General features: G+C 71.6%; 58 protein-coding genes and 3 pseudogenes (1 of these 61 only partly in view). 10 read left to right on the top strand and 51 right to left on the bottom strand.

Features of this window, described 5'->3' with window-relative positions:
- Positions 1–30 precede the first annotated feature (30 nt).
- Positions 31–1,092 (top strand): AI-2E family transporter, encoded by a 1,062-nt coding sequence (locus tag AC0L6Y_RS07955; protein ID WP_473550533.1) that lies wholly within the window; start codon positions 31–33, stop codon positions 1,090–1,092.
- Positions 1,093–1,105: 13 nt separating this feature from the next.
- On the opposite strand, the gene AC0L6Y_RS07960 is transcribed toward AC0L6Y_RS07955, so the two are convergent.
- The 9 genes from AC0L6Y_RS07960 to pyrH all read right to left on the bottom strand — a co-directional run bounded on the left by AC0L6Y_RS07960 (position 1,106) and on the right by pyrH (position 7,225).
- A complete protein-coding gene (locus tag AC0L6Y_RS07960; protein ID WP_473558382.1) occupies positions 1,106–1,804 on the bottom strand; it encodes an alpha/beta hydrolase in 699 nt (232 codons plus the stop codon).
- 47 nt (positions 1,805–1,851) lie between these two features.
- Entirely contained in the window at positions 1,852–2,151 is a 300-nt protein-coding gene (locus tag AC0L6Y_RS07965) for a hypothetical protein (protein ID WP_473550537.1), read from the bottom strand.
- A gap of 77 nt (positions 2,152–2,228) precedes the next feature.
- Complete coding sequence (locus AC0L6Y_RS07970; RefSeq protein ID WP_473550540.1) at positions 2,229–2,846, bottom strand: aggregation-promoting factor C-terminal-like domain-containing protein; 618 nt, start codon at positions 2,844–2,846, stop codon at positions 2,229–2,231.
- Between the two features lie 179 nt (positions 2,847–3,025).
- On the bottom strand, positions 3,026–3,571 hold the full coding sequence (locus tag AC0L6Y_RS07975; RefSeq protein ID WP_473550545.1) for a DivIVA domain-containing protein: 546 nt from the start codon (positions 3,569–3,571) through the stop codon (positions 3,026–3,028).
- Positions 3,572–3,617: 46 nt separating this feature from the next.
- Positions 3,618–4,676 (bottom strand): phosphatidate cytidylyltransferase, encoded by a 1,059-nt coding sequence (locus tag AC0L6Y_RS07980; RefSeq protein WP_473550548.1) that lies wholly within the window; start codon positions 4,674–4,676, stop codon positions 3,618–3,620.
- A complete protein-coding gene (gene frr / locus AC0L6Y_RS07985) occupies positions 4,676–5,230 on the bottom strand; it encodes a ribosome recycling factor (protein ID WP_473550551.1) in 555 nt (184 codons plus the stop codon). The genes AC0L6Y_RS07980 and frr overlap by 1 nt, the downstream gene beginning before the upstream one ends.
- A 66-nt stretch (positions 5,231–5,296) precedes the next feature.
- Positions 5,297–6,169, bottom strand: a complete 873-nt coding sequence (locus tag AC0L6Y_RS07990) for a DUF3097 family protein (RefSeq protein WP_473550554.1) — start codon at positions 6,167–6,169, stop codon at positions 5,297–5,299.
- Positions 6,162–6,500, bottom strand: a complete 339-nt coding sequence (locus AC0L6Y_RS07995) for a hypothetical protein (RefSeq protein WP_473550558.1) — start codon at positions 6,498–6,500, stop codon at positions 6,162–6,164. The genes AC0L6Y_RS07990 and AC0L6Y_RS07995 overlap by 8 nt, the downstream gene beginning before the upstream one ends.
- Positions 6,497–7,225: a UMP kinase gene (gene pyrH, locus AC0L6Y_RS08000; RefSeq protein WP_473550561.1), complete on the bottom strand. Its 729-nt coding sequence runs from the start codon at positions 7,223–7,225 to the stop codon at positions 6,497–6,499. Before pyrH ends, AC0L6Y_RS07995 begins: the two co-directional genes overlap by 4 nt.
- A gap of 145 nt (positions 7,226–7,370) precedes the next feature.
- Between pyrH and AC0L6Y_RS08005 the strand changes: the two genes are divergently transcribed.
- Positions 7,371–8,300: a lysostaphin resistance A-like protein gene (locus AC0L6Y_RS08005; protein ID WP_473550565.1), complete on the top strand. Its 930-nt coding sequence runs from the start codon at positions 7,371–7,373 to the stop codon at positions 8,298–8,300.
- A 94-nt stretch (positions 8,301–8,394) separates the two neighbouring features.
- On the opposite strand, the gene tsf is transcribed toward AC0L6Y_RS08005, so the two are convergent.
- Positions 8,395–9,222 carry a translation elongation factor Ts gene (gene tsf / locus AC0L6Y_RS08010; protein WP_473550569.1) on the bottom strand — a complete coding sequence of 276 codons (828 nt, stop codon included), beginning with the start codon at positions 9,220–9,222 and terminating at the stop codon, positions 8,395–8,397.
- A 92-nt stretch (positions 9,223–9,314) separates the two neighbouring features.
- Positions 9,315–10,325 (bottom strand): 30S ribosomal protein S2, encoded by a 1,011-nt coding sequence (gene rpsB / locus AC0L6Y_RS08015; protein WP_473550573.1) that lies wholly within the window; start codon positions 10,323–10,325, stop codon positions 9,315–9,317.
- 328 nt (positions 10,326–10,653) lie between these two features.
- On the opposite strand from rpsB, the gene AC0L6Y_RS08020 reads away from it, so the two are divergent.
- A complete protein-coding gene (locus tag AC0L6Y_RS08020) occupies positions 10,654–11,121 on the top strand; it encodes a M23 family metallopeptidase (protein WP_473550575.1) in 468 nt (155 codons plus the stop codon).
- On the opposite strand, the gene AC0L6Y_RS08025 is transcribed toward AC0L6Y_RS08020, so the two are convergent.
- Complete coding sequence (locus tag AC0L6Y_RS08025; protein ID WP_473550578.1) at positions 11,054–13,204, bottom strand: MMPL family transporter; 2,151 nt, start codon at positions 13,202–13,204, stop codon at positions 11,054–11,056. The genes AC0L6Y_RS08020 and AC0L6Y_RS08025 overlap by 68 nt on opposite strands.
- Before the next feature lie 51 nt (positions 13,205–13,255).
- On the opposite strand from AC0L6Y_RS08025, the gene AC0L6Y_RS08030 reads away from it, so the two are divergent.
- Positions 13,256–13,741, top strand: coding sequence for a MarR family winged helix-turn-helix transcriptional regulator (locus AC0L6Y_RS08030; protein ID WP_473550581.1), 486 nt, complete (start codon positions 13,256–13,258; stop codon positions 13,739–13,741).
- 21 nt (positions 13,742–13,762) lie between these two features.
- Here the strand turns inward: AC0L6Y_RS08030 and AC0L6Y_RS08035 are convergent, their stop codons facing one another.
- The 12 genes and pseudogenes from AC0L6Y_RS08035 to rplS form a co-directional block, all read right to left on the bottom strand.
- The gene (locus AC0L6Y_RS08035; protein ID WP_473550585.1) at positions 13,763–14,671 is read right to left on the bottom strand and encodes a tyrosine recombinase XerC; all 909 of its coding nucleotides are present in this window, start codon (positions 14,669–14,671) and stop codon (positions 13,763–13,765) included.
- Between the two features lie 65 nt (positions 14,672–14,736).
- Positions 14,737–15,705 (bottom strand): phosphodiesterase, encoded by a 969-nt coding sequence (locus AC0L6Y_RS08040; RefSeq protein ID WP_473550589.1) that lies wholly within the window; start codon positions 15,703–15,705, stop codon positions 14,737–14,739.
- A gap of 35 nt (positions 15,706–15,740) precedes the next feature.
- Complete coding sequence (locus AC0L6Y_RS08045; protein WP_473550593.1) at positions 15,741–15,890, bottom strand: hypothetical protein; 150 nt, start codon at positions 15,888–15,890, stop codon at positions 15,741–15,743.
- 107 nt (positions 15,891–15,997) lie between these two features.
- Positions 15,998–16,249, bottom strand: coding sequence for a hypothetical protein (locus AC0L6Y_RS08050; RefSeq protein WP_473550597.1), 252 nt, complete (start codon positions 16,247–16,249; stop codon positions 15,998–16,000).
- A 502-nt stretch (positions 16,250–16,751) separates the two neighbouring features.
- Positions 16,752–18,053 carry a DNA-processing protein DprA gene (dprA, locus tag AC0L6Y_RS08055; RefSeq protein ID WP_473550600.1) on the bottom strand — a complete coding sequence of 434 codons (1,302 nt, stop codon included), beginning with the start codon at positions 18,051–18,053 and terminating at the stop codon, positions 16,752–16,754.
- Positions 18,050–19,586, bottom strand: a pseudogene (locus AC0L6Y_RS08060) (YifB family Mg chelatase-like AAA ATPase). The gene dprA and the pseudogene AC0L6Y_RS08060 overlap by 4 nt, the downstream one beginning before the upstream one ends.
- The gene (locus AC0L6Y_RS08065) at positions 19,586–19,951 is read right to left on the bottom strand and encodes a YraN family protein (protein ID WP_473550605.1); all 366 of its coding nucleotides are present in this window, start codon (positions 19,949–19,951) and stop codon (positions 19,586–19,588) included. The pseudogene AC0L6Y_RS08060 and the gene AC0L6Y_RS08065 overlap by 1 nt, the downstream one beginning before the upstream one ends.
- A gap of 133 nt (positions 19,952–20,084) precedes the next feature.
- A complete protein-coding gene (locus AC0L6Y_RS08070) occupies positions 20,085–20,228 on the bottom strand; it encodes a hypothetical protein (protein WP_473550608.1) in 144 nt (47 codons plus the stop codon).
- Positions 20,229–20,235: 7 nt separating this feature from the next.
- Positions 20,236–20,559, bottom strand: a complete 324-nt coding sequence (locus AC0L6Y_RS08075; protein WP_473550611.1) for a DUF2469 family protein — start codon at positions 20,557–20,559, stop codon at positions 20,236–20,238.
- Positions 20,560–20,577: 18 nt separating this feature from the next.
- Positions 20,578–21,270 (bottom strand): ribonuclease HII, encoded by a 693-nt coding sequence (locus AC0L6Y_RS08080; protein ID WP_473550614.1) that lies wholly within the window; start codon positions 21,268–21,270, stop codon positions 20,578–20,580.
- A gap of 9 nt (positions 21,271–21,279) precedes the next feature.
- The gene (lepB, locus tag AC0L6Y_RS08085; RefSeq protein WP_473550617.1) at positions 21,280–22,026 is read right to left on the bottom strand and encodes a signal peptidase I; all 747 of its coding nucleotides are present in this window, start codon (positions 22,024–22,026) and stop codon (positions 21,280–21,282) included.
- 255 nt (positions 22,027–22,281) lie between these two features.
- Positions 22,282–22,629: a 50S ribosomal protein L19 gene (gene rplS, locus AC0L6Y_RS08090; protein ID WP_473550619.1), complete on the bottom strand. Its 348-nt coding sequence runs from the start codon at positions 22,627–22,629 to the stop codon at positions 22,282–22,284.
- 207 nt (positions 22,630–22,836) lie between these two features.
- Here rplS and map point away from each other — a divergent pair, with 207 nt between their 5' ends.
- The gene (map, locus tag AC0L6Y_RS08095) at positions 22,837–23,607 is read left to right on the top strand and encodes a type I methionyl aminopeptidase (protein WP_473550622.1); all 771 of its coding nucleotides are present in this window, start codon (positions 22,837–22,839) and stop codon (positions 23,605–23,607) included.
- On the opposite strand, the gene trmD is transcribed toward map, so the two are convergent.
- The 14 genes and pseudogenes from trmD to hemE form a co-directional block, all read right to left on the bottom strand.
- The gene (gene trmD, locus AC0L6Y_RS08100) at positions 23,604–24,308 is read right to left on the bottom strand and encodes a tRNA (guanosine(37)-N1)-methyltransferase TrmD (protein ID WP_473550625.1); all 705 of its coding nucleotides are present in this window, start codon (positions 24,306–24,308) and stop codon (positions 23,604–23,606) included. The two genes, map and trmD, sit on opposite strands and share 4 nt — an antisense overlap.
- Positions 24,309–24,472: 164 nt before the next feature.
- Positions 24,473–25,033 (bottom strand): annotated as a pseudogene (gene rimM / locus AC0L6Y_RS08105) (ribosome maturation factor RimM); the annotation flags it as partial.
- Positions 25,034–25,104: 71 nt separating this feature from the next.
- Positions 25,105–25,344 carry an RNA-binding protein gene (locus AC0L6Y_RS08110; protein ID WP_294179190.1) on the bottom strand — a complete coding sequence of 80 codons (240 nt, stop codon included), beginning with the start codon at positions 25,342–25,344 and terminating at the stop codon, positions 25,105–25,107.
- 5 nt (positions 25,345–25,349) lie between these two features.
- The gene (rpsP, locus tag AC0L6Y_RS08115) at positions 25,350–25,805 is read right to left on the bottom strand and encodes a 30S ribosomal protein S16 (RefSeq protein ID WP_473550628.1); all 456 of its coding nucleotides are present in this window, start codon (positions 25,803–25,805) and stop codon (positions 25,350–25,352) included.
- Between the two features lie 179 nt (positions 25,806–25,984).
- Positions 25,985–26,938: a DMT family transporter gene (locus AC0L6Y_RS08120; protein WP_473550632.1), complete on the bottom strand. Its 954-nt coding sequence runs from the start codon at positions 26,936–26,938 to the stop codon at positions 25,985–25,987.
- A 46-nt stretch (positions 26,939–26,984) separates the two neighbouring features.
- A complete protein-coding gene (locus AC0L6Y_RS08125; protein ID WP_473550635.1) occupies positions 26,985–27,800 on the bottom strand; it encodes an LLM class F420-dependent oxidoreductase in 816 nt (271 codons plus the stop codon).
- Positions 27,801–27,861: 61 nt separating this feature from the next.
- Positions 27,862–29,214, bottom strand: a complete 1,353-nt coding sequence (hemL, locus tag AC0L6Y_RS08130) for a glutamate-1-semialdehyde 2,1-aminomutase (RefSeq protein ID WP_473550637.1) — start codon at positions 29,212–29,214, stop codon at positions 27,862–27,864.
- A complete protein-coding gene (hemB, locus tag AC0L6Y_RS08135; RefSeq protein ID WP_473550639.1) occupies positions 29,202–30,176 on the bottom strand; it encodes a porphobilinogen synthase in 975 nt (324 codons plus the stop codon). Before hemB ends, hemL begins: the two co-directional genes overlap by 13 nt.
- Positions 30,173–30,982, bottom strand: a complete 810-nt coding sequence (locus AC0L6Y_RS08140; RefSeq protein WP_473550642.1) for a uroporphyrinogen-III synthase — start codon at positions 30,980–30,982, stop codon at positions 30,173–30,175. Before AC0L6Y_RS08140 ends, hemB begins: the two co-directional genes overlap by 4 nt.
- Entirely contained in the window at positions 30,979–31,935 is a 957-nt protein-coding gene (gene hemC, locus AC0L6Y_RS08145) for a hydroxymethylbilane synthase (protein ID WP_473550647.1), read from the bottom strand. Before hemC ends, AC0L6Y_RS08140 begins: the two co-directional genes overlap by 4 nt.
- A complete protein-coding gene (locus AC0L6Y_RS08150) occupies positions 31,932–33,143 on the bottom strand; it encodes a ferrochelatase (RefSeq protein ID WP_473550650.1) in 1,212 nt (403 codons plus the stop codon). Before AC0L6Y_RS08150 ends, hemC begins: the two co-directional genes overlap by 4 nt.
- Entirely contained in the window at positions 33,140–33,826 is a 687-nt protein-coding gene (gene hemQ / locus AC0L6Y_RS08155; protein WP_473550654.1) for a hydrogen peroxide-dependent heme synthase, read from the bottom strand. The genes AC0L6Y_RS08150 and hemQ overlap by 4 nt, the downstream gene beginning before the upstream one ends.
- A 61-nt stretch (positions 33,827–33,887) precedes the next feature.
- A complete protein-coding gene (locus tag AC0L6Y_RS08160) occupies positions 33,888–35,111 on the bottom strand; it encodes a protoporphyrinogen/coproporphyrinogen oxidase (protein WP_473550657.1) in 1,224 nt (407 codons plus the stop codon).
- Between the two features lies 1 nt (position 35,112).
- Positions 35,113–36,195 carry a uroporphyrinogen decarboxylase gene (gene hemE, locus AC0L6Y_RS08165; protein WP_473550661.1) on the bottom strand — a complete coding sequence of 361 codons (1,083 nt, stop codon included), beginning with the start codon at positions 36,193–36,195 and terminating at the stop codon, positions 35,113–35,115.
- Between the two features lie 67 nt (positions 36,196–36,262).
- On the opposite strand from hemE, the gene AC0L6Y_RS08170 reads away from it, so the two are divergent.
- Positions 36,263–37,522, top strand: coding sequence for a glutamyl-tRNA reductase (locus tag AC0L6Y_RS08170; protein ID WP_473550665.1), 1,260 nt, complete (start codon positions 36,263–36,265; stop codon positions 37,520–37,522).
- Here AC0L6Y_RS08170 and AC0L6Y_RS08175 read toward each other — a convergent pair.
- Genes AC0L6Y_RS08175 through AC0L6Y_RS08185 form a run of 3 tightly spaced genes read right to left on the bottom strand, consistent with a single transcriptional unit; the run spans position 37,519 to position 40,264 of the window.
- A complete protein-coding gene (locus tag AC0L6Y_RS08175) occupies positions 37,519–38,316 on the bottom strand; it encodes an LLM class F420-dependent oxidoreductase (RefSeq protein WP_473550668.1) in 798 nt (265 codons plus the stop codon). The two genes, AC0L6Y_RS08170 and AC0L6Y_RS08175, sit on opposite strands and share 4 nt — an antisense overlap.
- A gap of 44 nt (positions 38,317–38,360) precedes the next feature.
- The gene (gene ffh, locus AC0L6Y_RS08180; RefSeq protein ID WP_473550671.1) at positions 38,361–39,923 is read right to left on the bottom strand and encodes a signal recognition particle protein; all 1,563 of its coding nucleotides are present in this window, start codon (positions 39,921–39,923) and stop codon (positions 38,361–38,363) included.
- Between the two features lie 20 nt (positions 39,924–39,943).
- Positions 39,944–40,264, bottom strand: a complete 321-nt coding sequence (locus AC0L6Y_RS08185; protein ID WP_473550674.1) for a hypothetical protein — start codon at positions 40,262–40,264, stop codon at positions 39,944–39,946.
- A 124-nt stretch (positions 40,265–40,388) separates the two neighbouring features.
- Here AC0L6Y_RS08185 and AC0L6Y_RS08190 point away from each other — a divergent pair, with 124 nt between their 5' ends.
- Together AC0L6Y_RS08190 and AC0L6Y_RS08195 are read left to right on the top strand one after the other, a co-directional pair.
- Entirely contained in the window at positions 40,389–40,916 is a 528-nt protein-coding gene (locus AC0L6Y_RS08190) for a gamma carbonic anhydrase family protein (RefSeq protein WP_473550677.1), read from the top strand.
- 7 nt (positions 40,917–40,923) lie between these two features.
- The gene (locus AC0L6Y_RS08195) at positions 40,924–41,559 is read left to right on the top strand and encodes a hypothetical protein (RefSeq protein WP_473550681.1); all 636 of its coding nucleotides are present in this window, start codon (positions 40,924–40,926) and stop codon (positions 41,557–41,559) included.
- Here AC0L6Y_RS08195 and ftsY read toward each other — a convergent pair.
- From ftsY to AC0L6Y_RS08215, 4 genes and pseudogenes are all read right to left on the bottom strand, one after another.
- Positions 41,560–42,428: pseudogene (gene ftsY, locus AC0L6Y_RS08200) on the bottom strand (signal recognition particle-docking protein FtsY).
- Between the two features lie 32 nt (positions 42,429–42,460).
- The gene (locus tag AC0L6Y_RS08205; protein WP_473550684.1) at positions 42,461–42,757 is read right to left on the bottom strand and encodes a cell wall-binding repeat-containing protein; all 297 of its coding nucleotides are present in this window, start codon (positions 42,755–42,757) and stop codon (positions 42,461–42,463) included.
- Positions 42,718–43,560 (bottom strand): cell wall-binding repeat-containing protein, encoded by an 843-nt coding sequence (locus AC0L6Y_RS08210; protein ID WP_473550687.1) that lies wholly within the window; start codon positions 43,558–43,560, stop codon positions 42,718–42,720. Before AC0L6Y_RS08210 ends, AC0L6Y_RS08205 begins: the two co-directional genes overlap by 40 nt.
- A 72-nt stretch (positions 43,561–43,632) precedes the next feature.
- Positions 43,633–46,020, bottom strand: a complete 2,388-nt coding sequence (locus AC0L6Y_RS08215) for a cell wall-binding repeat-containing protein (RefSeq protein WP_473550692.1) — start codon at positions 46,018–46,020, stop codon at positions 43,633–43,635.
- Between the two features lie 124 nt (positions 46,021–46,144).
- On the opposite strand from AC0L6Y_RS08215, the gene AC0L6Y_RS08220 reads away from it, so the two are divergent.
- Positions 46,145–46,708 (top strand): histidine phosphatase family protein, encoded by a 564-nt coding sequence (locus tag AC0L6Y_RS08220; RefSeq protein ID WP_473550695.1) that lies wholly within the window; start codon positions 46,145–46,147, stop codon positions 46,706–46,708.
- On the opposite strand, the gene AC0L6Y_RS08225 is transcribed toward AC0L6Y_RS08220, so the two are convergent.
- The 5 genes from AC0L6Y_RS08225 to AC0L6Y_RS08245 form a co-directional block, all read right to left on the bottom strand.
- Entirely contained in the window at positions 46,705–48,339 is a 1,635-nt protein-coding gene (locus tag AC0L6Y_RS08225) for a glycoside hydrolase family 66 protein (RefSeq protein ID WP_473550698.1), read from the bottom strand. The genes AC0L6Y_RS08220 and AC0L6Y_RS08225 overlap by 4 nt on opposite strands.
- Complete coding sequence (locus AC0L6Y_RS08230; RefSeq protein WP_473550701.1) at positions 48,336–49,436, bottom strand: glycoside hydrolase family 15 protein; 1,101 nt, start codon at positions 49,434–49,436, stop codon at positions 48,336–48,338. The genes AC0L6Y_RS08225 and AC0L6Y_RS08230 overlap by 4 nt, the downstream gene beginning before the upstream one ends.
- Complete coding sequence (locus tag AC0L6Y_RS08235; RefSeq protein WP_473550704.1) at positions 49,436–50,284, bottom strand: carbohydrate ABC transporter permease; 849 nt, start codon at positions 50,282–50,284, stop codon at positions 49,436–49,438. The genes AC0L6Y_RS08230 and AC0L6Y_RS08235 overlap by 1 nt, the downstream gene beginning before the upstream one ends.
- Positions 50,284–51,231: a carbohydrate ABC transporter permease gene (locus tag AC0L6Y_RS08240; RefSeq protein WP_473550707.1), complete on the bottom strand. Its 948-nt coding sequence runs from the start codon at positions 51,229–51,231 to the stop codon at positions 50,284–50,286. Before AC0L6Y_RS08240 ends, AC0L6Y_RS08235 begins: the two co-directional genes overlap by 1 nt.
- 84 nt (positions 51,232–51,315) lie before the next feature.
- Positions 51,316–52,608 carry an extracellular solute-binding protein gene (locus AC0L6Y_RS08245; protein WP_473550711.1) on the bottom strand — a complete coding sequence of 431 codons (1,293 nt, stop codon included), beginning with the start codon at positions 52,606–52,608 and terminating at the stop codon, positions 51,316–51,318.
- 175 nt (positions 52,609–52,783) lie between these two features.
- Here AC0L6Y_RS08245 and AC0L6Y_RS08250 point away from each other — a divergent pair, with 175 nt between their 5' ends.
- The gene (locus AC0L6Y_RS08250; RefSeq protein WP_473550714.1) at positions 52,784–53,929 is read left to right on the top strand and encodes an ROK family transcriptional regulator; all 1,146 of its coding nucleotides are present in this window, start codon (positions 52,784–52,786) and stop codon (positions 53,927–53,929) included.
- 7 nt (positions 53,930–53,936) lie between these two features.
- On the opposite strand, the gene AC0L6Y_RS08255 is transcribed toward AC0L6Y_RS08250, so the two are convergent.
- A protein-coding gene (locus AC0L6Y_RS08255) for an AAA family ATPase (protein ID WP_473550717.1) crosses the window boundary here: on the bottom strand, positions 53,937–55,516 show its final stretch. The gene runs 2,107 nt beyond the window's last position; only the last 1,580 of its 3,687 coding nucleotides appear in the window; the start codon falls outside the window, past its right edge — the gene reads right to left on this strand; the stop codon is at positions 53,937–53,939.

A 55,516-nucleotide genomic window follows, 5' to 3' on the forward strand; every position in this document is an offset into this window, starting at 1 on the left:
GCCTCCGGTCACGTCGAAAGGTCCTTCTCGGTGAAGATCAACAACGCGTTCAGTCTCGGCCTCTTCGGCGGTCTCGGCGTCCTGGTCGCGCTGCTCATCGGCGCCTCCGTCGCGAACCTGGCGACGATCCTGACCTACATCGGCGCGGCGATCTTCCTCGCCCTCGGAATCGACCCCGCCGTCTCCTGGCTGCAGCGCCACAAGGTCTCGCGGCCGCTCGCGATCCTGATCGTGCTCGTCGGCGTGCTCGCCGTCGTCGCGGGCCTCGTGCTCGCGATCATCCCGGTGATCGTCGACCAGGTGAACAAGCTGATCGAGTCGATTCCGGACATCGTCACCACCGTGCAGGACACCCAGGTGATCCAGGACTGGTGGGCGCAGACCCTCCCCTGGCTCGCCTTCGACGACGTCGTCGGCAACCTCGAGGACTTCTTCACCGAGAACATCGGCGCGATCACCGGCGGCGTGCTCAACACCGCGATCGGCATCGCGACCGGCACCTTCGGCATCCTGATCGTGCTGATCCTCACGCTCTACTTCGTCGCCTCGCTGGCGAGCATCAAGCGCGGCCTGTACCAGCTCGTCCCGGCCTCCAAGCGCGAGCGCTTCATCGACCTCGCCGAGCAGATCTCCAAGTCGGTGGGTCGCTTCGTCATCGGGCAGGCGCTCCTCGGCCTCTCCAACGGCGTGCTCACCTTCATCTTCCTGAGCGTGCTCGGCCTGATTCTCGGCGAGCCGATCCAGTACTCCGCGCTGCTCGCGTTCATCGCGTTCCTGTTCTCGCTCGTCCCGCTGGTCGGAACGATCTCCGGATCCGTGATCATCACGCTCGCCGTCTGGCTGTTCAACGGCGTCCCCGCCGTGATCGTGGTCGGGATCTGGTACCTGGTCTACATGCAGGTCGAGGCCTACGTGCTGAGCCCGAACATCATGAACCGCGCGGTGAAGATCCCCGGCGCCGTGGTCGTGGTGGCGGCCCTGGCGGGCGGCACGCTGCTCGGCATCCTCGGGGCGCTCATCGCGATCCCGGTCGCCGCCTCGATCCTGCTCATCGTCAAGCAGGTCATCGTGCCGCGGCAGAACGAGCTGTAGCGCGCCGACTCGGCTAGGCCGCCGGCGGCGTCCACTCGGTCGGCAGCGGCAGCGCCGCGGGGTTCACGCGCTCGACGATCTCGCTCAGCACGCGGAAGGTCTGCTTCTCCCCCACCCAGAGGTGCCTGCCCTCCTCGACGGCAACGAAGTCGACCTCGGGAACGACCGCGAACTGCTGGCGCGCCTCGTCGGGGCGCAGGAAGTCGTCGAACTCCGGCACGACCGCGACGAGCGGCACGCCCCGCCCCGCCCAGAGGGCGAGCTCGTCGCTCGTGGTGCGCCGCAGCGGCGGCGACAGCAGGATCGCGCCGGCGATCGGATGCTCCAGCCCGTGCTTGAGGGCGACCTCGGTGCCGAAGGACCAGCCGACGAGCCACGGCGTCGGGAGCCCGCGCTCGGCGACGAACGCCATCGCCGCGGCGAGATCCTCCGCCTCGGTGATGCCGTCGCCGAAGGCGCCCTCCGACGTGCCGCGCGGCGATGTGACGCCGCGGAAGTTGAAGCGCAGCACCGCCAGGTCGGCGAGGGCGGGCAGGCGTGCGGCCGCCTTGCGGATGATGTGGGAGTCCATGAATCCGCCCGCCGTCGGCAGCGGATGCAGGAACACGAGCGTGGCGACCGGGGGCCGCGACTCGGGAAGCGAGAGCTCCCCCACGAGGCGCAGCCCGTCGGAGGTGCGCAGCTCGATGTCCTCCCGGCGGGCGGGCAGCATGACGCTCGACGAGATGCGGATGGGGGCGGGCTCGGTCACGGGGATCCTCAGCTTCGGGTCTTCCAGCAGTGCGTGTGCCAGTGTCGGCGTGCCGCGAGATCGTCGGCCTCGCCGAACAGGCCGTCGGCGCGCCAGGCGACGAGGTGCGCCGTCCCCGGGGCGATCTCGAGACCGCATCCGGGGCACACGTAGCTCTTGACCGCCGCGTTGGCAGCCTGCGGCTGGACGTTCCAGCTGCCGTCGCGCTTGGCCTCGACTCGGCGCGTCCCGGCGAGGATGCGCTCCACATCGAGCGGCTCCGGCTCGACGTCGCGCCGACGCGCGCGCGAACGAGAAGACCGAGCCATTCCTCGATTGTAGAAGAGGCCCCGCGGGGATGCCGTCGCGACGAGGGCGCGGCCGCGACGTCAGCGGACGCGGCGCATCAGTACCAGCCGCGCGTCTCGCTCGACTCCCAGGCGGCGCACGGCGTTCCGTAGCGCCCCGCGATGTAGCCGAGCCCCCACGTGATCTGCGTCGTGGCGTTGGTCTGCCAGTCGGCACCCGCGGTCGCCATCTTGCTGCCCGGCAGCGCCTGCGGGATGCCGTACGCGCCGCTCGAGGGGTTCTCGGCGTACAGGTTCCAGTTCGACTCGCGCGTCCAGAGCGCGACCAGGCACGAGTACTGGCTCTCGTCCCAACCGCGCGCGAGCACCATGTCGTAGGCGATCGCCTGCGCGCTGCCCGGGTCGGGGGTTCCGACCACCGGCGCGGTCGCGGCGGCGGGCGGCGGCGGATCGGTCACGTCGTAGCCGTCGCGCTCCACGCGCGACTCGACGGCATCGCTGACCGCGAACTCCTGCACCGGAGCGGCCACGGCGGCGGCCGCCGGATCGTCGAGGGTCTGGCTGCTGGCGTGCGGAACCCCGGCGACCGAGACGAAGGCGAGCGACACCAGGGCCGCGAAGATCGGGAGCGAACGGGCCGTGCGGGCATGCCGCTCTGGCGCCGGCACCGGAGGGTGCAGACGAGCCGTCACACCTCGTCGCCGGTACCCGCTCACAGTTCCGTCAGTCTACTGACGCCCCCTGGGAGTCCGGGGAGACGCGCGCGGCCCCCAGTTCGGGGAGGCAGTCGGCAGCGATCGCGTGTCGACCGGGGCTCGCGGGCGAGCGCGGGCCGACCGGGGCTCGCAGGCGAGCGAGCGTCGACCGGCGCTCGCGGGCGAGCGACGCGGGCCGCTCAGCGCACCGCGAGCATGACCTCCGTGACGCGATCGATCAGAAGGTCGACCTGCGATTCCAGGTAGCCGCCGCGCTGGGCGGAGAAGGCGACCGTGCGCAGCTGCTCCAGCTCGATCGGGGTGCCCTCCTGGAAGTAGCGGGTGATGCGGTCGCCGAGCGCGTCGACCTCGCGGACCGAGTAGCCGCCGGTGAAGATCCCCACTCGGCGGAAGCGCTGGCCGCGCGGGCGCACCAGGCGGTCGAGGATCACCTGGGCGGAGGCGCGCGCGTCGGCGTACCACTCCTCGGAGCGCTCGCTCAGCGCCTGCTCGCGCTCGCGCTGGGCGAAGACGTCCTCGAGCCGTTCGAGCGCGGCGTCGACCGCGTCCGGCTGGTAGCCGCCGCGGCGCATCGTGAAGGCGGCACGACGAACGCTCTCGGAGGTGATCACCGTCGACGTCGGCTCGCCGACGTAGGCGCGGTGCGCATCCTCGAGGAAGTCCTCGACCTCATCGATGTCGTAACCGCGCTGGGAGCCGCGCGTGCGCGGGAACGTCGTACTCACGCGGCGATTCTAACGAACACTCGCTGTGCGTCCGACACCGCTCGGCTCAGCTCGCGAAGATCAGGAAGAACGCGTAGATGACGATCGCCGAGGGCAGGACCGAGTCCAGCCGGTCGAGGAATCCGCCGTGGCCGGGAAGCCAGCTCGAGATGTCCTTCACGCCGAGGTCGCGCTTGATCATCGACTCGGTGAGGTCGCCCATCGTCGCCACGACGACGAGCACGGCACCGAGCGCCAGGCCCACCCACCAGGGCTGCCCGAGCATCAGGACGCCGAGCAGGCCACCGGCCAGGAGCGCGGCGGCGACCGCCCCGGCGAAGCCCTCCCAGGTCTTTCCGGGGCTGATCGTGGGGGCGAGCTTGTGCTTGCCGAAGCTGAGCCCGGCGGCGTAGGCGCCGACATCGGTGGAGACGACGATGATGATGCCCGCGAGTGTCCACCACTCGCCGCCCTCGCTTCCGGTCACGACGAGGTAGAACCCGGCCATGAGCGAGACGTAGATCTGGACGAGCGCTCCCGCGCCGATGTCCAGCAGCACCTCCCGCGTCGGGGCGCGGTGGGACGGCAGCACGAGCTCCGCCAGGCGCCACAGCGTGACCACGGTGATCGCGCCGACGAGCGCGATCCAGAGCGCCTCGATGCCGAAGAAGAACGCGAGCGGCGCGATCGCGACGCCGACGACCGCCGAGACGACCCGCGGAATCGTGCGACCCGCCTGGCGCAGCGCCTGCGCGAGCTCGAGCGTCGTGAACGCGATCAGCGCCGCGCCGAAGAGGATGAACACCCACTTGAGCACGATGAGGCTCGCCAGGAACGCCCCGCCCAGCAGCACGCCGATGCCGATGGCGGCCAGGAGGTTGCGGCCCGTGCGGGCCTGGATCTTCTCGTTGGTCGCGTCGAACTGGGCGCGCGCGTGGTGCAGCTGCTCCTCGATGTCGGCGCGGGCCGCGGTGGCGCGCTCCTCCAGGTCGAGGCGAGCGGCGTGCGCTCGCTCCTCGAACTCGCTCAACGGGGAGGGGTGGCGGCGCGCGTGGTGCGGCTCGGCGGGGCCGGGCTCCGCAGGGCCGGGCTCCGCCGACGGCTCGTCATCGGAGTGCGACGTCATCAGACCTCGAGAAGCTCGGCTTCCTTGCGCTTGAGCGCCTCGTCGACCGCGTCGACGTTCGCCTTCGTCAGCGCGTCGAGTTCCTTCTCGCCGCGCGCGATGTCATCTTCGCTGACCTCGCCATTGAGCGCATCCAGGTCGTCCTTCGCCTTGCGGCGCACGTTGCGGATGGCGATCTTGGCGTCTTCGCCCTTGGTGCGGACGATCTTGACGTACTCCTTGCGGCGCTCCTCGGTGAGCTCCGGCATCGTCACGCGAATGATCTCGCCGTCGTTCGACGGGTTCGCGCCGAGGTTCGGGAAGTTGACGATCGCCTTCTCGATCTCCTTGAGCGCCGTCTTGTCGTACGGCGTGATCAGGAGCGTGCGCGCCTCGGGGTTCTGCAGGCTCGCGAGCTGCTGCAGGGGCGTCGGCGTCCCGTAGTACTCGACCATGATCTTCTCGAACAGCGCGGGGTTCGCCCGCCCCGTGCGCACGGTCGCGAAGTCATTCTTCGCGTAATCCACAGCCGAGTGCATCTTCTCCTTGGCCTCGGCGAGAACGTCACTAATCACGGCACACTCCTTCAACGACGACCGTTTCGGCCTTGGTCCAGCTTAGTCGGGCGCGCGGCGGACGGCCTACGAGGCGGCGCCGTCCGGCGTCGTCACGAAGTCGATGAGCTCTTCGACGCGTCCGAGCAGGCTCGGTTCGAGGTCGGCATAGGTGCGCACGGAGCCCAGGATGCGCTGCCAGGCGGCCGCGATGTCGGCCTGGTCGGCGTGCGGCCAGCCCAGCGCCTCGCAGATGCCGTGCTTCCACTCGACGTGCCGCGGGATCTCGGGCCAGCGGGTCAGCCCGAGCCGCTCGGGTCGGACCGACTGCCACACATCGACGAAGGGATGCCCGACGATGAGCACCTGCGGATGCCGGATCGACTGCGCGATCCGGCTCTCCTTGGACCCGGGAACGAGGTGATCCACGAGCACCCCGAGCCGCGCGCCCGGTCCGGGCTGGCGTTCGCCGATGACGGCCGCCAGATCGTCGATGCCGCCGAGGTATTCGACGACGACGCCCTCGGCCCGCAGGTCGCTGCCCCAGACCTTCTCGACCAGTTCGGCGTCGTGGCGCCCCTCGACGAGAATGCGACTGGCGCGCGCCACGCGCGCTCGACGTGCCGCATTCGGGTTCTCGGCCTCGACGACGCGGGCGCCGGAGGCCGTGCGCGCGGCGGCCCGGGGTGCGGCACGCGGCGGATCGAGCACGACGGGCGCGCCGTCGATCAGGTACCCGCCGCCGAGCGGGAACCAGCGCACCCGGCCCGCGCGGTCCTCGAGCGCGACCCGGCCCTTCTCGAACCCGACGATCGCGCCGACCCATCCGCCGGGGTCGATCTCGGGGGCGAGTTCCACGACGAGGCCGCGCTCGACGGCCACGCGGGGCACGCTGACCTTCCCCCGGCCGCGCCAGTCCCCCGCGAGCACGTCCGCGCCGTAGGGATCGAAGTCAGCCACTGACCGCGACGCCGTAGAGCAGGAAGCCGGCCACCCAGACGAGGATGACGCCCGCCAGGGTGAGCAGCGCCACCCACCAGGCGCGGCGGCGACGCACCAGGGCGACGACCGTGCCGATCACGCCGGCGGCGACCACGATCACCGCGGCCGCTCCGGCGAGGAACAGCGCGCTCGTGGCCCCGTCGAGCGAGCAGTCGCCGACGCAGGTGCCGAGCGTGGCGAAGGTCACGGTCGCCAGGAGCGCGCCGAACACGCCGATCAGGGCGGTCAGGATCAGCAGCAGGATCGACAGCGCGATGTCCCAGACGCTGCGGGCGCGCGGTCCGGTCACGGGCGGACGAGCGTGCCGATGTGCTCGCCCTGAAGCACGCGCGTGACGTTGCCCGCCGGCTCCATGCCGAACACGCGCATCGGCATCCCGTTGTCCATGCAGAGGCTGAATGCGGTGGAGTCGACCACCTTGAGGCCCTGCACGAGCGCCTCCTGGTAGCTGATCTCCTCGAGCCGCACGGCGTCGGGACTGGTGCGCGGGTCGGCCGTGTAGACGCCGTCGACGCCGTTCTTGGCGACCAGCACCGCGTCGGCGCCGATCTCGAGGGCGCGCTGGGCGCTCACGGTGTCGGTCGAGAAGTAGGGCAGCCCCGCTCCGGCGCCGAAGATGACGATGCGCCCCTTCTCCAGGTGCCGCTCGGCGCGCAGCGGGATGTAGGGCTCCGCGACCTGGGTCATGGCGATCGCCGACTGCACCCGGACCTGCGCCCCCGCCTGCTCGAGGAAGTCCTGAAGCGCGAGCGCGTTCATGACCGTGCCGAGCATTCCCATGTAGTCGGCGCGGCCGCGGTCCATGCCGCGCTGGCTGAGTTCGGCGCCGCGGAAGAAGTTGCCGCCGCCGACGACGACCGCGACCTCGACCCCTTCGGGATCGTCTTCGTGCTTGGGCGCTGCGACGGCGATCTCGCGGGCGATCGCGCTCACGATGTCCGGGTTGACCCCGAGCTGTCCACCGCCGAACGCTTCACCGGAGAGCTTGAGCAGGACACGGCGGCGACTCGACATGGGACTTCCTCAAGAGTGTGGGGGATGCCATTTCAGGATACCTGGGCCGGGCGCGATCCCGGAGCGGCGCGACGCGGGCTCGCGCTCCGGAGGCCGCTTAGTTATAGTTTCGCTAGAACAATCTTGAAGCCTGTGAGGATGATCCATGCGACTGCCCCTCCGCTCCCTCCTCGTCTTCACGCTGCTCGCGCTCGGCGGCGCGTGGCTGGTCGCGCTCCCGCTCTGGTTCACCGGGCGCCTCGCCAACCCGTGGTTCACCGCGTTCGCGATCGCCATGATGGCCACCCCCGCCATCGCTGCGATCCTCGTGGTGCGTGTCGTGGACCGCGACCCCGACTGGCGCACCGCGCTCGGACTCCGCGCCCCCGGCCCCGGCCGCCGCTTCGCGCTGTTCCTCGTCCTCGGCCTCGTGCTCGCGATCGGCATGATCGTGGCGGCGCTGCTGACCAATGCCGCCTTCGGGCTGTACCGCGCCGACCTGGTCGGCTTCTCCGGCTTCCGCGCCGCCCTGGAACCGCTCATCGCCGAAGCGGGCCCGCTGCCGATGCCCCTCGAGCTGCTCATCCTGCTGCAGGCGGTCGCGATCGTGCCCGCCGCGCTGCTGAACACGATCCCGGCGCTCGGCGAGGAGCTGGGCTGGCGCGGCTGGCTGATGCCGAAGCTGATGCCGCTCGGCGCCGTTCCCGCCGTCCTCATCTCGGGCGTGATCTGGGGCCTCTGGCACGCGCCGCTCATCCTGCTCGGCTACAACTACCCGACCGCGCCCGGCTGGCTGGCGGTGCTCAGCATGTGCGGCATGTGCATCGTCGTCGGCGGCGTATTCGGCTGGCTGCGGATCCGATCCGGCTCCGTCTGGCCCGCCGCCCTCGCGCACGGCGCCTTCAACGCCGCGGCGGGGCTCTCGCTGCTCGTGGGCGCCGCGGGCGACATCGTCGACCCCACGCAGGCCACCATCCTCGGCTGGTCCGGCTGGATCGTGCCCGCGCTCTTCGTGGTCGTTCTCATCGCGACCGGGCGATTCCGCCCCGCGCGGGGCATCGCCGAGACCGCGAGCGCCGCCAGCCCGGTCGTCTGACGCCCGGAGGCCCGGATCGCCCGCGGCGGCCGCAACGCACAGCGCCCCGCCGATCCGAGGATCTGCGGGGCGCTGCGGCGATGATGCGTGGTGACTAGGCGCCGACCTTGAAGCGGGCGAAGCCCGTCACGGTCAGGCCCGCGTCGGCGAGAACCTTGCTGATCGACAGCTTGTTGTCGCGCGCGTAGTCCTGCTCGAACAGCGCGACCTGCTTGAAGAAGGCGCCCAGGCGACCCTCGACGATCTTCGGAAGGGCGGCCTCCGGCTTGCCCTCCTCGCGGCTGATCTGCTCGACGATGCGACGCTCGTTGGCGACCTCATCCTCGGGCACGTCCTCGCGCGACAGGTACACCGGCGCGGCGAAGGAGATGTGCTGGGCGATGCTGCGCGCGGTGTCGGCGTCGTCACCCGTGTAGGCGACGACGACGCCGATCTGCGGCGGCAGGTCCTTGCTGGTGCGGTGCAGGTAGACGGCGAACTTCTCGCCGGCGATGCGCGAGACCTGGCGGAGCTCGACCTTCTCGCCGATCGTCGCGGCCTGGTCCTCGATGAGCGAGCCCACCGTGCCGCCGTCGACGGCCACCGCGAGCGCGGCATCCACCGTCTCGGCGCCGGAGTCGGCGAGCGCGGCGACGACCTTCTCGGCCAGCGCGACGAACTTCTCGTTCTTGGCGACGAAGTCGGTCTCGCAGGCGAGCTCGATCATCGTGACGGCCGTGGCCGACTCGACGACGGCGATGAGGCCCTCGCTCGTGGAGCGGTCGGCACGCTTCGCGTTGCCCTTGGCTCCCTTGAGACGCAGGATCTCGACGGCCTTCTCGACGTCGCCATCGGCCTCGACGAGAGCGTTCTTGGTGTCGACCATTCCGGTGCCCAGGCGCTCGCGCAGGGCCTTGACGTCTTCCAGGCTGAAGTTGGCCATGGATGCTTCCTAACTGGCTTGAGTGTGAAACAGATGAACGGCGGGTTGCGCCGGGAAGGCCGGGCGGACGTGGGCCCGCCCGGCTCTCGGAATTACTCGGCGGCGGCCTCGGCCGGCTCGGCCTCGGTCTTCGCGGCAGCCTTCTTGGCGGGCGCCTTCTTGGCGGGCTCCTCAGCCTTGGCCTCCTCGGCGGCGGGCTCCTCGGCCTTGGGCTCCTCGGCGGGGGCCTCAGCCTTGGCTTCCTCGGCCTTGGGCTCCTCAGCCTTGGGCTCCTCAGCCTTGGGCTCCTCAGCCTTGGCTTCCTCGGCGGGCGCCTCGGCCTTGGCCTCCTCGGCCTTGCCGGCCTCGAGGAGCTCGCGCTCCCACTCGGCGAGCGGCTCGACGGCCGAGACGTTGCCCTCGGCCTCGGGCTTCTGGTGCTTCTGGATGAGGCCCTCGGCCGCGGCGTCCGCGATGATGCGGGTCAGCAGGCTGACCGAGCGGATCGCGTCGTCGTTGCCCGGAATCGGGTAGGCGAGCTCGTCCGGGTCGGCGTTCGTGTCGAGGATGCCGATGACCGGGATGCCGAGCTTGCGCGCCTCGTCGATGGCGAGGTGCTCGCGCTTGGGGTCGACGACCCACATGGCGCTCGGGGTCTTGGTGAGGTTGCGGATACCACCCAGCGACTTGTGCAGCTTGTCGAGCTCGCGCTTCTTGATGAGGAGTTCCTTCTTGGTGAACCCCTTGGTGGTGTCCTCGAAGTCGAGCTCCTCGAGCTCCTTCATGCGCGCGAGACGCTTCGACACCGTCTGGAAGTTGGTGAGGAGTCCACCGAGCCAGCGCTGGTTGACGTAGGGCTGGCCCACGCGCTGCGCCTGCTCGGCGATGGCCTCCTGGGCCTGCTTCTTGGTTCCGACGAAGAGCACGGTGCCGCCGTGGGCGACCGTCTCCTTGACGAACTCGTAGGCCTTGTCGATGTAGGCCAGCGACTGCTGCAGGTCGATGATGTGAATGCCGCTGCGCTCGGTCAGGATGAAGCGCTTGACCTTCGGGTTCCACCGACGGGTCTGGTGTCCAAAGTGAACGCCGCTGTCGAGCAGCTGGCGAATCGTGACGACGGCCATGGCCGTGCTCCTTTTCTGGCAGGCGCGGCATGCCGCGGCCTGCGGTTCTCAGTTGTGTGTCGCACCCGGTTGGGAGCGAGCCCTGGTGCCCTGGCCAGACATCCACCTCGCGCCGGAAAACCGGGGTGAGGACTGATGGATGCGGCGGCCAGCGTTTCGCCGAGTTCGGCGGAGCGCGGATGGGCACGCGAAGTCACCTCGCCGAGGCGAGATGCTGGGACGAGTGTAGCACTGCGAACTCCGCCTCCCCAGAGGGCGCCGAGGCGCCGGTCTCCCCCGCCCCCGGGCGCGCGCCGCGCGCCGCGTCTCGGCTCGCGAGACTCGAGTGATGATCCCCGTTCCGGCCCGCGCCTCCCGCGCGGCGGCGGCCCTGCTGACGCTCGCGGTGTGGGCCTGGCCGGTCGCGGATCCGATCGTGATCGCGCGCCCCTACGTGGCGCCCGCCACGCCCTACGCGGCGGGCCACCGCGGGGTCGACCTGCACGCGGCCGAGGGGGCCGAGATCCGATCCCCCGCCGACGGCGTCGTGCACTTCGCGGGTGTCGTCGTCGACCGGCCGGTGCTGTCGATCCGGCATGCGGACGGCGTCATCTCGAGCTTCGAACCGGTCGTCGCGGTCGTGGCCGCCGGAGACCCGGTGCGGCGCGGGCAGCTGATCGGCCACCTGGAGCCCGGCCACTGCGCACTCCCCTGCCTTCACCTGGGAGCGCGCGTCGACGGCGGCTACGTCAACCCGCTGCTGTTCCTCGGGGGTCTCCCCCGATCCGTGTTGTTGCCGACGAGGGCACCACCTTGAGCTCGGCCGAGATCGCGCGCCCCGGCCACCAGAACCGTTCGCCGGTGAGGAACGCGAGCGCCGGGACGATCACGGTGCGCACCAGCAGGGTGTCGAGCAGCACGCCGATGCAGACGATGATGCCGATCTGGGTGAGCGTGATGAGCGGAAGCACCCCCAGCACGGCGAAGACGGCGGCGAGCAGGATGCCGGCGCTCGTGATCACGCCGCCGGTCGCGGCGAGCGCGCGGATCATGCCCTCGCGCGTCCCGTGCGCGAAGGCCTCCTCCCGCGCTCTCGTGACCAGGAAGATGTTGTAGTCCACGCCGAGCGCCACCAGGAACAGGAAGCTGAACAGCACGACGTTCGTGTCGACCGCGGGGAACCCGAACAGGCTGTCGAACAGCAGCCAGCTCGCGCCGAGGCTCGCGAAGAACGAGGCGACGACCGTGGCGAGCAGCAGCACCGGAGCGACGAGCGCGCGGAGCAGGATCACCAGCACGAGGAAGACGAGTCCCAGGATCAGCGGGATGACGAGCGCCTGATCGCGCTGCTGCGCTTCGCTGACGTCGAGGGCCTGGGCGTCCAGGCCGCCGACGAGCGCGACCGCGTCGTCGATCGCGTCGCCGTCGACACTCGTGCCGACCAGGTCGGCGAAGGCGGCGCGCAGCGCCTCGACCGTCGCGAAGGATTCCGGCGTCTCGGCGGCGGCGTCCAGCACCACGCTGAGCTGCGTGATCTCGCCGTCGGTCTCGCCCACGGTGACCGCCTCGACCCCGTCGGTCCCCTCGGTGACCTCGGCGACGCGGTCGGCCGCGTCCGCCTCGGCGATCACGACCACCGGCGATCCGCTGCCGGCGGAGAAGGCATCCGCGATGATCTCCTGGCCGACGACCGCCTCCGGAACGGCCGTGAACTGCTCGGTCTGCGCGAGGCCGACCCGCAGCTGCGTGCCGCCCAGGGCGAGCGCGCCGAGCAGCAGCACGCCGATCGTCGCGACGACGGCCGGCTTGCGCGCGACCCGCACGCCGAGTCCGCGCCAGAGACCGCGGTTCATGCTGCCTTCGCTGCCGACGCGCGGGATGTAGGGCCAGAACAGCCCGCGCCCGAACTGGACGAGCGCGGCCGGAAGCACGACGGTGGCGAAGATCATGGCGATCACGACACCGGTGGCGCACGCGATGCCGAGGGCGCGGTTGCCCGCGAGCTCGGCGAAGACGAGCGTGAGGAGGCTCAGCACGACGGTGCCGCCGCTCGCGATGATCGCGGGGCCGGCTCCGCGCAGGGCGCGCGCCATCGCTTCACGGCGGTCCTCGAACACGCGCAGCTCGTCGCGGTAGCGCGCGATCAGCAGCAGGGCGTAGTTGGTGCCGGCGCCAAACACGAGCACCGAGAGGATGCCGGTGACCGAAGCGTCCAGGGCGATGCCGAAGACCGCCGAGACGCGGGTGGCGACCACGCCGGCGAGGCCGTCGGCGGTGCCGACGACGACGAGCGGCACGAGCCACAGCCACGGGCTGCGGTAGGTGACGAGCAGCAGCACCGCCACGACGATCACCGTCGTCAGCAGGAGCGTGAAGTCGGCGCCTTCGAAGACCGCGGCGATGTCGACCGCGAAGCCCTCCGGCCCGGTGAGGAGCGCGTCGAGCCCCGAGGGCAGGTCGGCGTTCGCGATCTCGCGCAGCTCGTCGGCGCGCTCCGCCTGCTCGCCCGCGTCCTCCAAAACGTCAAGCGGGACCACCAGGAGCGCCGCCGTGCTGTCGTCGGCCACGGTCGGCGGCGGCACGAAACCGCCGCTCGAGAGCTCGGCGAGCTCGGCGCTGCGCTCGACGACCGCCGCGATGTCCGCCTGATCGAGCTCCTCGCCGTCGCGCGAGAACACGAGCAGCGCGCTCGTCGAGTCGGCGCCGGCGAGCGTGTCCTGCAGTGCCGCCGCCCGCGCGGACTCGGCGGAGTCGGGAAGGCCGACCCCCGGCGAGAGCTCGCCCTCGGACCCGCTCCCCATCGCGAACAGCCCGCCGGCGAGCAGGCCGGCGACGACGAGAACGATCCAGGAGGTGCGACGGGAGGTGATGAAGCGCGTGACGGCGTGCATATCTCTCATTTGATCATCTAATTACTAGGACTTCGAACAACATAGCGATAAACTCACTCCATGCCAAGCACTCGACCCCGCGCCCGGGACGCCGCGCCACGCGATGGCGCGCCCCGTGTCGGCGTGCGCGACGCGACGATGCATGTGCGCGAGATCCTCGAGGTGAGCGCCGACTTCGAGTCCCACGTGGGGAAGCAGCTCGAGGTGAACCACACCGACATGCAGGCGATGGAGCACCTCGTCATGCACGGGAACCTCTCCCCCACCGAGCTGGCTCGACGACTCGGCATGTCCACCGCCGCGGTCACGACCGTGGTGGATCGGCTCGTCGCGGTCGGCCACGCGACCCGCGAGCCCCACCCGACCGACCGCCGCGGGGTGGTCGTCGTGCCGAACCCGGCCTCGGTGCAACGCGCGATGGCGGCGATCATGCCGATGTTCATGGGGATCGACCGGGTGCTCGACGAGTTCAGCCCCGAGGAGCAGGAGACCGTCACGCGCTACCTCGCGCGCGTGCTCGACGTGTACCGCGCGCAGCTCGAGTAGGCGCGGCCCGGTGGGGCCGCCTCAGGCCCGCGGGTGCGCGAGCCGGTAGCTCTCGCGCAGCCGCTCGGTCGAGACGTGCGTGTAGATCTGCGTCGTCGACAGGCTCGAGTGCCCGAGCAGCTCCTGCACGGCGCGCAGATCGGCGCCCCCGTCCAGCAGGTGGGTCGCCGCGGTGTGTCGCAGCGTGTGCGGGCCGGACGGGCCGGAGCCGGGCAGGTCGGCGAGCAGCCGCGCGATGACCTGGTACACCGAGCGGGTGTCGATCGCGCGGCCGCGCACCCCGACGAACAGCACACCGGGATCGGTGCGGCTCTTCACGAGCTCGGGTCTCGACCGTCGTTGATAGTCGTCGAGGGCGCGCGCGGCGGGTCCCCCGTAGGGCACCACGCGCTCCTTGCCGCCCTTTCCGAGCACCCGCACGGTGCGCCCGGCGGGGTCGAGCGACCCCGGACGGAGCGCGGCGAGCTCGCTCACCCGGATGGCGGACGCGTAGAGCAGCTCGACGATCGCCAGGTCGCGGATCGCGACGGCGTCATCCGTCGCAGCCCGGGCGGCGAGCCCCGAGAAGAGGTCGTCCATCTGCGCCCGCGTCAGGACGCGCGGCAGGTGCTGGTCCGGGCGCGGGGCGCGCAGCCGCGCCGCCGGATCCGCCGCCAGATGCCCGTGGTCGACGAGCCAGCCGGTGAACGCGCGCACCGCGGCCGTGCGCCGCGCCAGGGTCGCGCTGGCGAGGCCGCGCTGCGCCGAGAGCCAGAGCCACTCGCGCAGCAGCTCCAGGTCGAGGCCGTCGACCTCGGTGACCGCGCGCTCCGCCGCCACCTCGGCCAGCTCCGTCAGGTCGGTGCGGTAGCCGCGCACCGTGTGCGCCGACAGGCCCCGCTCGGTCTCGAGGGAGCGGGCGAAGCGGTCGATCGCAGCGGACACCTGCATGGGTTCCATCGTCGCGCGCGCCGGCGCTGATGGGGTGCGGCCACGCCGCTGTGCGGTTCTGCGGCTCAGCCGGCCGTCGTGCCGCCCGAGGCGTCGGCGTCGGCGACGTTGAAGGTGGAGGACTTGTCCGAGAACGCGGCGCGGCGCTCCTCCGGGGTCATCGCCGCGAGCCGCCCCAGCACGGCGTCGGAGAAGCCCGCGACCTGCGGCGCGTCGGTGATGGGCACGATCGAGTGCACGACGCCGGAGTCGTAGACGTTGACGACGTTGACCGACTGCGCCGCGTCAATGCCACGCAGCGTGCCGCGCGGCGCGCTGACGTCGATCGTGTAGCAGGTGGCGGCGGCCACCGAGACGGGGATTCCCGCGAAGGTGCCGTGCGTCGAGTGGTGCAGGTGGCCGGCGAGGATCGCGCGCACATCGCTGCCGCGCAGCACGTCGGCAAGCTGCGGCTGGTTGTCGAGTTCGAGGATCGCCATCAGCTCGACGGGGCTGGGCAGCGGCGGGTGGTGCAGGGCGAGGATGGTGCCGTCCGGAGCCGGGGTGGCGAGCACCCGGCGCAGCCAGTCGAGCTGCTCGTCGGTGATGTCGCCGTGGTGGAATCCGGGCACGGTCGAGTCGAGCACGACGACGCGGAGTCCGCCGAGCTGGTGCACGCGGTCCAGCGGTTCGCCGCCGTTGGCTTCGTCGAGCAGTTCGGCGGCGAACGGGCCGCGCTCGTCGTGGTTGCCCATCACCCAGATGATCTCGGCCCCGAGTCGCTGCGCGGCCGGTTCGATGAGGGCGCGCAGCCGCCGGTAGGCATCCGGCTCGGCGAGGTCGGCGAGATCACCCGTGATGACGATCCCGGAGGGGCGCACCCCGGATCGCTCCAGCTGCTCGAAGGCCCGGCCCAGCGCGAGGTCGGTGTCGACGGCGCCGTACAGGGGCGCGTGGCCGGCGAGGAAGTGCGTGTCGCTGACGTGCACGAGCGTGTGCCGCGGAGCCGGATAGTGACCCAGCTGGACGAATCCCGGCGCCTCGGATGCCACCATGTTGCCTCCCGCCCTCGCGTGCACTCGGGGGAACTCTAGTCGGCACGGGCGACCTCCCGGCGGTTCGCCGCGGCCTTGAGCCATCCGGTGGGGCGCTCGCGCACCCACCCGTCGAGGTCGAGCAGGCCGAGCGTCGCGCGCACTTCGTCGACCGCGAGCCCGGCCGTTCCGCTCGCACTGCCCACGTGCAGGGACCAGTCGCACGGCATCATCGCCGCGCGTCGCTACCGTCGCAGTACAGCAGACCCGATCACGTCCACGGAAGCGTGATCAACGGCCGTGGCTCGAAACGTCAACTCGCAGTCGGCTTCGCAGCCGCCGGCTCGATCTTTCCGGCAGCGACCAACGCCCCCCAGGCAATCGCGCTAACAGTGAGCCAGAGCAACAACGCGACCACAGCCACGGAAAACGCCCAGTTCGACAACGAGAACGCGCCGAGCCCTTCCGCCCCCGTCGCGAAGTACGAGTACCGCGCTTCCCGCTGCTCAACCGATCCGCTGATTGCAGCAATCACGCCGACGACAGCCGAGATCCACGCGATCACGGCTAGTCCAGTTCGGTACGGGTTCCCTTTGACCATGAGCAAAACTTCCTTTCGATTTCGGTTGAAGCGTATCGGTACCGGTACCGGTACCGGTGCCGCGTCGCGACTCGATCGACGGTGACACCCGGGGCTCGGACGGAGGTCGAGCTGGCATACGCCGACCCCCACTCCCACGTTGACGGAACGCCCCGATCGACCCTGGCAGCGCAGGGTCGGTATCGGGCTTCAGTACCACCACGAACTGGTGCGACTCGTAGCCGAGCGATGCCGGAGCGCCGCCGCCGTGGCGAAGCCTTCGAACCGAGCGTCGCCCGATGAGTTCCAGGGCGCACAAGCCGATTGCGGAGGCAGTTGACGTTACAAGGGTGGCGAGTACCCGCGTGTTCGCGAGAGACGACCGAGTGCCTCGCGTAGACCGCTTCGCGATTGCCCCCGTGCACACCCGGATGCGGACCTAGCGCGCTGCGAATGCCTCCCGCCCTCGCGTGCACTCGGGGGAACTCTAGTCGGCACGGGCGACCTCCCGGCGGTTCGCCGCGGCCTTGAGCCATCCGGTGGGGCGCTCGCGCACCCACCCGTCGAGGTCGAGCAGGCCGAGCGTCGCGCGCACCTCGTCGACCGCGAGCCCGGCCGCCGCGGCGACGTTGTCGATCGTGCGGGGGCTCCGCTCGCTGAGGGCGTCGAGCACCCGCGACGCGACACCGCTCGAGTCGGACGCGGCCTCGGACGCAGCCGACGAGTTCGGCGCGCCTGGCGCGCCGCGGGCCGCACCGGAGTTCTCGTCCGCCACCAGCTCGGCCGCCTCGCCCGGATTCGTGACGCACACCACCGGCGCCTCCCGCAGCAGCCGGTGGCAGCCCGCCGACGCCGAGCTGGTCACCGGTCCGGGGACCACGCCGACCGGACGTCCCAGCGCGAGCGCGTGATGGGCGGTGTTGAGCGAGCCGGAGCGCCAGCCCGCCTCCACGACGACCGTCGCGCGGGTGGCCGCGGCGATCAACCTGTTGCGCTGCAGAAATCTCCAGCGCGTGGGGGCGGTTCCGCACGGCACCTCCGCGATCGCGGCGCCGCGCTCGACGACGCGGGTCAGCAGGGCCTCGTGTCCGCTCGGGTAGAACCGGTCGAGCCCGCCCGCGAGCACCGCGATGGTGTCGCCCGCGCTCGCGAGCGCCGAGCGATGCGCGATGCCGTCGATGCCGTAGGCGGCACCCGAGACGATCGCGAAGCCGCGGTCGGCGAGGCCGCTCGCCAGCTCGACCGCCACGTGCTCGCCGTAGCCGGTGGCGGCGCGCGCGCCCACGATCGCGATCGAGTTCTCGAGCGCGTGCAGCGCCTCGCGCCGGCCGCGCAGCCACAGCGCATGCGGGGCGTGGGCTCCCAGGTCGCCGAGCAGCGCCGGCCACTCCGGATCGCTCGGCACCACCAGCTGCACGCCGAAGCGCTGCGCCTGGCTGAGGGCGCGGATGACCTGGTGGGAGGAGCGGCGCGGTCGCCACCGCAGCACCGCCTCCCGCAGCAGCTCGACGCCGGGCGAGTCCCCCGTCGCCTCCGTCAGCTCTGCGGAGAGCTCCCGCGCGGCGCGCTTCTCGTCGTCGCCGAGCCGCACGAGCCGTTCGAGGGCTCCGGGCGCACCGAAGGCCTGCACGAGCAGGCCGCTCAGCGCATCCCCCGGTTCGGCGAGGTGGCTCCACGCGGCGCGCGCGAACCGCTCCGCCGTCTCGTCCGGTGCCGCCGCGGCTCCCGGCGCGCTCACCGCGCGGACGAGCGGGCCCGCCACGTCGTCGTCCACACCTGCGATGCTCATGCCGCCGCCTTTCGAAGCAGAAGTGCCCGACCCACCTGGTCGGAGCCGGGTCGGTCGACGCCGTCGAGGTCGGCGAGGGTCCACGCGACGCGGACGATGCGGTCGAATCCGCGCATCGTGATCGCCCCGCGCTCGAGCGCCCGGTCCAGCACGCCGGTGGCGCCGGGTGAGGGGCGGCCGGCCTCGGTGCGAAGCCAGGCCCCGGGCACGTGCACGTTGAGTCGCCACGGGGTGCCCCGAAGCCGGCTCCGGGCCCGCTCACGCGCCTCAGCGACGCGGGCCCGCGCCCGGGTCGAGTCGGTCGCCTCGGACCCCGCCAGTCGCAGCTGGGCCGCCGTCATCCGCGGAATCCGGAGCTGGATGTCGACGCGATCCAGCAGCGGCCCGCTGAGCCGGCCGAGATAGCGTCGCCGGGCCATGGCGGTGCAGGTGCAGATCAGGTCGCGGGCGCCCGCGTTGCCGCACGGGCACGGGTTCGCCGCGAGCAGCAGCTGAAACCGGGCGGGAAACTGCGCCGTCGCGTTGGCGCGCGCGATGCGGATGACCCCCGACTCCAGTGGCTGTCGCAGCGCATCCAGCGCACCGGGCGCGAACTCGGGAGCCTCGTCGAGAAACAGCACCCCGTGCGCCGCCCGCGCCGCCGCCCCGGGGCGGATCAGCGTCGCTGCCGCCCCCGACGATCGCCGCCGCACTCGCGGTGTGGTGCGGGGCCTCCAGCGGCGGGCGGGAGGGCAGCTCCCCCGCGACCGGCAGCCCCGCGAGCGAGCGGATGCAGGAGACCTCGAGCGCCTCCGCCGGCTCCAGGTCGGGGAGGATGCCGGGAAGCCGCGCCGCGAGCATCGTCTTGCCCGCACCGGGCGGCCCCAACAGGAACATGTGGTGTCCGCCCGCGGCGGCCACCTGCAGCGCCTCAACCGCGTCCCGGTTGCCGAGGATCTCGGAGAGGTCGCCCGCCCGCTCCTCGGTGTGGTCGGGCGCGATCGGCCCCCGCGCGAGCGGCTCGACCTCGACGGGCTCCAGCTCGGCGCCGTGCCAGATCGCCGCGTCGCGCAGGCTGGCGATCGACACGACGCGGATGTCCGGGACCAGCCCCGCCTCCGCCGCGTTGCCCGCCGGCACCAGCACGGTCGCGAAGCCGGCGCGCCGGGCCGCCAGCACCGCGGGCAGCACTCCCGGCAGCGGCCGGAGCCGCCCGTCGAGCCCGAGTTCGCCGACGTGCACCACCCCCGCGACCGAGTCGGCGGAGACGGCGCCGTCGGCCGCGAAGGCGGCCATGGCGATCGCGAGGTCGAAGCCGGAGCCGTGCTTGGGCAGCGCCGCAGGCGACAGGTTGATCGTGAGCTTGCGTGAGGGCAGCGGGATCCCTGAGTTCTGGGCCGCCGCGCGCACGCGATCGCGCGCCTCGCCGAGCGCCGCATCGGGCAGACCGATCAGGACGAAGGCCGGAAGCTGCTGCGAGATGTCGGCCTCGATCTCGACCACGGCGCCGTCGATGCCGAGGAGCGCGATCGCGTGAGCGCGCCCGACCGGCATCAGAACACGCCCTCGAGGTGGTCGATGCGCGCAGGTGCGTCAACCGGCGCGATCACGCCGACCGCGTCGATGCGGATCCGACCCACGGGCTGCCCGGCCGCGCGCCGATGCTCGCACCACTCCCCCGCGAGCCGTCGCAGCCGCGCGAGCTTGACCATGGTGATCGCCTCCAGCGGATGCCCGTAGCCGAGGCCCGCCCGCGTCTTCACCTCGACGAACACCGTCTCGTCGCCGTCGCGCAGCACCAGGTCGATCTCGCCGCTCGGGCAGCGCCAGTTGCGATCGAGCACCACGAGTCCGCGCTCGGTGAGGTGGTGCTCGGCGATGCGCTCGCCGCGCCGTCCGAGTTCGTCTTTGGCCGCCATGCACCGAGGATGCGCGCTCGGCCCCGGGCGCGAACGAGCCCGCATCCGATCGGCGCACTGCGCCGCGAATCGAGCGCTGCGGAGGAGTCGAGGTCACCGCATCGCGAGACCGCGCCGACCGCCCGCCGCGCGGCTACTCGGGCGAGCCGAGGTCTCCGGACTCCTCGAGCTCCCGCCGCCGCCGCTGCGCGGCGCGCGTCAGCGCCCAGGTGATGCCGATCACGAGGCCGACCATCACCAGGGTGACCGTCAGCACGATCGGGAGGTAGAGATCCATGGGATGCCTACTCGTCGAGCGCGAGCTCCTTGGGGAGCTCCAGGTCCTTGTCGCCGCGCACCTCGACGTTGACGTCCTTGAAGGTGAGCACGCGCACGCTCTTCACGAAGCGGTCGGCGCGGTAGACATCCCACACCCAGACGTCGTTCATCGTCAGCTCGAAATAGAAGTCGTGCTCGGTGTCCTTGCGCTCGAGCGACACCTCGTTCGCGAGGTAGAAGCGGCGCTCCGTCTCGACCACGTACTTGAACTGTCCCACCACGTCGCGGTACTCGCGGTAGAGGGCCAACTCGACCTCACGGTCGTAGTCCTCAAACTCGTCGTCATCCACGGCTGCGAGTCTAGTTCGTCAGGCGCCCGGCGACTCGACCGCGACATCCAGGGTGGGTTCGCGCAGCCAGGAGCGGCGGTGCAGCGGATGCGGACCGCGCGCCTCCACCGCGGCGTAGTGCGCGGCGCTCGCGTAGCCCTTGTTGCTCGCCCAGCCGAACTCGGGAGCCTCCTCGTGCGCCGCGATCATCAGGCGATCGCGGTGCACCTTGGCGAGCACGGAGGCGGCCGCCACGACGGCGCAGTCGCGGTCGGCCTTCACCTGGGTGATGACCCGCGGCAGCACGCTGCGCCGCGGCAGGGCGGCCGTGAGCCAGTCGTGCGAGCCGTCCAGCAGCACGACGGCGCCCTGGAAGTCGACGCCGGAGGCGTGCAGCTCCCCGAGCGCGCGGCTCGCCGCGAGGCCGAGCGCCGCGATGATCCCGCGCGCCTCCACCTCGGCGGGGCTCGCCAGCCCCACCGCGGAGCGCGGCAGCCAGGCGCGGGCGAGCGGTTCGAGCGCGTCGCGGCGCTTCTCGCTCAGCAGCTTCGAGTCGCGAAGCCCCGCGGGCACCGGGGCCGCATCGAGTTCGTCGAGCGACGCCGCCGAGACCCCCACCGCGACCGGACCGGCGATCGCGCCGCGGCCCACCTCGTCGCAGCCGATGACGAGTGCAGCCCCGTCGGCGAACAGGGCGCGCTCCCGTTCCAGGGTCGGTTCAGCGACAGCCATCGCGGCGGATCACTCGCCGCCCGTCGTGGCCTGCGGGCTCGGAGTCCCGACCTCATCCGTCTCGTCCTCGCCGGACGGCGTCGCGACCGCGTCATCGACGCCGGAGAAGGCGAACTCGTGGTTGTCGAGCCAGGTCCAGCGGTCCACCGGCCACGAGATCAGGAACGCGCGCCCCACGACATTGTCGTAGGGAACGAAGCCGTTGCCCGGCTTGTCACGGTTGTAGCGGGAGTCGGCGGACTCGTAGCGGTTGTCGCCCATCACCCACAGCGAGTCCTCCGGCACCGTGACGGTGAAGTCGTCGCGGGAGACCTTCGTCACCCCGTCCGGAAGCAGGACGTAGGGCTCGTCGATCGGGATGCCGTTGATCGACAGGCGTCCGTACTCGTCACAGCAGGTCACGACATCGCCCGGCAGGCCGATGACGCGCTTGATGAGGTGGTCGTTGCTGTCCGGGGCGGTGAGGCCGACGAACGACAGCACCCAGTCGAAGGCGGCCGCGAGCGGCTCCTGCTCGACGGTCGGCTGCGGCACGAGCCAGCCGCCCGGGTCCTGGAACACGACGACGTCGCCGCGCGAGATCGGCACGACCCCGGGCACGAGCTCGTTGACGATGATGCGGTCGTTGACCAGCAGCGTCGACTCCATCGACTCCGACGGGATGTAGAACGAGCGGATCAGGAAGGTCTTGATCAGGAACGAGATGACGACCGCGGCGACGAGGATGACGAGCACGTCGCGTAGGAAGCGGAGCACGCCGGAGCCGCGACGCGGTCGCTCGGGCCCCGGGGCCTCCGCGGGAGGCGCCAGGGGAAGGGATCGCTCGGATCGCGGTCGTTGTGAATACATTGCACCTCGGTTGGCTCGAAGCAAGCATAGGTTGCAACTGCGCTCACGCGGCGGTAGTGCGCACCGCGTGTGTCGAGTTACGCTCACGGTTCACTGACCGTGAAAAGACGAATCCCGGCGCCGGAGGACCGGGCCGGGATTCGAGCGGGACAGCTCGAGAACTCAGTTCTCGCGCTTCTCCTTGATCTTGGCCTTCTTGCCGCGCAGGTTGCGGAGGTAGTAGAGCTTCGCGCGACGCACGTCACCGCGGGTGACGATCTCGATGTGATCGATCACCGGGGAGTGCACCGGGAAGGTGCGCTCGACGCCCACCTGGAAGCTGATCTTGCGGACCGTGAAGGTCTCGCGGATGCCCTCGTTCGAGCGGCCGATGACGACGCCCTGGAAGACCTGGATACGCGAGCGCGAACCTTCGACGATGTTGACGTGCACCTTGACGGTGTCGCCCGGACGGAAGTCGGGGATGTCGCTGCGCAGGTTGGCTGCATCGACGGAGTCGAGAATGTGCATGTCAGTTCGCTCTCTGCGTTCGCCACAGGTCGGGACGCGGGGTATCGGTGATGAAGAAGAAAAGTTGTGCTGTTCGGCAGAACCGCGACTCCCCTATGGCAGAGTCGCGCCGGGCACAAACGCTTATTCTGCCATATTCGGGGCCGCTCAGAAAACCGGCCGGCGTCGGGCCGTGCTCGCACCGCCCGAAGTGGCTAGGCTCGTGCGGTGATTGAATTGCGCACCCCGGCCGAAATCGATGAGATGCGCGCGGCGGGCGCGTTCGTGGCGAGCGTTCTGGAAGCCACGCGCGATGCCGCCGCGGTCGGCGTCAACCTGCTCGAGCTCGACGCGCTCGCACACGACATGATCCGCTCCGCGGGTGCCGAGTCCTGCTACATCGACTACCACCCCTCGTTCGGCGGTTCGCCGTTCGGCAAGGTCATCTGCACCTCGGTGAACGACGGCGTGCTGCACGGCCTCCCCCACGACTACACGCTGCAGGACGGCGACCTGCTCACGCTCGACTTCGCCGCCGGCCTCAACGGCTGGGTCTCCGACTCCGCCTTGACGATCGCCGTCGGCACGCCCCGCGAGGAGGACCTGCGCCTCATCGAGATCACCGAGAAGGCACTCGAGGCGGGCATCGCGGCCGCCGTCGTCGGCAACAAGGTGGGCGACATCTCCGGCGCCATCGGCGAGGTCGCCAAGGCGAACCGGCTGAAGATCAACCTCGACTTCGGCGGGCATGGCGTCGGCCGCATCATGCACGGCGACCCGCACATCCCGAACGACGGCCGCCGCGGACGCGGCCTGCCGCTGCGCGCCGGCCTGGTGTTCGCGATCGAGCCGTGGTTCCTGCACACCACCAACAAGATCTACACGGATGCAGACGGCTGGACGCTGCGCTCGCGCGACGGCTCCCGCGGCGCGCACGCGGAGCACACGATCGCGGTCACGGACGACGGCCCCGTCATCCTGACCCAGCGCTCGAGCTAGGACTCCGCCGGCGGAAGCAGCTCCGGCCGCACGCGGCGGGTGCGCTCCACCTGCTGCTCGTGACGCCAGGCGGCGATCGCAGCGTGGTTGCCGCTGAGCAGGATCGGCGGCGTCTCCAGGCCCCGCCAGACGGCGGGCTTGGTGTAGCTGGGGTATTCGAGCAGGCCGTCCTCGTGGCTCTCCTCGACGAGGCTCTCGGGGTTTCCGACGACGCCCGGCACGAGACGGCCGATCGCCTCGACCATCGCCATCACGGCGACCTCGCCGCCGTTCAGCACGTAGTCGCCGAGGCTGACCTCGCGCACCTCGGCCACCTCGGGACGGGTGCGAGCGTGCTCGATCACCCGCTGATCGATGCCCTCGTAGCGGCCGCAGCAGAACACCAGATGCGCGGTGTCGCTCAGTTCGCGCGCGGCGGCCTGGGTGAACAGCGAACCGGCCGGGCTCGGGAAGATGACGACGGCATCCTGGGCGCCGGTGAGCACGGCATCGAGCGCCTCGCCCCACGGCTCCGGCTTCATGACCATGCCGGCGCCGCCGCCCGCGGGGGTGTCGTCGACGGTGCGGTGGCGGTCGTGCGTGAAGTCGCGCAGGTCGTGCACGCGGACGTCGATCAGGCCGGTCGCCCGCGCCTTGCCGAGCAGGGAGACGTCGAGCACGGAGAAGAACTCCGGGAAGATCGTGACGATGTCGATGCGCACCCGTTGAGCCTAGCCACCTCGGCGCGCGACGCTACTCGGCGGCGTCGGGCTTCGCGTCGGGCTTCGCCTCGGCGTCGGCGTCGTCGGGCGCAGCCGCGGCAACGTCGGGCGCAGGCGTCAGCGCCGGGCGCACGTGCGTCAGCGGCAGCGGAGTCGTCAGCGGAGTCGTCAACGGAGGCAGCGGCGTCGGTCGACGCGGGCGACGCGGTCGGCTCGGGCTCGTCGGGCAGGTCTTCGAACAGACCCGCGGGCGGCGTCACGGTGACACGGCCCGCAGCGACGTCGACCTCGGGGACGATCGCGGCCACGAACGGGACGAGCACCTCGCGCTCGGCGGTGCGAATGGCGAGCAGATCCTGCGCCGGGAAGTGGTCGACACGCACGACGCGCCCGATCTCGACGCCGTCGCGGAAGGCCTTGAGGCCGACGAGCTGGTGGTCGTACCAGGCGTCCTTCTCTTCGGGCAGCTCGGCCGTCTCCTGGTCGACCCAGAGGATCGCCTTGACGAGCGTCTCGGCGGCCGTGCGGTCGTCGACGCCGACGAAGAATCCGACCGGCTGCGCGTTGTACCAGCGCAGCTCGACGAGTTCGAGCGTCTTGCCGTGCCACGGCGACGAGGACGGAACCTGCAGCGAGAAGCTCGATCCCGGTGCGAACCGGCGATCCGGGTCGTCGGTGTAGAGCTCGATCTTCAGCGCGCCCTTGAGGCCGTGTGCTTTCGTCAGGCGTCCGACTCGGAGCTGCGTGACGCCGGCGCGCGGACCGGACCCTCCACCGGGTCGGGGAGTTGTGGGGCTCACGCCTCGTCGGTGTCGACGACGTCAACGCGAACGCGTCGACCGTCGGCGAGGGCGTTGACGAGCGTGCGCAGTGCCTTGGCCGTGCGACCGGCGCGGCCGATCACGCGGCCGAGGTCCTCGGGGTGCACGCGCACCTCGAGGACCTCCCCACGAGCAGAGCTCGAGGAATCCACCTGAACATCGTCGGGATGCTCGACGATCCCCGTGACGAGATGCTTCAGAGCGGATGCCAGCATGATGACTACGCCTGGTCGGCGTCGGCCGGAGCCTCGGCGGGTGTCTCGTCGGCGGGAGCCTCGGCAGCGGCCTCCTCGGCAGCAGCCTCAGCCTTGGCCTCGGCCTTCTTCTCCGCCTTGGGCTTGAGAACCGGCTTCTTCTTCTCGTCGACGACGAACGCGACGGGCGCTTCCTTGGTCTTGATGGTGCTCTTGGCACCCTTCTCGCCCTTGAAGATGCCCCAGTCGCCCGAGAGCTTGAGGAGGGCCGCGACCTGCTCGGTCGGCTGCGCGCCGACGCTCAGCCAGTACTGGGCGCGCTCGGAGTCGATCTCGATGAACGAGGGCTCCTCGGTCGGGTGGTACTTCCCGATCTCTTCGATGACGCGACCGTCGCGCTTGGTGCGCGAGTCGGCAACGACGATTCGGTAGTACGGCGCACGGATCTTTCCGAGGCGCTTGAGGCGGATCTTGACAGCCACGATTCTCCTGAAACGTTGAATGAAGGTCGAACTGCTCCCGTGCGCGTGGGGCACACTCGGCAGGAAAGTTCTGAAGGGGGATCGTCCGCGACCGGATAGAGGGTCGGGCAGCGGGGACCCAAAGAACTATTCTGGCAGATTTCGCCGCGAACTGTGAACAGGTCGGCGGATGCGCAGGATCAGGTGGCGGCGGGAGGCGCGACGGCGGGTGCCGGCGGCGACGCGGTCGGTGGGCGCGAGCGCCGTCGGCTCAGCGCGACGCCGAGCAGGCAGATCGCCCCGCCGAGGACGGCGAGGATCGCGGGGATCTCGCCGAGCACGATCCAGGCGAGCAGGATGACGAGCGGCGGCACGATGTAGGTGGAGACGCCGAGCCGCCCCGCGGGCATCCGCGCGAGGGCGTAGCCCCACGTGGTGAAGGCGAGCGCGGTGGGCACGATCCCGAGGTAGACGACGCCGACGATCGCGAGCGCGCTCGCGTCCCGCGCCTCCGCCGCCAGTTGGCTCACGAAGGGCAGCGTGGCGAGCGCCCCGACGACGCAGCCGACGAACGTGGTCTGAATCGCGGGGATCCGGCGCGAGACCGGTTTCTGCGCGAGCACCCCGGCGGCGTAGGTGACGGCGGCGAGGAGCGCCCAGAGCATGCCGACGAGGTCGATCTCTCGGCCGGGCACCGCGACGCTCGAGGCGAGGCCGATGACGACGACGCCGAGGAAAGCGACCAGCGCGCCGATCACGAGCCAGCGCGGGACGCCCTCCCCCAGCAGCACGCCCGCGCCGAGCGCGATGAGGATCGGCCCGATGTTGACGATCATCGCCGTGGTGCCCGCATCGAGCGTGTGCTCGGCGAGGTTGAGCGCCACGTTGTAGGCGCCGAACCACGCGACGCCGTAGAGCGCGAGCAGCAGCCATTCGCGGCCGGTCGGGCGCACCCAGGTGCGGCGCACCGCGACGAGCAGCCCGAGCGCCAGCGTGCCGACCAGCAGCCGCCCGAGCGCGAGGGCGCCGCCGCCGATCTCGGGCGCGACATCGCGGATGACGACGAACGCGCTCGCCCAGGCCAGCAGGGTGACCGCGATGGCGGCGAGCACGAGGAGATGCTCGCGGGGCGCGGAGCGGGCAGCGTGGTTCACGCCCCCACGCTACGGCTACGGCGACGGTGCGTCCGCCGGAATCCGGTCAGCCCTCGACCGATTCGCGCCACGCGAGCAGGCGGCGGATCGGCGCCGGGTCGAAGTCGGGCCCGTCGATGGCGGCGATGAAGAACCGCACCCCGAGCTGAAGCTGCGCCTCGAGGACGGCCGTGTCCAAAGATCCGAGCCCGCGCGTGCTGGTGCCGCTGGCGACCACGATCTCGGCGGGGTCCCGACCGACGACCTCGCACCAGTGCCGAAGCACCCCGAGCTTGCGCACCAGCGCGTCCGGGTCGGCGAAGCTGTGCCAGATGTCGGCGTGCTCCGCGGCGATTCGCAGCGTCTTCTGCTCTCCGCCCCCGCCGATGAGGATCGGGATGCGCCGCGTGGGCGCCGGGTTCACCTGGCCCCAGCGCGAGCGGATCCGCACCAGGTCCTCGGCGAGCGCATCCAGGCGGCCGCCGGGCGTTCCGAACGGGTAGCCGTACCCGACGAAGTCCCGTTCGAACCAGCCGGAGCCGGTTCCGAAGATGAAGCGCCCGGGGCCGTCTTTGGCGCTGATGTGGTCGATCGTTCGCGCCATATCGGCCTGCAGGTCGGGGTTCCGGAAGGCGGAGCAGTTGACGAGCGGGCCGAATTCGACGCGCGACGTCTGCTCCGCGATCGCGGCGAGCGTGGTCCACGCCTCGAAGTGCGCGCCCGCAGGGTCGCCGGTGAGCGGGAAGAAGTGATCCCAGTTGAAGATCGCGTCGACCCCGAGGTCCTCGAACCGCAGCACGGCGTCGCGGATCGCGCCGTACCCGGTGTGCTGCGGGGTGAGCTGAACGCCGATTCGGAGGCGCTCGGTGGTGGCGAAGCCCATGCGGCGAGCCTACCTCAGAGTTGAGACATTCTCGGTGGCTGTGGCGGGCTCGCCGTCCCGCTCAGACGGCGGCCGCGGCGCGCGCCGCGGCCGGGGCCGCGTCGAGGATGCGGCCGATCGCGAGCTCGTCGTGCGAGGCGGAGACGAACCACGCCTCGAACACGCTCGGCGGCGGCATCACACCCTGGTCCAGGAAGGCGTGGAACAGCGCCGGATACCGCTCGGCGCGCTGGTCCTGCACCTCGCGGTAGGTGCGCGGCAGCTCAGCCCGGAAGGCGAACGAGAACAGGGTCCCGGCCCGCGGCACCACGTGCTCGACCCCCTCCGCCGCCAGCGCGGCGGAGACCCCCGTGGCGACGGCATCCGCGGCCGCCGCGAGGCGCGCGTAGGCGGCGTCGTCGGCGAGGCGCAGCGTCGCGAGCCCCGCGGCGACCGCGACCGGATTGCCGCTCAGCGTTCCCGCCTGGTAGACCGGCCCCAGCGGTGCGAGCAGCTCGAGCAGGTCGGCGCGCCCGCCGATCGCGGCGACGGGCAGCCCGCCGCCGATCACCTTGCCGAAGCAGACCAGGTCGGGCAGGTATCCCTCGCCCGCGTCGACCTCGATGCCCCAGTAGCCGGCGGGCCCCGCGCGGAAGCCGGTCAGCACCTCGTCGACGATGAGCAGAGCGCCGTGCTCGTGGCAGACATCCCGCAGCGCGCGGGTGAAACCGGGCACCGGCGCGACGACGCCCATGTTGGCACCCGCCGATTCGACGATGATCCCGGCGATCTGATCCGGATGCTGGGCGAACGCGGCGCGCACGGCGTCGAGGTCGTTGTAGGGCAGCACGATCGTCTGGCTCGCGGTCGCGGCGGTGACGCCCGCCGAGCCCGGGAGCGCCTGCGTCGCCAGCCCCGAGCCCGCCTCGGCCAGCAGTCCGTCGGAGTGGCCGTGGTAGTGGCCCGCGAACTTGATCACCAGGTCGCGTCCGGTGGCGCCGCGCACCAGGCGGATCGCCGTCATCGTCGCCTCGGTGCCGGTCGAGACCAGTCGCAGCCGCTCGATCGGGGCGAGCCGCACCCCATCGGGGCCGGTGCGCGCGAACCGCTCGGCGATCAGCTCGGCGAGCTCGACCTCGCCCTCGGTGGGCGCGCCGAACGACAGCGCGCGGGCGGCGGCGCGCTGCACCGCGTCGACGACCTCGGGATGCGCGTGCCCGAGCAGCGCCGGACCCCAGGAGCCGACCAGGTCGACGAGTTCGGTGCCGTCGGCATCCACGACGTACGCGCCGTGCGCGGAGGCGAGGAAGCGCGGAGTTCCGCCGACCGAGCCGAAAGCGCGCACGGGCGAGTCGACCCCGCCGGGGAGGATGCGACGCGCGCGGTCGAACAGCTGCTCGGAGCGCGAGGGCTCGCGGGCGGTCACTTCGCCCACTCCGCCAGCTCGAGCGCCCAGTAGCTGAGCACGGCGTCGGCGCCGGCGCGGCGGATCGAGATCACCGACTCCTCGATCGCCCGACGGCGGTCGATCCAGCCGTTCGCGGAGGCGGCTTCGATCATCGCGTACTCCCCCGAGACCTGATACGCCCACACCGGGACGGGGCTCTCCGCCGCGACCTCGGCGAGCACATCCAGGTAGAAGCTGGCCGGCTTGACCATGACGATGTCGGCGCCTTCGGCGACGTCGAGCGCCGCCTCGCGCAGCCCTTCGCGGCCGTTGGCGGGGTCGAGCTGGTAGCTGCGACGGTCGCCGCGCAGCTGCGAGTCGACGGCGTCGCGGAAGGGGCCGTAGAGCGCGGAGGCGTACTTCGCCGAGTACGCCAGCAGCGCGACGTCGGCGTGTCCGGCGGCGTCGAGCGCGTGACGGGCGACCGCCGTCTGGCCGTCCATCATCCCGGACAGTCCGAGCAGGTGGGCCCCGGCCTCGGCCTGGGCGACGGCGGCCTGCGCGTAGACCTCCAGGGTGGCGTCGTTGTCGACCGCGCCGTGGGCGTCGAGCACGCCGCAGTGGCCGTGGTTGGTGAACTCGTCGAGGCACAGATCCGCCTGGATCACCGTGGCGTCGCCGACCTCGACGACGGCGGCGCGGATCGCGCGGTTGAGGATGCCCTTCGGGTCGAGGATCCCCGATCCGGTCGCGTCGCGGGTCTCGGGCACCCCGAACAGCATGATGCCGCCGAGCCCGGCCTCGGCCACGCGGGCGGCCACCCGGCCGACCTCGGAGAGCGGATGCTGGACGACGCCCGGCATCGAGAGGATCGGCTGGGCCTCGGTGATGCCTTCGCGCACGAACACCGGCAGCACGAGCTGCGACGGCGTGAGGTGGGTCTCGCGCGCGAGGGCGCGCACGGCGGGCGTGCGGCGCAGTCGGCGCGGTCGGATCGTGGGTCCGCTCATGCGGAGTCGTCCTCTCGGTCGTGGGCGGGTCGACGCTCGCCCGCCGCGGGCGGCGACCAGCGCCCCGCGAGCACCTGCTCGACCGCGTCGGCGAGCGCCGTGGGGGTGCGGTCGAGCGCGAAGCCGTCGACGCGGAGTCCGACGTCGCGCGTGGCCTCGGCGGTCGCCGGGCCCATCGCGATCAGGTGCGTCGTCTCGGGCAGCGGCGCGCACTGGCTCTGCACCTCGTGGCCGACGCTGCCGGAGCTGACGACGAGGGCGTCGAACTCGCCCGCGCGGATCCGCTCGACGAGCCGCGGTGGAGCGGGGACCGCCTCGATCCGGTAGGCGACGAGCGCGGTGACCTCGTGCCCGAGATCGGCGAGGCCCTCGGCGAGCAGCGGGGCGGCGAGCTCGGACTGCGGCACCAGGATGCGTCGCCCCGTGGTCGCGGCGAAACTCGGGTCGGCGAGGAGTCCGCGCGCCGAATGCTCGGCCGGCACGAGCGACACGGTCAGACCGGTGGCGGTGAGCGCGCGCGCGGTGGCGGGGCCGACGGCGGCGACGCGCGTGCTCTCGGGGATGTCGAGATCGAGCGCGGCCAGCTCACGCACGGTCGCCTGGCTGGTCACGATCACCCAGTCGAATCCGCCGGAGACGAGCTGGGTCACGGCGTCGCGCCACGGCTGGGCGGCGGCGGTCGCGGTGCGGATGAACGGGGCGAGCTCCGGATGCGCGCCGCGCGCCTCGAGCTCGGCGGCGAGCTCCTGCCCGAACTGCGGCGAGCCGGCGATCAGGACGCGGCGGCCATCGAGTGCCCCGGTCATGACGCCACCAGCCCGTCGAGGGCCGCGTCGGCGCGCATGCGCTCGCGAAGCTCGGCACCCACGCGGTGTCCGAGGGCGAGGGCGACGTCGAGCTGCTCCGCGGGGGCGCCGGGGACTCCGGAGCCCCATTCCGCGTCGCCGGCGGCGTCGGCGAGCGCCGCCCCGTCGGGGCTGATCACCCGCGCCCGCAGCCGCAGGCGGTCGTCCGCGACCTCGGCCCAGGCCGAGATCGGGGCCGAGCAGCCGGCCTCCAGCTCGGCGAGCACGGCACGCTCGGCGACGGCCGAGGCGTGCGCCGCCGGATCGTTGACAGCGTCGAGGGCCGCCAGCAGCGCCGGAGGGGCGTCCTCCCGCACCTCGAGCGCGAGCGCGCCCTGCGCGGGAGCGGGCATCAGGGCGTCGAGGTCGAAGAACTCGGCGACGGCGTCCTGGCGGCCCAGGCGGGCCAGCCCCGCGGCGGCGAGCACGACGGCATCCAGCCCCTCGTCGAGCTTGCCGAGCCGAGTGTCGACGTTGCCGCGGATCGCCTCGATCCGCAGGTCGGGACGCAGACGCAGCAGCGCGGCGGCGCGGCGCGGAGAGCCGGTGCCGACGCGCGCGTTCGGCGGCAGCTCCGCGAGCGTCCGCCCCTCGCGCGTGCAGAGCGCGTCGCGCGCATCCGCCCGCTCGGGCACCGCGACGACCCGCAGACCCGGGTACGCGGCGACCGGCAGGTCCTTGAAGGAGTGCACGAGCAGCTCGCACGCGCCGTCGAGCAGCGCCTCACGCAGCCGGGTCGCGAAGACCCCGGTCGTGCCGAGGCCGGTGAGCGGTCCGCGAAGGTCGTCGCCCTCGCTGCGCAGCGGAACGAGCGGAACGGGGGTGCCGAGCACGCCGGCGAGCGTCTCGGCGACCTGGCCGCTCTGCGCGAGCGCGAGCTGGCTGCCCCGCGTTCCGATGCGCGCGGAGGTCACGGGGCGACCCCGGAGACCGCCGGTTTGAATCCGGCGCGGACGTTCTCGCAGCAGCCGGGGCGGCACACGTCGAACCACGGCCCGAGCTCCGTCAGCGCGGGGCGCTCGGCGGGCGGGGTGCCGTCGCGCCGCTCGAGAACGAGGTCGACGAGGCCGCGCACGAAGGCGGCGTGCGACCCGGGGGTCGCGACGCGGACCGACAGCAGCCCGGCCTCCTCGGCCGACTCGGTCGCCTCGTTGTCGAGATCCCAGAGCACCTCCATGTGGTCGGAGAGGAACCCGACCGGCACGATCGCCACGGCTCGCACGCCCTCGGCGGGCAGCTCGGCGATGCGGTCGTTGATGTCCGGCTCCAGCCACGGCTGCGTGGGCGGGCCCGAGCGCGACTGGTAGACGAGCTCCCAGTTCAGTCGGTCGAGGCCCAGCGCGCGGGCGGCCTCGGCCGCCACGATCTCGCTCACGGCCAGGTGCTGCGCCGCGTAGGCGCCGCCCTCGCCGAAGTCGCGGTCGCGGGGACCGCTGCGCTCGGCATCGGAGGTCGGGATCGAGTGGGTGGCGAACAGCACGCGGATGTCGCGGGCGGCATCGGCGCCGTCACCCAGCTGTGCGAGCAGGTCGCGCACGCCGTTCGTGAGGGCCTCGATGAAGGGCTCCACGAATCCGGGGTGGTCGAAGTACTGGCGCACCTTGTCGATCGTCACCTCGCCGTGGAGGCCCGTGGCCTCGAGCGCGAGGGCGAAGTCCTCGCGGTACTGGCGGCAGCTCGAGAACGAGCTGTAGGCGCTCGTCGCGATGCCGAGCAGCGTGCGGTGCCCGTCGTCGTGCGCCGCCTGGACGGCGTCGGCGAGGTACGGGTCCCAGTTGCGGTTGCCCCAGTACACGGGCAGGTCGATGCCGCGCCGGGCGAGCTCGGCCTCGAGCGCCGCCTTCAGCTCGCGGTTCTGGTCGTTGATCGGGCTCACCCCTCCGAAGTGGCGGTAGTGGTGGGCCACCTCCTCGAGGCGCTCCTCGGGGATTCCGCGCCCGCGGGTCACGTTCTTCAGGAACGGGATCACGTCGTCCTGGCCCTCCGGTCCGCCGAACCCGGCGAGCAGGATCGCGTCGTAGGCGACCGGCGTCGCGACGTGCTCGGGGCCGTCGGCCGCCGGCTGGCTCGCGGCGAGCACTCGCGGCGGGGCGCCCGTGGATCCGAGGTTCTCGGCGCTCACGCGAGCACCTCCGCCAGCTCGGTCGAGGCGATGCGGCGTCCGGTGTAGAACGGCACCTCCTCGCGCACGTGGCGGCGCGCATCCGTGGCGCGCAGGTCGCGCATCATGTCGACCAGGTCGGTGAGCGAGTCGGACTCCATCGGCAGGATCCACTCCCAGTCGCCCAGCGCGAACGACGCGACGGTGTTGGCGACGACGCTCGTGAACGCGGCGCCGGCGCGGCCGTGCTCGGCGAGCATGGTGCGACGCTCGGCCTCGGGCAGCAGGTACCACTCGTAGCTGCGCACGAAGGGGTAGACGGTGAGCCATTCGCGGGCGTGCTCGCCGCGCAGGAAGCCGGGCACGTGCGCCCGGTTGAACTCGGCGTCGCGGTGCACGCCCATCGCGTTCCACACCGGGAGCAGCTCACCCAGGACGGTGCGGCGGCGCAGCTCGCGCAGGGACCGCTGCAGGCCCTCGGCGCTCGGGCCGTGCAGCCAGACCATCAGGTCGGCGTCGGCGCGGAGCCCGGAGACGTCGTAGATGCCGCGGGTCACGACCTCGGCCGCGGCGAGATCCCGCACGGCGGAATCGAGGCGCTCCGCGACCTCGGCGGGATCGGAGACGTCCGGCGCGGTGAGCGGCGGACGCTGGAACACCGCCCAGAGCGCGAAGCCGGAGGACGACGATGACGGTGACGACATGGGGGCGATTCTTTCATGGCGAGGTGGGCGGTGACGGTGAGCGGGGGCGACGGCGGATGCCTCAGCCGGCGCGGGCGGCGACGACGGCTCGCGCGTGCGCGATGACGCGCGCGAGTCCCGACCCGGCGACCGCTGCGCCGACGCGCAGCACGGCGGCGGATTCCGGGGGCGTCACGCGTTCGGACTGGCTCCAGTGCGCGACGTGCGCGACGACCGGTTCGCGGCTCGCGAGGTCGAGGCCGAGCAGCCGCGACGCGTCGGCGAGCGCCCGGGCGCGCAGCGCGGCGTCGTCGGCGCGGTGGCCGTCGTAGCTGACGCGCAGCGCGTGGCGGTGCGGCACGAGCCGGGCGGCGAGCCACGGCCACTTGGCGCTGGAGTGGGTGAGCGCGCGCGGCACGTCGCCGCCGGAGCGAGTGACGAGCACGCCGGTGCCGCGGGGCGCCGCGTCGAGTTCGGGGGCGTCGAGAACGAGCGTGACGACCGTGGTGCGGCTGGCGGCGGGTCCCGGGCGCGCGTCGATGACGAGATCGTCGCCCGGCTCCCCCGCCTCGCGTGCGTCGTCGAGTCGGATCTTCGCGCCGAGCTCGCGCAGGCGCGCCTCGAGGCTCTGCACCAGCACGTTGATGCCGCCGTCGAGCCCGGCGACGGCGGCGCCCGCGGGGCGGTTCTCGCGGATCCGGCGCACGGCCGCGCGCAGCGAGCGCGTGCGCCCCTGGGTCAGGATCTCGGGCAGCACGTCGCGCACACGCAGCTGATCCGGCGAGCGCGAGTACACGCCCTCGGCGATGGGCGCGACGAGCCGGTCGGCGATGCGCGCGCCGACCCGGCGTCGCACCAGCGCATCCACGGTCTCGTCGCCGCTCACCTCGCCCAACGGCACGACGGCGTCGCCGAGCGCGCGCAGCACGCCGCGAAGCCCGATGACGCGGCGCACGTCGCGCGAGAGCACGCTCTGCGGGATGCCGAGCACGCCCGTCGCCGGCAGCGGCAGATCGCCCGCGGGCCCGCTCAGCCAGGCGCTGCGCGGAGACGGCGCGACGATGCGGGAGGCGAGCCCCAGCTCGTCGAGCAGCGCCGCGACCGTGCCCTGCCGAGTCGCGAAGCTCTCGGCGCCGACATCCAGCAGAACCTCGCCGCCGAGCCCGTCCGGAACCGGGATCGCGTGGATCGTGCCGCCCACCCGGTCGCTCGCCTCGTGCAGGGTGACCTGCCAGCCGCGTTCGGCGAGCTCGCGCGCCGCGACCAGGCCCGCGATGCCGCCCCCGATGACTCTCGCGTGCGGCATGTCAGAGCGAGTGCACCAGCTCGACGATGCGCGTGAGCACCGTCGGGTCGGTGTCGGCGGGAACGCCGTGGCCGAGGTTCACGACGTGCGCCGGCGCCGCCTGACCGCGCCGCACGACGTCGCGCACGTGCGCCTCGAGCACCTCCCACGGGGCCGTCAGCAGCGCCGGATCGATGTTGCCCTGCACCGGCACGCCCGCGCCGAGGCGCGAGACCGCGACGTCGAGCGGGATGCGGTGGTCGATGCCGACGACGTCGACCCCCGCATCGCGCATCGCGGGCAGCGGCTCGAAGCTGCCGGTCGCGAAGTGCACGAGCGGCGCCCGATCCGCCCCCTCGCCGAGCGCGGGGCGCACGACGTCGAGCGCGCGGCGCGAGGCGGGAGCGGCGAAGCGCTCATAGTCGGCGAGCGAGAGCCCGCCCGCCCAGGAGTCGAAGAGCCGCAGCGCGCTGGCTCCCGCCTGCACCTGCGTCTGAAGGAAGCGCCCGGTGAGACGCGCGAGCCAGTCGACGAGCGCATCCCAGGTCTCCGGCTCGGCGTGCATGAGCCGCCGGGCCTGCAGCTGATCGCGATCCGGGCCGCCCGCGACGAGATAGGCGGCCAGGGTGAACGGGGCGCCGGCGAAGCCGATGAGGGGCGTCGCCTCCAGCTCGGCGACGGTGAGCGCGACGGCGGCCGCGATGGGCGCCATGTCGACGCCCTCGGGGTCCGGCAGCGCGTCGATCTGCGCGCGGCTCGTCACCGGGGTGGCGAACACCGGCCCGCGTCCGGCGACGATCTCGACGTCGAGCCCGGCGAGCTTGAGCGGCACCACGATGTCGCTGAAGAAGATGCCCGCGTCCACGCCGTGCCGACGCACGGGCTGCAGGGTGATCTCGGCGGCGAGCTCCGGGGTGAGGCAGGCGTCGAGCATCGCGTGGCCCACGCGCAGCTCGCGGTACTCGGGCAGCGAGCGTCCGGCCTGGCGCATGAACCAGACGGGCAGGGTCTCGGGGCGGGTGCCCCGCATCGCGGCGAGCAGCGGGGAGTCGGCGACGACTCCGGAGCGCAGCGGATGGGTCGGAGGCAGGGCGTCGGATGGCATCAGTAAAGTCTCGCATCCCGTGACTTAGACTTTGCCGGTGCTCGCCTGCGTTACCGCCCATCACCGTGTGACGCCTCTCCCCATTCTCGAGAAGCTCGCGAGCGACCACGACGGCATCGCCGAGCAGCTGGTCGCCGAGTTCGACTGCGTCAACGGCGCGATCGTGGTGGCGACCTGCAACCGCTTCGAGGCCTATCTGGACCTCGAGGAGCCGCTCAGCCCGGCGAGCGAGATCGGCTTCGAGATCGTGCTGGAGCAGCTCAGCGAGCGCAGCGGGGTGCCGTTGGCCGATCTGGAGCCCTCGCTGCAGGTGCACACCGGGATGCGCGCGGTCGAGCACCTGTTCGCCGTGGCCTCGGGCCTCGAGTCGGTCGTCGTCGGCGAGACGGAGATCGCCGGGCAGGTGCGCACCGCGCTGGAGCAGGCCCGCCGCGCCGGAACGACCTCACGCGATCTGGAGCGCGCCTTCCAGCAGGCCTCGCAGACCTCGCGCGGCGTGCGCGCCGCGACCGGGCTGGAGACCGTCGGCCGCTCGCTCGCCGAGCTCGCGCTCGAGCTGGCCTCGAGCCGCATCGACTCCTGGGAGACGGCACGCGTGGTGCTGATCGGCACCGGGCAGTACGCGCGCGTCGCGGTCGCCGCGCTGCGACGTCGCGGGGCGCGCGACATCGCGGTGCACTCGCGCTCGGGCCGCGCCGCCGCCTTCGGGATCCCGCGCGGGCTCACCCCGCTCGAGCACGAGGAGGCGCCCGCCGCGCTCGCGGCCGCCGACGTGATCGTCACCTGCTCGACCGGAGACATCGTGGTCGAGGCGGCGGAGCACGCCGGCACGCGCGACCGCTTCGCCCAGCGCCACCCGCAGCTCATCGTCGACCTGGGGCTGCCGCGAAACGTCGACCCGGCGATCTCGACCCTGGCCGAGATCACCCTGCTCGACCTCGAGACGGTGCGCCTGCACGCCGGACTCGACGAGTTCGCCGTCTCCGACGACGCCCGCGCGCTCGTCTCGCACGCGACCGACAGCTTCGCCGCCGAGTCCCGCGAACTCGACGCGGTGCCCGCGATCTCGGCACTGCACCGTCACATGGCGGGCATCCTGGATGCCGAGCTCGCCCGCTCCGCCGCGCGCGGCGAAGGGCCCGAGGTCGCGGCCGCGCTGCGCCACCTCGCCGGGGTGCTGCTGCACGAGCCGACGGTGCGGGCCCGCGAGCACGCCCGGGCGGGCGAGGCGGAGCGCGTGGATGCGGCACTCGAGACGCTCTTCGACGTCACCGTCGATCGGTCCGAGCGCCGCGGCCGCGGCAGCCTCGACGCCGCGGCCGGCTAGCGCTGCGCGTTCGCGGCGTCGCGCCAGGCGAGCCAGCGGCGCACCGTCTGCACGTCGTAGTCGGGACCGGTGATCCCGATCGTGAACAGGCTGACGCCCAGTTCGCGCAGCGCGTCCGCCTCGTGCTCGTCGCGGTTCCGCAGCTCGTTCGAGATCTCGATCTCGGAGACGTCGCGCCCGACCGCGGCACCGTGCTCGGCCAGGATGCCGAGCTTGCGCTGCAGGTCGGCCGGGGCCGCGAAGCTGTGCCAGATGTCGGCGTGCTGGGCCACGATCCGCAGCGTCTTCTTCTCGCCGCCGCCGCCGATGAGCACGGGGATCTTGCGCGTGGGCGGCGGGTTCAGCTTCGCCCAGCGCTCCTCGATGCGCGGCATCGCCGCCGCGAGGTCGTTCAGGCGCGAGCCGGCCGTGCCGAACTCGTAGCCGTACTCGACGTAGTCCCGCTCGAACCAGCCCGAGCCGGTGCCGAAGATGAAGCGGCCGGTGCCGTCCTTGGCGCTGATGTGGTCGATCGTGCGGGCCATGTCGGCCTGCAGGTCGGGGTTGCGGTAGCTGTTGCAGTTCACCAGCGCGCCGAACTCGACCCGGCTGGTCAGCTCCGCCCAGGCGGCCAGCTCCGTCCACGACTCGAAGTGCAGGCCCTCGCGGTCGCCGGAGAGCGGGAAGAAGTGGTCCCAGTTGAACAGCACGTCGACGCCGAGCTGCTCCAGCTCGAGGACGGTGTCACGGATGTGCGGGTAGAGGGTGTGCTGCGGCGCCATTTGCACGCCGAGTCGGACGGGGCGAGAAGTCATTGCTCGACGCTATCGCGCGGCGAGGGCCGCACGCTGGCGCGACATCAGCGCCCGAGGAACTTCTGCAGCGATTCGAGCTCTTCGGCGCTCGGACCGCCCGGCGCGCCCTGCGCACCCAGGCCGAAGCCGCTGCCGCCCGAGGTCGCCGGGGTGCCGCCGCTCGCGCGGGCCGCCTCCTCCGCGGCGCGCTTGGCGGGGTTGCCGCTGCGCGAGCCCTTCTTCTTCTTGGCCTGCGCCGCGCGCTTGCCGCCGCCGTAGCTTCCGCCGGGGATCGGTCCCATGCCGGGCACCTGCGGCACCCCGCCCTTGGCGACCGTCTTCATCATCTTGGCTGCCTGCTCGAAGCGCATGACGAGCTGGTTCACCTCGGTGACGGTGACGCCGGAGCCCTTCGCGATGCGCAGCCGGCGGGAGCCGTTCAGCAGCTTCGGCGTGCGGCGCTCCGCGGGCGTCATCGACTGGATGATCGCCTCGGTGCGCACGATCTCGCGCTCGTCGAAGTTCTCGAGCTGGTCCTTCATGCCGCGCGCGCCGGGCAGCATGCCGAGCATGCCCTTGAGCGAGCCCATGTTCTTGAGCTGCTGCATCTGCTGGAGGAAGTCCTCGAGCGTGAAGCTGTCGGTGGCGAACTTCTCCGCGGTCTGGGCCGCGGTCTCCTCGTCGAACGCGGACTGCGCCTGCTCGATGAGGGTGAGGATGTCACCGAGGTCGAGGATGCGGCTGGCCATGCGATCGGGGTGGAACGGCTCGAAGTCGTCGAGCCCCTCCCCCGTCGAGGCGAACATGATGGGGCGCTCCGTGATGCTCGCGACGCTGAGCGCCGCGCCACCGCGGGCGTCGCCGTCGAGCTTGGAGAGCACGACGCCGGTGAAGTCGACGCCGTCCTGGAAGGCGCGCGCCGTCGTGACGGCGTCCTGGCCGATCATCGCGTCGATGACGAACAGGACCTCGTCGGGGCTGACCGCCTTGCGGATGGCGGAGGCCTGCTTCATCATCTCGGCGTCGATGCCGAGACGGCCCGCGGTGTCGACGATGACGGTGTCGTACTGCTTGCGCTCGGCCTCCTTGACGCCGTTCTTGGCGACCTTGACCGGGTCGCCGACGCCGTTGCCGGGCTCGGGGGCGAAGACGGGCACGCCCGCCTGCTCACCGACCACCTGCAGCTGGGTGACCGCGTTGGGGCGCTGAAGGTCGGAGGCGACCAGCAGCGGCGTGTGCCCCTCCTTCTTGAGGTGCTTGGCGAGCTTGCCGGCGAGGGTCGTCTTGCCGGCACCCTGGAGGCCGGCAAGCATGATCACGGTCGGCGGCTTCTTGGCGAACTCGAGGCGACGCTGCTGCCCGCCGAGGATCTGCACCAGCTCCTCGTTGACGATCTGGACGACCTGCTGGGCGGGGTTGAGCGCCTTGTTGACCTCGTCGCCGAGGGCGCGCTCGCGCACGCGACCCGTGAAGGCCTTGACGACCTCGAGCGCGACGTCGGCGTCGAGCAGGGCGCGACGAATCTCGCGCACCGTTCCGTCGACGTCCGCCGGGGTGAGCTTGCCCTTGGTGCGGAGATTGCGGAAGGTCGCGGTGAGGCGATCCGAGAGAGTACCGAAAGTGGCCATGACTGACCCAGCTTAACCGCTCAGACGGTGGCGTTGGCGGCGACGGCGGTGAGCGCCACCAGCGCGACCGGCACGAGCGCGAAGCCGAGTGCGATGAATGAGAGCCCGCGGCGGCGTCCGCGCACGATGCCGATGACGGCGATCACGAGCGCGACCAGGTCGATTCCGGCGCCGAGGAAGAACAGGATCGAGAGTCCGAGCGTGCCGCCGCCGCCGAGCGCGAGATCGATGATCTCGACGAAGGTCCACAGCATCGTGGAGGTGCCGATCACCGCGAGAAGAATGGCCGCGAGCGGCGGAAGCAGCGGCGCCTGCTCGCGTTCCGTTGAGGTCTCGGTCATCGCGTCCCTCCCAGCGTGGCTCGCACGGCACGACGGCGCATCGTGTGCTCGTTGCCCGCAGTCTAGGGGGTGGCCACCGGCGGCGCGCCGGTTGTTCACCGGGACGCGGGTCTACCCTGAAGACATGCCTCTCATTCCCTTCCAAGGCACCACCCCGAGCGTCGACGCGAACGCCTGGCTGGCCGATAGCGCCACCCTGATCGGCAACGTCCGCGTCGAGCATTCCGCGAGCGTCTGGTTCGGCGCGGTGCTGCGCGGCGACATCGACGAGATCGTGCTCGGCCCCGGCAGCAACCTGCAGGACAACGTCGTCGTGCACACCGAGCTCGGCTCCCCGACCATCATCGGCGCGGGGGTGAGCGTCGGCCACGGGGCCGTCGTGCACGGCAGCCGCATCGAGGACGGCTGCCTCATCGGCATGAACGCGACCGTGCTGAACGGCGCCGTCGTCGGCGCCGACTCGCTCGTCGCGGCCGGAGCCGTCGTGCTCGAGGGCACGATCGTGCCGCCGCGCTCGCTCGTCGCGGGCGTGCCGGCGAAGGTGCGCCGCGAACTGAGCGACGAGGAGGTCGCGGGCCTGCACGGCAACTCGGAGCGCTACGTCGAGCGCGCGGCCGTCTACGCCTCGGAGAGCACGTCCGGGGAGGGATAGCGACGCCATGACCGAGCTGCGACCACGGTGGCGGACGCTCCGCACCGCGGTCAACCAGGACTCCCGCTGGCTGGGCCTCGCGCTCGGACTCGGCGCGGTGCTGGTGTTCGGCGTGATCGGGGCGATCGGCACGGGAGAGCCCGTCCTGGCCGTGCCGCCGCTGCTCGTGGTGGCGGGGCTCGGGGCGCTCGCGTGCCTGCACGTCCTCGTGCCGCGCATCCGGATCCGCACCGACACGCTCGAGTTCCGCACCTCGTGGGGGGTCACCACGACCTGGCGCCTCGTCGACCTCGTCGACGTGGTCGACGTCGAGCGCGTCGAGCCGCCCTGGTGGGACCCCGAGCATCCGCCGGTGCGGCGACGGCTCGTCAGCGCCATCGACCGCGAGGGCCGACTCGCCCTCGCCCTGCGCGGCGACCGGTGGTCGGAGGATCAGCTCGCCGCCGTGATCGCCGCGCTCCCCCACGCGGCGCTCGCGCGCTACGAGCGCGCCAAGGTGGAGGAGATCATCGCGACGCACCCCGGCGCCCTGCCGATCGCCATGGAGCACCCGATCCGCACCGTCGTCATCACGGCGCTGGCGATCACGCTCGCCCTGGCGGCCGCGATCGGCTACCTGGTGTCGGTCGCCACCGCGACCTAGCTACCCGACGAGCTGGGCGACGAACGCGGTCGGGTTGAAGCCGGTGAGGTCGCTGATGCCCTCGCCCTGGCCGACCAGCTTGATCGGGATGCCGGTCTTCTCCTGCACGGCCAGCACGAAACCGCCCTTGGCGCTGCCGTCGAGCTTGGTGAGCACGAGCCCGGTGACCCCCGCGTGCTCGATGAACGCCTCCGCCTGGGCGAGACCGTTCTGGCCGGTCGTCGCGTCCAGCACGAGCAGCACCTCGGCGATCGGCGAGAGCTTCTCGACCACGCGCCGCACCTTCGAGAGCTCATCCATCAGCCCGCTCTTGGTCTGCAGACGCCCGGCGGTGTCGATCAGCACGATCTCGATGCCGTCGCGCTGGGCGGCCTCGACCGCCTGGAAGGCGACGGAGGCCGGATCCTGACCCTGCTGCTGCGGCCGCACGATCGTGGCGCCGGCGCGCTCGGCCCAGGTGGCCAGCTGCTCCACCGCGGCGGCGCGGAAGGTGTCGGCGCGCCCACGAGCACGCTGCGGCCGTGGTTGGTCAGGAACTTGGCGAACTTGCCGATCGTCGTCGTCTTGCCGACGCCGTTGACGCCGACCACGAGCACCACCGCGGGGCGCGCGCTCAGGGTCAGCGTCGGGTCGAGCCGGGCGAAGCGCTCCTCGAGCGCCTCCCGGAGCATCCGCTGCAGGTCGGCCGGGTCGGTCGTGCGGAACTTCGCCACCTGACCGCGCAGCTCTTCGACGAGCTGATCGGCGAGGTCAGGTCCGAAGTCGGCGCCGATCAGGGCGTCCTCCAGCTGCTCCCACGTCGTCTCGTCGATCGTCGCGCGCTGGAACATGCCGCGGAGCGCGCCACCGAGAGACCAGGATGCTGCCATGCGGCAAGCCTACCGAGCGCGCCCCTGCTCGCTCACTCGCACCCGGGCCAGCCGTCACGCTGGTAGCTCAGAACCGCCTTGCTCCCCAGCAGCGTTCTCTCACCCGCGAAGAACGAGTCCCCGAGGCTCACGGTCATGCCGAGCCGCCGCGACATGCAGTCTCCCGGCGTCGTGAACAGGGCCGCCCCGAGGCTCCCGGCGAGTGCGGCGCCGGAGAGCGCATCCGGGAAGTTCTCGCCGGTGGCGAGGAAGACGTGGGTCGCGAGCCGGCCCTCGAACAGCCGGATGTTCAGCTTGCGCGACGTCTCGTAGCGGTCGGAGCCGGCCACACGGACGACCGTCCTCTCGCCGAACTCCCGCTCGAGCGCGCGTTCGATGCCGTTGGACACCGCGACGCGCTGCCGGCGATCACGATTTCCCAAGGGCGCAGATCGCGCAGCAGCGCCATCGTCGCCGCCGGCACCTTCGACGACGAGCCGTCAACGAGCACGACGGCACCGCCGTCGAGGGCGACACCGGGCCCCGCCGCGAGAGCGTCGGGGAAGTTGCGCCCGGTCGCAATGACGACGGTGGGCGCCTGGGCGAGCCCGTACACCGGGTCGTACCAGGCGAACTCGATCACCTGCCGCATCGTGTCGTAGCGGTCCTCGCCCGCGATGCGCAGCACGTTCGAGGCGCCGACGATGTCGCCGACCGCGCGGGCGACCGAGGAGGAGATCGCCGCGGTGCTGCCGAGCACGACGACCAGGTCGGGATCCAGCGCCCGCAGCTCGTTCCGCACGCTGGTCGGCAGGGACCGCTTCTGCGTGAGCAGGACGGGCGCGCCGAGGCGCGCGGCTGCCGCGCTCGCGCTCAGCGCGTCCGGGAAGTTCTCGCCCGTCGCCAGGAAGACGATCTCGGCGGTGAAGAAGTCATCCCAGACCTGCGCGGCCTTGACCGCGGTCTCGTACCGGTCGTCACCCGCGAGCCGCCCCGGAATCGAGGCGAACGAGCCTGCCGCCGCGACCGCGGCCGCGGTCTTCGGAGCCGGCAGCGAGGAGACCTGCGCCGACGCGCCGAGCGGCGTCAGCGCCGAGGCGGCGAGACCCAGGATCAGAGCGATGCCGATCCGCCGAACAGTACGCAACCCCATCGCTCCCCGCTTCTGTCGCGCTGAGCCTAGCAAAAGCGACGAAAGATCACACCGCGGGAATGTCGAGCCGCGTCAGCAGGTCTTCAAGCTGGCGACCTTCGACGAGAGCACGACCGTGCTGCCCAGCAGAACCCGGTCGTCGGCGCCGAGCGCCACCACCGTGGACTTGGTTCCGGAGGAGACGCACGACTTGGCCGTCACCAGCAGCGGCTCCGACAGGCCGCCGGCGAGCGCGGCTCCCGCGAGCGCGTCCGGGAAGTTCGCGCCGGTCGCGAAGAACGCCGCGTCCGCCTCCTCGAAGAAGTAGTCCACAAGGCGCCAGCTGGTCTCGTAGCGGTCCGAGCCCGCGACGCGCGCGACGTTCGACGAGCCGAAGGTGCTCTTCAGCTGGTTGTAGATGCCGCTGGAGAGCACGCTCGAGCTTCCGGCGACGATGACCTTCTCGGGCGCCAGGTCCTCGATGAGCGCGAGCGTCGACGAAGGGATCTTCGACGCGTCGCCGTCGACGAGGATGACCGCGCCGCCGTCGGTCGCCACCGCGGGCCCGGCCGAGAGCGCGTCCGGGAAGTTGCGGCCCGTCGCGACCACGACCGTCGCGGCCTGGTCGAGGCCCCCCAGTCCGTCGTCCCACGCGTACTCGACGATCTTGCGCATCGTGTCGTAGCGGTCCGCTCCGCCGATTCGGCTGACGTTGGACGAGCCGAACATCGACTTCAGCGTGTTGTAGACCGACGACGAGATCGCCGCCGAGCTGCCGAGCACCACCACACGATCCGGATCGAGTTCGAGCAGCTCCGCCCGCACGCTGGAGGGCAGCGAGCTCTTCGGGGTGAGCAGCACGGGAGCGCCCAGGCGTGCCGCGGCGGCCGCGGCGCTCAACGCGTCCGGGTAGTTCTCGCCGGTGGCGATGAACACCACGTCGGCGTCGAAGCTCTGATCCCACACCTCGGCGATCGCGACCGCGGTCTCGTAGCGGTCGTCACCCGCGATGCGACCCGGCAGCGAGGGCACGTCGGTGATCGTGAAGCTCCCGGTCGCGGCGACCGACTCCTCGGTGCTCCAGAGCGCCTTCACGACGTAGTCGTGGGAGCCGAGCTCGAGGCCGTCGAGCGAGAAGCTCCAGGCGGAGTTGGAGGTGGCGGGGCTCGTCAACGCCGTCGGCGTCAGCGCGCCGTCCACGTACAGCGCCATCGTCGGCGAGGTGCCCGCGAAGGCGCACGGCAGGGTTCCGGCGAGCGGGTCGGGGGCGGCGTAGTAGCCGCCGGGCTCGGAGGTCACCACGGGGACCGGACCGGTGCACAGCGTCCAGCTCGCGCCGTAGCGCTCCTCGACGCTCTCGTAGCCCCCGGCGGAGACCATCGGGAAGAAGACCGAGCTCTCGCCCGTGGCTTCGCAGTCGTCCCCGGCAGTGCTGGGGAACGAGGAGCCGGAGTTGATGCCCGCGGCAGCCGTGCCGATGACCGCCGCGCCGCCGCTGTCGCCGGGGAGCATGCAGGCATCCGAGATGATGACATTCACCAGTTCGTCGCTGACCATGACGAGCTGATCGACGTGGGTGACCTCGCCGCAGGTCCAGCCCGAGGTCGCACCGCTCTTGCAGATCGGGGCGCCCACGGTGGCCGCGGTCGCGCCGGTCATCGTCACCGGGCTCTGCGACAGCGGCGCGCTCCGGCCGTCGCTGCCCCACGACAGCACCGAGGGGCGCGCGACGGCGCCCGAGGCGCTCGCCTTCACCAGGCCGACGTCGTAGCCGTCGCCGTACTGGGAGGAGCCGGACACCCGAAGGCCGATGTCGCCGCCGAGCGAGGCGTTGCCGCCGTACTCCTTCGGCTTGGTCCAGTTGACCGCGAGCGGATCGTCGCCGCGGCTGCTGTAGCTGTCGAAGCAGTGCCCCGCCGTCACCATGACGTCGGCGCCCGCGGCGTCGTAGCCCGAGAATCCGAGCGAACAGGTCACGTAAGACCCGCTGGTGCTGGTCTCGTAGGCCCAGCCGGCGCCGCCGTACAGGTCGTCGGCCGCCTCGAACACGACGTCGCTCACGTCGGGCAGAATCTGCTCGCCGACGATCGCGGTTGCCCCCACCGACTCCACGACGGCGGCGTCCGCGTCGTCGCGCACCCACACCGTCAACTCGGTGCCATCGATCTCGGAGCCGGCGACCTCGATGCCCGCCTCCGCGAGCGCGTCGACGACCACCGTCGCGTCGACCGCCGCCTCCGCCGAGGCCAGATAGTCGGTCGCCTCGATGCCGAGGTCGCGCTCCACGGCCTCGACCAGGCCCTCGGGAAGCAGCTCCGCGGCCGCCTCGAAATCGCGCGCATCCGGAGTGCTCATGCGGGGCAGATCGTCGAGCGGATCGGGTGTGCGTGCGACCGCCGGAAGCGCCGCTGACAGCGCCCCCGACATCGCGACGGCGGCGCCCACGAGCAGCGCCGTGGCGCCTCGAACCTGCTTTTTCACGATGTACCCCCGCAAAGAATGTAAAGGAAGTGCCCCGTGTCACGCGCCCCCCGTTCGCGGCGCGAGGCCCGCACGCCGCCAGCCGCCGTACGAGCGGGGGCGCGCCGCCGCCTAGGTTGGAGGGGTGACCTATGCCTTCATCCGCCACGGCCAGACCGACTGGAACCTCCACGGACGCATCCAGGGATCCAGCGACATCCCCCTCAACGACACCGGTCGCGCGCAGGCGCACGAGGCGGCCGCGCGGCTCGCCGACGAACGGTGCGAGGTAATCGTCAGCTCACCGCTGCAGCGCGCCCGCGAGACCGCGCAGATCATCGCGACCGACCTCGGGCTCGAACTCGGCCCCGCCTACCCCGACCTGGTCGAGCGCGACTACGGCGAGGTCGAAGGCCTCGACGATGCCGAGTGCCGTCGCCGCTACCCCGAGCGCGACTACCCCGGATCGGAGAGCTTCGCCGCCGTCACCGACCGCGGCCGCCGCGCCCTCGACGCGATCGCCGCCGAGTACGGCGAGCGCGAGGTCATCATCGTCAGCCACGGCTCGATCATCCGCTACACGCTCGAATCGATCGCCGGGCGCCAACTCGAGACCATCAGCAACGGCGCGATCTCCCGCGTCGCGCTCGAGGCCAGCGAGTGGCGCGTGCTCGCCGTCAACGGCGCGACGCTGGCGGTGGAGCGCTAGCTCGAGCTCCAGAGCTCCTCAGCGGGGATCCACAGGACCCCCCACGTCGTGAACTCGGGCACCGCGAACCGGGTAGCCGATTGGCTGGCCGTCAGCGCATCCGCGTGCGTGGAGCGGGCGGTGCCCATCGCGCCGAGCGCAACCATCTCCGGCTCACTGACGTGCGCGGCGTAGATCCGCGCACCTGCGTCGAGCGGCGCGATGTCGACGACGACGCCTCGCACGGGGCGGGCGGGCTGCTTGCCTGCATCCCACCGCGTCTCTGACTGGTCGCGCAGGTCGATCAGGTGCACCACCAGTCCCCGCCGGGTGCGCACCACGCGCGTCCACACCGTGCCCGCGACCGCCTTCGTCGAGAACGTCGCGCCGTCCGCGCCCGAGAACTCGAGGTCGCCGTTGATGCCCCCGGTGAACGTCTCCGTGACGTCGCCGGCCTCCGGATCGAAGAGCAGATCGCCGTACCGCACCGCGAAGTCGTACCAGCGGACGAACCCCTCCTGGCTGCTCGGCGCGAGCGCGTGGTGGTCGGGGTAGTACGGCCCGGTCAACGCCGCGCCGTCCTCACCGAGAAGCAGATGGACGGCCCCGTGCGAGAAGGCCGTCGCCATGACCAGCTCCGCCGCCGCGTTCGCGCGGGGCTCCTCGTCCCGGCCGTAGCACGGCAGATACGCCGACAGGATCGGCGGGCGCCCCGGTTCGACCGCGCGCGTCGCCGTCGCGAGCGCAGCCAGGTCGCCGAGCTCCGAGTGCGGGTCCCACACCTCGATGTAGCTGGCGTTCTGGCCGGTGAGCGCGGTCACCGCGGTCGGGAAGTCGTTGACGTTGTTGAACATGAACGGCACGTGCGGAAGCCGATCCCGGATCGCGACCAGCAGCTCACGGAACGACTCGGCCAGATCCACGCGGGTGCCGTCGATGCGGCGCGCGAACTTCGGCCAGCCGTACTGATCGAGATGGAAGCCGCGGATCTCGGTCTTCTCGACCACCGCGGCAAGCTGCTCCAGGTAGTGCGCCTGCCAGCCCGGCTCGGCGGGGTCGACGAGGACGAGGAAGTCCTCCCCCAGCCGGTACGGCTCGTCGTCGGAGCGCACGATGACGGAGTCGCGCCACTGCTCGAGTTCATCGCTCGCGATCGCGTACACCGCCGAGTAGCCGAGCGCATCGATGCCGGCGGCGGCGAACTCCCGCGAGAGCCGGTTGACGAACTCCAGGTCGCGCTGCTGCCCGAGCGGGTCGACGTAGTGCCGCTCGGGCGGCACGAGCGTGGAATGGCGGTAGGCCCAGTCGTACAGCTGAGAGGCGGTGAGATGCAGCCGGCGGGCGAAGCGCACCGTGTCGCCGACATCGAGTTCGTCGGTGAGACGCGCGACGAAGCCGTAGCGGGGCCGCTCGAAACCGTCCGCGAGCACGTCGACCGCGGTGCGGGCGTCGCCGAGCCGGATCCCGTAGCCGCCGTGCGGCAGCGAGCCGAGGCTGACCCGCGACGTCCGGGCCGCGACCGGGACTCGACGCACGACGTCGTGGAGGTGGTGCACCTCCAGCTCGGCGGCGACCTCGAGGGGAGGCTCGATGTCGATCGCGATCTCGGCGCCGGGCGCGTACCAGCCGCGATCCGGAATGAGCACGGTCACGACCACACCGCCGCGGGGGCGCCGGACTCCAGCAGCAGGAACTTCGCATGCGACCACAGCAGCGGGTCGGCGACGACACCCCAGCGGGCAATCCACGGCTGCTCGAGCAGCGGCGCCTGCGGTTCGCCGATCAGCTGCTCGGCGAGCGTTCCCCGATCGGAGGCGTGCTCCAGAACCCAGCGTCGAGCGAACTCCGCTTCGGCCTCGTTGCCGGCGAGCCGATCGTGCCAGCCGAGCCACGCAGTCAGCAGCACCCAGGGGTTGCCGCCGTAGTAGGAGTCACCCTGGTAGCGGCGGATGCCACCGGACTCCGCGCGCAGCTCGCTGCGAATCCGTTCGGTGGTCAGCCGCATCCGCGGGTCGTCGGCGGCGACCAGTCCGAACGGCGTCGCGAGCGAGACGAGGCTCGCGTCGACGCGCGCGTCCCCGGGGCTCTTGACGAATGCGCCGTCGGCGACGCAGCGCGCATCGATGAAGCCCAGCACGCGCTCGGCGACGGCATCGAACCGCGGCTCGTCGAGCAGCCGCGCCGCCGCGCGCAGGCCGGCCGCGATCGCGGCGAGCGTCGAAGTGTGCTGACGGTCGCCCGCCTCCTCCCAGTAGTCGAAGCACGGCAGCTGCCAGGCCGCCTCGAGGTAGCGCGCCGCCGCACTGACGGCGGCACGGAGCTCCTCCGTCAGTGCCTCCGGTCGGTGCTGCAGCAGCGCGAACATCCAGGTGCCGTAGCCGTCGAGCTGGAAGTTCGGCCAGTTCTCGCCGGTCAGCGGCTCCGGGTGGCCATCGAGGGTGTAGCGCGTCGGGAGCATGTCGTCGGGGGCGGGCTTCTCCCCGGCCTCAAGCACCGCGATCAGGTGCTCGATCCGCTCGCCTTGCGCCACGATGGTGCGAGCAGCCCAACCGTGGAAGGCCCCGGCTTCCGCACGTCGGCCCACGGCGTCGAGCGCGAGCGCGCAGTACGCCCCGTCTCGCAGCCACGCGAAGTGGTATTCGGGGAAGGCGGGACTCGCCACGAGGGCGCCGCTCTCGGACTGACCGGCGAGCAGGATGGCCACGCTCGACTCGATCAGCGTCGGCGCGGGGGTGGTGGTGATGGTCATTAGCTCTTCAATGCTCCCGTTGCGATGCCAGCGACGAAGTACCGCTGGAAGATGATGTAGACGATGAGGACGGGGACGATGGCCAGCAGCGATGCCGCGAACACGAGTCCCCAGCTCGTGCTGTGCTGTCCCTGGAACAGGGCGATCGCGATCGGCAGGGTGCGCTGGTCGACGTCGTTGAGCACCGTCAGGGCCCAGGCGAACTCATCCCAGGTGCCGAGGAAGGCGAAGATCACGCAGGTCGCGAGCCCGGGCTTCGCCATCGGAATCGCGAGACTCCAATAGCGCCTCCACGGTCCGGCCCCGTCGATCGTCATCGCCTCGTCGAGCTCACGCGGAATGGTCTCGAAGAACCCCGCCAGCAGGAACGTATTGAACGCCAGCGCCGTGCCGACGTAGAACGGCACCAGCCCGGGCAGCGAGTTGAGCAGGTGCAGATCTCGCGCCAGCAGGAACTGCGGGATGATGAGCATCATCGTGGGGATCGTGAGACCCACCATGATCAGCACGAACAGCAGCCGCTTCCCCGGGAACGCCAGTCGCGTGAATCCGTAGGCCATCATCAACGCGAGCAGCACGATCAGGAATGTGCTCACGATGGCGACGCCCGCCGAGTTCAGGAAGTACCTCAGGAAGTCGTTGACCCCGAGCACGTGCGCGTAGTTCTCGAGCGTCGGCTCGTCCGGAATCAGCGCGGTCGGGTCTCCCAGCATGAGCGACCGCGTCTTGAACGACGTCGACACCATGTAGAGGAACGGGTAGACGAGCAGCACGGAGGCGATCCCGAGCAGCCCGTACCGGACCGCGTACGAGATGCGACGCGCGCGTCGCGACATGGTCAGTTCCATCAGTCCCTCATTCCGCGGCGCGTCCACCAGTACTGGAACGCCGAGATCGCGAGCACGATCGCCGTCAGGCTGAACGACACCGCGCTTCCGTAGCCGAACTCCAGGAACTTGAATGCCTGGTCGTACATGTAGGTCAGCGGAACCTGGGTGTCGTTCTCGCCGCCGGTCATCAGCAGGATCGAGGTGAACGCGTTGAATCCGCCGATCACCAGCAGGATGACCACGCTCGCGAGCGCGACGCGGATCGCCGGGAGCGAGACGTAGCGGAACCGCGAGAACGCGCCCGCGCCGTCGATCGCAGCCGCTTCATGCAGCTCGCGCGGCACGGCGGTCAGCGCGGCGAGGAAGATCAGCATCGCCCAGCCCAGGCCCTTCCAGACTCCGAGCGCCGAGATCGCCACGTAGCTCGTCCAGCGGTTCTGGAACCACGCGATGTTGTCGTCGGAGAGATGCAGGATGTCGACGACGACCAGGTTCGCAAGGCCATCGCCGGAGCTGAAGATGTACTGGAACAGCAGCGACACGACGACCCAGCTCGTCACGACGGGCAGGTAGAACAGGACGCGGAACGCGACGCGGCCCGGCAGCCGGCTGTCGAGCAGCACCGCCAGGAACAGCCCGATGGCGATCTGCAGCGGCACGGTCGCGAGCGTGTAGACAAGGGCGTTGACGAGCGAGTCGAGGAACGCCGGGTCGCCGAAGGCTCGAACGTAGTTGTCGAGCCCCACCCACGGGCTCTCGGCGCCGGGGGTGATCCGCCACTCGCGGAGGCTCAGCAGGAAGGTCTGAACGGCCGGGTACAGGATGATGACGGCGTAGATCAGGAAGCCGGGCAGCACGAAGCTGTAGCCCGCGAGCGCCGTGCGCGTCATCGTGCCGGTGGCGGCCTTGCGCCGTGCGCGCGGCCAGGCGATCCGCCAGGTCGCGGCGGGATTCGAGGTGGTCACTCGGTCTCGCTTTCCAGAGTCGGGGCAGGGTCGCGTGCCGGCGTGGGCGTGACACGCGACCCTGCGTGTGCGGCGAAGCTGAGGCTATCCGGCGTACTTCGCCAGCAGCTCGTCCGCCTGGACTGCGACCGAGTCGAGCGCCTCCTTGACCGATTTCTCGCCCGCGATCGCGGCGCGGATCTCGTCCTGGAGGATCGAGTCGATCTTCGCCCAGGCGGGCGTCACCGGCCGCGGCTTCGCGGTCTGCAGCTGCTCGGCGAACGTGCCGTAGTAGGCGTTCACCTCGGTCAGCTGGTCGCCGAGCGACGTGAGGACCGGCATCTGACCGACCTCGGCCATGGCGAGCTGCACCTCGGGCGACAGCAGGTGACGCAGGAACTCGGCTGCGGCCGCCTTGTTCGTCGAGGACTGCGTGAGCACGATGTCCTCACCGCCGACGACGGAGATGCTGCCGCCTGCGCCCGCCGGAACGAGCGCGGTCTTCAGCTCGAAGTCGGGGTACTGACCGGCGAAGATCGGGAACATCCACGGTCCGTCGAGGATCATCGCGTAGTCGCCCTGGGCGAGCCCGTCGCTCGTGGCGAGTCCGCCGGAGTCGCCGAGGATGATGCCCGGCAGGTGTCCGCCCGAGTAGAGGTCGACGAGCGCCTGAACGCCGGCGATCGACTCGGGGCTGTTGATGTATCCCGAGGCGACGGTGACGTCGGGGTCGGTCAGGTCGCCGCCCGCGCTCCAGATCCACGGCAGGACGTTCCAGCCGCTCGCGCCGTTGTCGGCGAAGGCGAACGAGCCCGCCTCCTTCAGCGCCGGGGCGGCGTCCAGAAGCTCGTCGACCGTGGCCGGCACGCCGACGCCCGCCGCATCCAGCGCCGCCTGGTTGTACATCAGGACGCGGGTGTTGGTGTCGAGCGGAAGCCCGTAGTAGGCGTCCTTCCACTTGTTCGTCGCGAGCGTTCCCGGGTAGGTCCCGTCAGCGAGCTCCTGGAAGTCGGGCATCTCTTCGCTCAGCGGAACGAGGACGCCGAGATCGGCGAGTTCGGGCACCCAGCCGATGTCGGCGCGCACGAGGTCGGGAAGCTGGTCACCGGCGACCGCCGTGATCAGCTTCTGGTGCAGGTCGTCGTACGGCACGGGAACCGACTCGACGGTCACATCCGGGAACTTCGCCTCGAAGGCGGGGATGACGACGGTGTCGAGCGTCGCCACCTCGGGCGAGTCGGCGCTGTAGGCGTGCCAGAAGGTCACGGTGCCGGAGATGTCGGTCGCGCCGGGCGCGCCGATCTCAGATCCGGCGCTCGCGTCGGCGGCCGTGCAGCCGGCCAGGGCAAGCGACGCGACCCCGAGGGTCGCGAGCAGGGGGTTGAGGCGTGTTCTCACGTAGGTGCCTTTCACTCTGAACTTCATCGTTCGCGAGCAGGGTTCTGTCGCGGTGCTGGATTATTTCTATGCCAAAAGTAATTCCGTGTCAAGCATCGGCAATTTCCCGGTGATATGCTTTTTTTAGTTCAGCCACGAAAGCAACCGGGTGGGCTCTCTCCCCGAAAGGACCGTCGTGACACAGAGTGCCCCCCGATGGACTCCCGAGACGGGAGCGGCACACGCTGTCGCGCTCGAGGTGCTGATCAACGGCCCCATCTCGCGCACCGAGATCGCGCGACGACTCGACCTCTCGGCGGGCTCGCTGACGCGCCTCAGCGCCCCGCTCATCGAGTCGGGACTGCTCGTCGAAGCGGGCGAGCGCACCGACGGTCGCGCCGGCCGCCCCTCACGGCTGCTCGACGTCGTGCCGAGCTCACGCCACTTCGTCGGGCTCAAGATCACCGGAGACATGGTGCTCGGCGCGCTCACCGATCTGCGCGCCACGCTCATCGCCACCGCCTCGCGCCGCCTGAGCTCGCGCGAACCGGACGCGGTCGTCGCCGTCGCATGCGAGGTCATCGCCGAGCTCTCCGCACAGGTGCCCGCGATCGAAGCAGTCGGCGTCGGCGTCGGCGCGCTCGTCGGCGACGGCGGGCGGATCGCCAGCGCCCCGTTCCTCGGCTGGTCGGATGTCCCCCTCGGCGAACTCCTCGAAGCGCGCTGCGGTCGCCCGGTCGTGATCGACAACGACCTCACCGCGTTCACCGAGTACGAGAACTGGTTCGGGGCGGCGCGCACCGTCGACCGATTCGCCGTCATCACCATGGGCGCGGGCATCGGCTACGGTCTCGTCGTCGGAGGCGAGATCGTCGTCGGACCTGACTCCGGCATCGGGCTCGTCGGCCACTGGCCGCTCGATCCGTTCGGCTCGGTGTGCGCCTCCGGTCATCGAGGCTGCGCGCAAGCGGTGCTGACCCAGACCGCCATCGTCTCCGCTGTTTCCGCCGCCGCCGGGCGCGATGTCGACTACACCGAAGCCCTCGACCTCGCCGCCGAGGGCGAGCCCGCGGCGCGTCGCATCGTCGACGACGCCGGACGCGGACTCGGCCGCCTCATCGCCGCCGTGTCGAACCTCACCGTCCCCGAGCTGATCGTACTCGGCGGCGAAGGCGTCCGACTCGCCGAGGTCGCGGCCGAGGCCGTGCAGGAGGGAATCCGCCTCGACCGGGATCCCCGAACGCACGCCGTCCCGCTCGTGAGCACCTCCGGCGACGACACCGAGTGGTGCCGGGGCGCGGCCGTCCTGGCGATCCAGACCTACACGCTCGGACGGCTGTAGGCGCGACTCAGCTCGCGCGCTCCTCCTCCGCCACCACGCGCTGGCCCACGACGGCGCTCACGCCGTCCTGGCGCATCGAGACGCCGTAGAGCGCATCCGCGATCTCCATCGTGCGCTTCTGGTGGGTGATGACGATGAGCTGCGAGTTCTGCCGCAGGTCCTTCATGATCGTGAGCAGACGCCCCAGGTTGGCGTCGTCGAGCGCCGCCTCCACCTCGTCCATGATGTAGAACGGGCTGGGGCGCGCCTTGAAGATGGCGATCAGCAGGGCCACCGCGGCGAGCGAGCGCTCCCCGCCGGAGAGCAGCGAGAGCCGCTCGATCTTCTTGCCGGCGGGCTTGACCGTCACCTCGATGCCGGTGGTGAGCAGGTTCTCGGGATCGGTCAGGTGCAGGCTGCCGGTGCCGCCCGGGAACAGGATCGGGAAGACCTGGTTGAATGCGGCCTTGGTGTCCTCGAAGGCGCTGCCGAAGATGTCCTGCATCTTCGCGTCGAGTTCGTCGATGATCGTCAGCAGATCCTTGCGGGTCGCGGCGAGGTCGGTGAGCTGCTCGGTGAGGAACTTGTGGCGCTGCTCGAGTGCGGCGAACTCCTCCAGCGCGAGAGGGTTGACCCGCCCCAGCTGCGCGTACTTGCGCTCGGCGCGCGCGAGCCGCGTCTCCTGGCGCTTCCGGTCGAAGGGCTCCGTCGGTCGCGCCTCCGCGGCCGTCTCCCCCGCCTCGTCCGAGTCCGCCGCGTCCGCCGCATCCGCCGCCGCATCCGCCGCCGCACTTTCACCAAATGCAGGATCGGATGCCTCCGGCGACGCGCTCTCGCCCGAGATTCCGGCATCCGGCGCCGAGATCTCCTGCATTTCGTCGCGCGCGGGGGCGGGCGGGGTGGCCTCGTCCAGCGGGACGGGCACGTCGGGGCCGTACTCGGCGACGAGGACGTCCTCGTCGAGCCCGAGCTCCTCGGCGGCGCGCTCCAGCAGCGTCGAGAGGTGCAGCTTCTTCTCGTAGGACTGCATCTCGAGCCCGTGCACGTTCTCGTTGAGGGCGGCGAGCCGTTCGCGCAGGCTCGCCTCGGTGCGGCGCAGCTCCGAGAGCTCCTCGTTGTGCTTGGTGCGCTCGGCCTCCGCCGCCGACAGCTGCACGCGCGCCTCGGACAGCGAGCGGTCGGCGGTGTCGAGCACCGCGGGAAGCGCCTCGATGACGCGGGTCGCGGCCGCCACCTGGTGCTCGCGGATCACGGCGCGACGCGCGGCTTCCTCGGCCGCCGCCCGCTCCGCCTCCAGCTGACGCTGCAGGGTGTCGGCCTGGGCGAGCTGGGCGCGCACGCGCTCGCGCGCCGTCTCGAGGCCGATGCGCGCCTGCACCTCCGCCTGACGCGCCGACTCCAGCTCGGCGAACAGCTCGTCGCGCGCGGAGACGTCGAGAATGGGCCGCGGGGTCGCCGCGTGGCCGTCGCGCTCATTCACGGCGCGGTCGAACGCGGCCTCGGCGGTCGCGACCGACTGCTCGAGCTCGCGGACGGCGGCGGCGAGACGCTCGCCCTCGCCCGATGCCGCTTCCAGCTGAACGCGCGAGCGCCCCAGCGCCTCGCTGC

The sequence above is a fragment of the Pseudolysinimonas sp. 10J20-29 genome (genome assembly GCF_055809595.1).

Bases quoted from the DNA above. Each gene is read 5' to 3' on its own strand.
- AC0L6Y_RS07960 (WP_473558382.1), bottom strand. From the start codon at position 1,804: ATGCTGCCCGCCCGCCGGGAGGACATCGAGCTGCGCACCTCCGACGGG.
- AC0L6Y_RS07965 (WP_473550537.1), bottom strand. From the start codon at position 2,151: ATGGCTCGGTCTTCTCGTTCGCGCGCGCGTCGGCGCGACGTCGAGCCG.
- AC0L6Y_RS07980 (WP_473550548.1), bottom strand. From the start codon at position 4,676: ATGACGTCGCACTCCGATGACGAGCCGTCGGCGGAGCCCGGCCCTGCG.
- pyrH (WP_473550561.1), bottom strand. From the start codon at position 7,225: ATGTCGAGTCGCCGCCGTGTCCTGCTCAAGCTCTCCGGTGAAGCGTTC.
- AC0L6Y_RS08005 (WP_473550565.1), top strand. From the start codon at position 7,371: ATGCGACTGCCCCTCCGCTCCCTCCTCGTCTTCACGCTGCTCGCGCTC.
- tsf (WP_473550569.1), bottom strand. From the start codon at position 9,222: ATGGCCAACTTCAGCCTGGAAGACGTCAAGGCCCTGCGCGAGCGCCTG.
- rpsB (WP_473550573.1), bottom strand. From the start codon at position 10,325: ATGGCCGTCGTCACGATTCGCCAGCTGCTCGACAGCGGCGTTCACTTT.
- AC0L6Y_RS08020 (WP_473550575.1), top strand. From the start codon at position 10,654: ATGATCCCCGTTCCGGCCCGCGCCTCCCGCGCGGCGGCGGCCCTGCTG.
- AC0L6Y_RS08025 (WP_473550578.1), bottom strand. From the start codon at position 13,204: ATGAGAGATATGCACGCCGTCACGCGCTTCATCACCTCCCGTCGCACC.
- AC0L6Y_RS08030 (WP_473550581.1), top strand. From the start codon at position 13,256: ATGCCAAGCACTCGACCCCGCGCCCGGGACGCCGCGCCACGCGATGGC.
- AC0L6Y_RS08035 (WP_473550585.1), bottom strand. From the start codon at position 14,671: ATGCAGGTGTCCGCTGCGATCGACCGCTTCGCCCGCTCCCTCGAGACC.
- AC0L6Y_RS08040 (WP_473550589.1), bottom strand. From the start codon at position 15,705: ATGGTGGCATCCGAGGCGCCGGGATTCGTCCAGCTGGGTCACTATCCG.
- dprA (WP_473550600.1), bottom strand. From the start codon at position 18,053: ATGAGCATCGCAGGTGTGGACGACGACGTGGCGGGCCCGCTCGTCCGC.
- AC0L6Y_RS08065 (WP_473550605.1), bottom strand. From the start codon at position 19,951: ATGGCGGCCAAAGACGAACTCGGACGGCGCGGCGAGCGCATCGCCGAG.
- AC0L6Y_RS08070 (WP_473550608.1), bottom strand. From the start codon at position 20,228: ATGGATCTCTACCTCCCGATCGTGCTGACGGTCACCCTGGTGATGGTC.
- AC0L6Y_RS08080 (WP_473550614.1), bottom strand. From the start codon at position 21,270: ATGGCTGTCGCTGAACCGACCCTGGAACGGGAGCGCGCCCTGTTCGCC.
- rplS (WP_473550619.1), bottom strand. From the start codon at position 22,629: ATGCACATTCTCGACTCCGTCGATGCAGCCAACCTGCGCAGCGACATC.
- AC0L6Y_RS08110 (WP_294179190.1), bottom strand. From the start codon at position 25,344: ATGCTGGCATCCGCTCTGAAGCATCTCGTCACGGGGATCGTCGAGCAT.
- AC0L6Y_RS08125 (WP_473550635.1), bottom strand. From the start codon at position 27,800: ATGGGCTTCGCCACCACCGAGCGCCTCCGAATCGGCGTTCAGCTCACC.
- hemB (WP_473550639.1), bottom strand. From the start codon at position 30,176: ATGAGCGGACCCACGATCCGACCGCGCCGACTGCGCCGCACGCCCGCC.
- AC0L6Y_RS08140 (WP_473550642.1), bottom strand. From the start codon at position 30,982: ATGACCGGGGCACTCGATGGCCGCCGCGTCCTGATCGCCGGCTCGCCG.
- hemQ (WP_473550654.1), bottom strand. From the start codon at position 33,826: ATGTCGTCACCGTCATCGTCGTCCTCCGGCTTCGCGCTCTGGGCGGTG.
- AC0L6Y_RS08160 (WP_473550657.1), bottom strand. From the start codon at position 35,111: ATGCCGCACGCGAGAGTCATCGGGGGCGGCATCGCGGGCCTGGTCGCG.
- hemE (WP_473550661.1), bottom strand. From the start codon at position 36,195: ATGCCATCCGACGCCCTGCCTCCGACCCATCCGCTGCGCTCCGGAGTC.
- AC0L6Y_RS08175 (WP_473550668.1), bottom strand. From the start codon at position 38,316: ATGACTTCTCGCCCCGTCCGACTCGGCGTGCAAATGGCGCCGCAGCAC.
- ffh (WP_473550671.1), bottom strand. From the start codon at position 39,923: ATGGCCACTTTCGGTACTCTCTCGGATCGCCTCACCGCGACCTTCCGC.
- AC0L6Y_RS08185 (WP_473550674.1), bottom strand. From the start codon at position 40,264: ATGACCGAGACCTCAACGGAACGCGAGCAGGCGCCGCTGCTTCCGCCG.
- AC0L6Y_RS08190 (WP_473550677.1), top strand. From the start codon at position 40,389: ATGCCTCTCATTCCCTTCCAAGGCACCACCCCGAGCGTCGACGCGAAC.
- AC0L6Y_RS08195 (WP_473550681.1), top strand. From the start codon at position 40,924: ATGACCGAGCTGCGACCACGGTGGCGGACGCTCCGCACCGCGGTCAAC.
- AC0L6Y_RS08210 (WP_473550687.1), bottom strand. From the start codon at position 43,560: ATGGGGTTGCGTACTGTTCGGCGGATCGGCATCGCTCTGATCCTGGGT.
- AC0L6Y_RS08230 (WP_473550701.1), bottom strand. From the start codon at position 49,436: ATGACCATCACCACCACCCCCGCGCCGACGCTGATCGAGTCGAGCGTG.
- AC0L6Y_RS08235 (WP_473550704.1), bottom strand. From the start codon at position 50,284: ATGGAACTGACCATGTCGCGACGCGCGCGTCGCATCTCGTACGCGGTC.